This window comes from Loktanella sp. R86503 (assembly GCF_042466455.1).
Classification (GTDB): domain Bacteria; phylum Pseudomonadota; class Alphaproteobacteria; order Rhodobacterales; family Rhodobacteraceae; genus Loktanella.
Map to the genome: position 1 here is coordinate 122,844 of NZ_JAXHCI010000001.1, position 57,671 is coordinate 180,514.

The 57,671-nt window shown below is 56.6% G+C and carries 47 protein-coding genes and 2 pseudogenes (2 of these 49 cut by a window edge); 27 read left to right on the plus strand and 22 right to left on the minus strand.

The genetic code is table 11. The features are described from left to right. Positions 1-870: the 5' portion of a glutathionylspermidine synthase family protein gene (locus SJY10_RS00420; protein WP_386679058.1), read on the minus strand. 324 nt of this gene lie to the left of the window's left edge; 870 of the gene's 1,194 nt are visible here — the first part of the coding sequence; it begins with the start codon at positions 868-870; its stop codon lies off the left edge, out of view. Between the two features lie 132 nt (positions 871-1,002). Here SJY10_RS00420 and SJY10_RS00425 point away from each other — a divergent pair, with 132 nt between their 5' ends. The 14 genes from SJY10_RS00425 to SJY10_RS00490 all read left to right on the plus strand — a co-directional run bounded on the left by SJY10_RS00425 (position 1,003) and on the right by SJY10_RS00490 (position 15,472). Beyond that, the gene (locus SJY10_RS00425; protein WP_386679059.1) at positions 1,003-1,941 is read left to right on the plus strand and encodes a 2-hydroxyacid dehydrogenase; all 939 of its coding nucleotides are present in this window, start codon (positions 1,003-1,005) and stop codon (positions 1,939-1,941) included. 187 nt (positions 1,942-2,128) lie between these two features. Beyond that, the gene (locus SJY10_RS00430; protein ID WP_386679060.1) at positions 2,129-3,097 is read left to right on the plus strand and encodes a BadF/BadG/BcrA/BcrD ATPase family protein; all 969 of its coding nucleotides are present in this window, start codon (positions 2,129-2,131) and stop codon (positions 3,095-3,097) included. Next, positions 3,088-4,206: an N-acetylglucosamine-6-phosphate deacetylase gene (nagA, locus tag SJY10_RS00435; protein WP_386679061.1), complete on the plus strand. Its 1,119-nt coding sequence runs from the start codon at positions 3,088-3,090 to the stop codon at positions 4,204-4,206. Before SJY10_RS00430 ends, nagA begins: the two co-directional genes overlap by 10 nt. A gap of 126 nt (positions 4,207-4,332) precedes the next feature. Beyond that, a complete protein-coding gene (locus SJY10_RS00440) occupies positions 4,333-4,518 on the plus strand; it encodes a hypothetical protein (RefSeq protein WP_386679062.1) in 186 nt (61 codons plus the stop codon). 19 nt (positions 4,519-4,537) lie between these two features. Beyond that, positions 4,538-7,654, plus strand: a complete 3,117-nt coding sequence (locus SJY10_RS00445) for a molybdopterin-dependent oxidoreductase (RefSeq protein ID WP_386679063.1) — start codon at positions 4,538-4,540, stop codon at positions 7,652-7,654. Beyond that, positions 7,654-8,250 carry a formate dehydrogenase FDH3 subunit beta gene (gene fdh3B, locus SJY10_RS00450; RefSeq protein ID WP_386679064.1) on the plus strand — a complete coding sequence of 199 codons (597 nt, stop codon included), beginning with the start codon at positions 7,654-7,656 and terminating at the stop codon, positions 8,248-8,250. Before SJY10_RS00445 ends, fdh3B begins: the two co-directional genes overlap by 1 nt. Beyond that, a complete protein-coding gene (locus tag SJY10_RS00455) occupies positions 8,247-9,488 on the plus strand; it encodes a formate dehydrogenase subunit gamma (RefSeq protein ID WP_386679065.1) in 1,242 nt (413 codons plus the stop codon). Before fdh3B ends, SJY10_RS00455 begins: the two co-directional genes overlap by 4 nt. Then, positions 9,485-9,628 carry a hypothetical protein gene (locus SJY10_RS00460; RefSeq protein ID WP_386679066.1) on the plus strand — a complete coding sequence of 48 codons (144 nt, stop codon included), beginning with the start codon at positions 9,485-9,487 and terminating at the stop codon, positions 9,626-9,628. The genes SJY10_RS00455 and SJY10_RS00460 overlap by 4 nt, the downstream gene beginning before the upstream one ends. Before the next feature lie 100 nt (positions 9,629-9,728). Beyond that, entirely contained in the window at positions 9,729-10,235 is a 507-nt protein-coding gene (locus SJY10_RS00465) for a 2Fe-2S iron-sulfur cluster-binding protein (RefSeq protein WP_386679067.1), read from the plus strand. Further along, positions 10,232-11,215 (plus strand): FAD binding domain-containing protein, encoded by a 984-nt coding sequence (locus SJY10_RS00470; protein ID WP_386679068.1) that lies wholly within the window; start codon positions 10,232-10,234, stop codon positions 11,213-11,215. Before SJY10_RS00465 ends, SJY10_RS00470 begins: the two co-directional genes overlap by 4 nt. After that, positions 11,212-13,407, plus strand: coding sequence for a molybdopterin cofactor-binding domain-containing protein (locus SJY10_RS00475; RefSeq protein ID WP_386679069.1), 2,196 nt, complete (start codon positions 11,212-11,214; stop codon positions 13,405-13,407). The genes SJY10_RS00470 and SJY10_RS00475 overlap by 4 nt, the downstream gene beginning before the upstream one ends. Before the next feature lie 107 nt (positions 13,408-13,514). After that, a complete protein-coding gene (locus SJY10_RS00480) occupies positions 13,515-13,757 on the plus strand; it encodes an AbrB/MazE/SpoVT family DNA-binding domain-containing protein (RefSeq protein ID WP_386679070.1) in 243 nt (80 codons plus the stop codon). Continuing rightward, a complete protein-coding gene (locus SJY10_RS00485) occupies positions 13,754-14,149 on the plus strand; it encodes a PIN domain-containing protein (protein ID WP_386679071.1) in 396 nt (131 codons plus the stop codon). Before SJY10_RS00480 ends, SJY10_RS00485 begins: the two co-directional genes overlap by 4 nt. A gap of 90 nt (positions 14,150-14,239) precedes the next feature. Beyond that, a complete protein-coding gene (locus SJY10_RS00490; RefSeq protein WP_386679072.1) occupies positions 14,240-15,472 on the plus strand; it encodes an MFS transporter in 1,233 nt (410 codons plus the stop codon). Positions 15,473-15,573: 101 nt separating this feature from the next. On the opposite strand, the gene SJY10_RS00495 is transcribed toward SJY10_RS00490, so the two are convergent. The 8 genes from SJY10_RS00495 to SJY10_RS00530 all read right to left on the minus strand — a co-directional run bounded on the left by SJY10_RS00495 (position 15,574) and on the right by SJY10_RS00530 (position 25,415). Continuing rightward, positions 15,574-16,785 carry an AGE family epimerase/isomerase gene (locus SJY10_RS00495; protein WP_386679073.1) on the minus strand — a complete coding sequence of 404 codons (1,212 nt, stop codon included), beginning with the start codon at positions 16,783-16,785 and terminating at the stop codon, positions 15,574-15,576. A gap of 377 nt (positions 16,786-17,162) precedes the next feature. Next, positions 17,163-17,819, minus strand: coding sequence for a FadR/GntR family transcriptional regulator (locus SJY10_RS00500; RefSeq protein WP_386679074.1), 657 nt, complete (start codon positions 17,817-17,819; stop codon positions 17,163-17,165). Between the two features lie 248 nt (positions 17,820-18,067). Then, entirely contained in the window at positions 18,068-19,855 is a 1,788-nt protein-coding gene (locus tag SJY10_RS00505) for a gamma-glutamyltransferase family protein (RefSeq protein ID WP_386679075.1), read from the minus strand. Positions 19,856-19,867: 12 nt separating this feature from the next. Then, complete coding sequence (locus SJY10_RS00510; RefSeq protein WP_386679076.1) at positions 19,868-20,755, minus strand: ABC transporter permease; 888 nt, start codon at positions 20,753-20,755, stop codon at positions 19,868-19,870. Continuing rightward, positions 20,755-21,699 carry an ABC transporter permease gene (locus SJY10_RS00515; protein ID WP_090188899.1) on the minus strand — a complete coding sequence of 315 codons (945 nt, stop codon included), beginning with the start codon at positions 21,697-21,699 and terminating at the stop codon, positions 20,755-20,757. The genes SJY10_RS00510 and SJY10_RS00515 overlap by 1 nt, the downstream gene beginning before the upstream one ends. A 76-nt stretch (positions 21,700-21,775) precedes the next feature. Further along, positions 21,776-23,281 (minus strand): ABC transporter substrate-binding protein, encoded by a 1,506-nt coding sequence (locus SJY10_RS00520; RefSeq protein WP_386679077.1) that lies wholly within the window; start codon positions 23,279-23,281, stop codon positions 21,776-21,778. After that, complete coding sequence (locus SJY10_RS00525; RefSeq protein ID WP_386679078.1) at positions 23,278-24,387, minus strand: ABC transporter ATP-binding protein; 1,110 nt, start codon at positions 24,385-24,387, stop codon at positions 23,278-23,280. Before SJY10_RS00525 ends, SJY10_RS00520 begins: the two co-directional genes overlap by 4 nt. Further along, positions 24,384-25,415, minus strand: coding sequence for an ABC transporter ATP-binding protein (locus tag SJY10_RS00530; RefSeq protein WP_386679160.1), 1,032 nt, complete (start codon positions 25,413-25,415; stop codon positions 24,384-24,386). Before SJY10_RS00530 ends, SJY10_RS00525 begins: the two co-directional genes overlap by 4 nt. 304 nt (positions 25,416-25,719) lie before the next feature. Between SJY10_RS00530 and SJY10_RS00535 the strand changes: the two genes are divergently transcribed. The 3 genes from SJY10_RS00535 to SJY10_RS00545 all read left to right on the plus strand — a co-directional run bounded on the left by SJY10_RS00535 (position 25,720) and on the right by SJY10_RS00545 (position 29,705). Next, positions 25,720-25,944 carry a hypothetical protein gene (locus SJY10_RS00535; RefSeq protein WP_386679079.1) on the plus strand — a complete coding sequence of 75 codons (225 nt, stop codon included), beginning with the start codon at positions 25,720-25,722 and terminating at the stop codon, positions 25,942-25,944. A gap of 129 nt (positions 25,945-26,073) precedes the next feature. Next, positions 26,074-27,969, plus strand: coding sequence for a PhoX family protein (locus tag SJY10_RS00540; protein WP_386679080.1), 1,896 nt, complete (start codon positions 26,074-26,076; stop codon positions 27,967-27,969). 269 nt (positions 27,970-28,238) lie between these two features. After that, positions 28,239-29,705 carry a polysaccharide lyase family 7 protein gene (locus SJY10_RS00545; protein WP_386679081.1) on the plus strand — a complete coding sequence of 489 codons (1,467 nt, stop codon included), beginning with the start codon at positions 28,239-28,241 and terminating at the stop codon, positions 29,703-29,705. 88 nt (positions 29,706-29,793) lie between these two features. On the opposite strand, the gene SJY10_RS00550 is transcribed toward SJY10_RS00545, so the two are convergent. From SJY10_RS00550 to SJY10_RS00570, 5 genes are all read right to left on the minus strand, one after another. Next, positions 29,794-30,843 (minus strand): Gfo/Idh/MocA family protein, encoded by a 1,050-nt coding sequence (locus SJY10_RS00550; RefSeq protein ID WP_386679082.1) that lies wholly within the window; start codon positions 30,841-30,843, stop codon positions 29,794-29,796. Between the two features lie 333 nt (positions 30,844-31,176). Next, positions 31,177-32,403, minus strand: a complete 1,227-nt coding sequence (gene manD / locus SJY10_RS00555; protein WP_386679083.1) for a D-mannonate dehydratase ManD — start codon at positions 32,401-32,403, stop codon at positions 31,177-31,179. 24 nt (positions 32,404-32,427) lie between these two features. Then, positions 32,428-33,555, minus strand: coding sequence for a Gfo/Idh/MocA family protein (locus SJY10_RS00560; RefSeq protein WP_386679084.1), 1,128 nt, complete (start codon positions 33,553-33,555; stop codon positions 32,428-32,430). Positions 33,556-33,619: 64 nt separating this feature from the next. Then, entirely contained in the window at positions 33,620-35,173 is a 1,554-nt protein-coding gene (locus tag SJY10_RS00565) for a sugar ABC transporter permease (RefSeq protein ID WP_386679085.1), read from the minus strand. Positions 35,174-35,243: 70 nt separating this feature from the next. Beyond that, positions 35,244-36,011, minus strand: coding sequence for a GntR family transcriptional regulator (locus tag SJY10_RS00570; protein WP_386679086.1), 768 nt, complete (start codon positions 36,009-36,011; stop codon positions 35,244-35,246). A gap of 1,447 nt (positions 36,012-37,458) precedes the next feature. On the opposite strand from SJY10_RS00570, the gene SJY10_RS00575 reads away from it, so the two are divergent. Continuing rightward, positions 37,459-38,124, plus strand: a complete 666-nt coding sequence (locus tag SJY10_RS00575) for a potassium channel family protein (RefSeq protein ID WP_386679087.1) — start codon at positions 37,459-37,461, stop codon at positions 38,122-38,124. 17 nt (positions 38,125-38,141) lie between these two features. After that, positions 38,142-39,470 (plus strand): TrkH family potassium uptake protein, encoded by a 1,329-nt coding sequence (locus SJY10_RS00580; RefSeq protein ID WP_386679088.1) that lies wholly within the window; start codon positions 38,142-38,144, stop codon positions 39,468-39,470. 185 nt (positions 39,471-39,655) lie between these two features. On the opposite strand, the gene SJY10_RS00585 is transcribed toward SJY10_RS00580, so the two are convergent. Next, the gene (locus SJY10_RS00585; RefSeq protein WP_386679161.1) at positions 39,656-40,543 is read right to left on the minus strand and encodes a LysR family transcriptional regulator; all 888 of its coding nucleotides are present in this window, start codon (positions 40,541-40,543) and stop codon (positions 39,656-39,658) included. Between SJY10_RS00585 and SJY10_RS00590 the strand changes: the two genes are divergently transcribed. Next, on the plus strand, positions 40,538-41,818 hold the full coding sequence (locus SJY10_RS00590; RefSeq protein WP_386679089.1) for an MFS transporter: 1,281 nt from the start codon (positions 40,538-40,540) through the stop codon (positions 41,816-41,818). The genes SJY10_RS00585 and SJY10_RS00590 overlap by 6 nt on opposite strands. Positions 41,819-42,135: 317 nt before the next feature. Next, on the plus strand, positions 42,136-42,360 hold the full coding sequence (locus SJY10_RS00595) for an aldo/keto reductase (protein ID WP_386679162.1): 225 nt from the start codon (positions 42,136-42,138) through the stop codon (positions 42,358-42,360). A gap of 925 nt (positions 42,361-43,285) precedes the next feature. On the opposite strand, the gene SJY10_RS00600 is transcribed toward SJY10_RS00595, so the two are convergent. From SJY10_RS00600 to SJY10_RS00625, 6 genes are read right to left on the minus strand one after another with little or no spacing between them, the layout of a single operon-like run. Further along, positions 43,286-44,353, minus strand: coding sequence for an ABC transporter ATP-binding protein (locus SJY10_RS00600; protein WP_386679090.1), 1,068 nt, complete (start codon positions 44,351-44,353; stop codon positions 43,286-43,288). Positions 44,354-44,357: 4 nt separating this feature from the next. Further along, the gene (locus SJY10_RS00605) at positions 44,358-45,350 is read right to left on the minus strand and encodes a levansucrase (RefSeq protein WP_386679091.1); all 993 of its coding nucleotides are present in this window, start codon (positions 45,348-45,350) and stop codon (positions 44,358-44,360) included. A 6-nt stretch (positions 45,351-45,356) separates the two neighbouring features. After that, positions 45,357-46,235, minus strand: a complete 879-nt coding sequence (locus tag SJY10_RS00610) for a carbohydrate ABC transporter permease (protein ID WP_386679092.1) — start codon at positions 46,233-46,235, stop codon at positions 45,357-45,359. Between the two features lie 3 nt (positions 46,236-46,238). Continuing rightward, entirely contained in the window at positions 46,239-47,309 is a 1,071-nt protein-coding gene (locus SJY10_RS00615) for a carbohydrate ABC transporter permease (protein ID WP_386679093.1), read from the minus strand. 53 nt (positions 47,310-47,362) lie between these two features. After that, on the minus strand, positions 47,363-48,628 hold the full coding sequence (locus SJY10_RS00620; protein WP_386679094.1) for an extracellular solute-binding protein: 1,266 nt from the start codon (positions 48,626-48,628) through the stop codon (positions 47,363-47,365). Next, positions 48,625-49,716, minus strand: coding sequence for a LacI family DNA-binding transcriptional regulator (locus SJY10_RS00625; protein ID WP_386679095.1), 1,092 nt, complete (start codon positions 49,714-49,716; stop codon positions 48,625-48,627). The genes SJY10_RS00620 and SJY10_RS00625 overlap by 4 nt, the downstream gene beginning before the upstream one ends. 322 nt (positions 49,717-50,038) lie before the next feature. Between SJY10_RS00625 and SJY10_RS00630 the strand changes: the two are divergent. Then, positions 50,039-50,915 (plus strand): annotated as a pseudogene (locus SJY10_RS00630) (transposase). A 411-nt stretch (positions 50,916-51,326) separates the two neighbouring features. On the opposite strand, the gene SJY10_RS00635 reads toward SJY10_RS00630, so the two are convergent. Continuing rightward, entirely contained in the window at positions 51,327-52,373 is a 1,047-nt protein-coding gene (locus tag SJY10_RS00635; RefSeq protein WP_386679096.1) for a LacI family DNA-binding transcriptional regulator, read from the minus strand. A 247-nt stretch (positions 52,374-52,620) separates the two neighbouring features. On the opposite strand from SJY10_RS00635, the gene SJY10_RS00640 reads away from it, so the two are divergent. From SJY10_RS00640 to otnK, 5 genes and pseudogenes are all read left to right on the plus strand, one after another. Then, positions 52,621-53,655, plus strand: coding sequence for a TRAP transporter substrate-binding protein (locus SJY10_RS00640; protein WP_386679097.1), 1,035 nt, complete (start codon positions 52,621-52,623; stop codon positions 53,653-53,655). Positions 53,656-53,757: 102 nt separating this feature from the next. Then, positions 53,758-54,300 (plus strand): annotated as a pseudogene (locus SJY10_RS00645) (TRAP transporter small permease subunit); the annotation flags it as partial. A gap of 174 nt (positions 54,301-54,474) precedes the next feature. Beyond that, the gene (locus tag SJY10_RS00650; protein ID WP_386679163.1) at positions 54,475-55,752 is read left to right on the plus strand and encodes a TRAP transporter large permease subunit; all 1,278 of its coding nucleotides are present in this window, start codon (positions 54,475-54,477) and stop codon (positions 55,750-55,752) included. 1 nt (position 55,753) lies between these two features. Continuing rightward, the gene (gene ltnD, locus SJY10_RS00655; protein ID WP_386679098.1) at positions 55,754-56,671 is read left to right on the plus strand and encodes an L-threonate dehydrogenase; all 918 of its coding nucleotides are present in this window, start codon (positions 55,754-55,756) and stop codon (positions 56,669-56,671) included. Further along, positions 56,668-57,671: the 5' portion of a 3-oxo-tetronate kinase gene (gene otnK, locus SJY10_RS00660; RefSeq protein ID WP_386679099.1), read on the plus strand. Its footprint extends 268 nt past the window's final position; the window shows 1,004 of its 1,272 coding nt (coding positions 1-1,004); it begins with the start codon at positions 56,668-56,670; its stop codon lies beyond the right edge, outside the window. The genes ltnD and otnK overlap by 4 nt, the downstream gene beginning before the upstream one ends.

Sequence of the window (57,671 nt, forward strand, 5' to 3'; positions counted from 1 at the left end):
GTCGTCTGCGAAAAAGCTGGGTAGAAGGTTGGGGTGCCCTTCGAAAAGCCGCCACAAGACAGGCAGCATCCCCTTGTTGGACACGACCGCCTTCCAGGCGGGTTCGATGAACTGGCAGCCCGAAGTTGCGATATGACTTGCGAAATCATCGCGCAAAAGGTCTTCCCAAGGGTAGAGTTTGAAAAGTTTGCCAATGACACGGGATTCAGCGTCGGCAAACTGGCCTGCGTCGGTCAGACCGATTTGCGCCAGATCGACGAAATGCGCACCCATATCAGCGGCACGCGCGGCATAGGCTAGTGTTTCGACGGTCGCGTAATCTTCGATCAGTTCTTGCACGGCTGTGAAGTGGATGTCGGTGTCCTTGGGGTAAAGATGCGCAAAGCGTGCGGTCAACGCTTCGAAAATACCATTGAACTGATCGCTCCCCTCCGGAAGGCCACCGCTGGCGACCATGTCCTCAAGCCAGTCCCATTGGAACGACGCACTTTCAAACAGCGCGGTGGGGGTGTCGGCGTTGTATTCGATCATCTTGGCCGGGCCGGTGCCGTCGTAGATCAGATCAAAGCGGCCATATAGCTCTGACTGGCCTGTGTGCCAGCTGTCGGCCACCAAATCCCAATGATCGCGCGGGATGGCAAGGCGTTCCATCAGATCTTCTGACTTGACGATATGTTCGGCCGCCTCGCGGCACATCGCGTGCAGTTCGCTGGTAGGGTCTTCGATATCATTTTCGACTTGGGCGAGCGTAAAAGAATATGCCGTATCTTCGTCCCAGTAAGGTTCCCCATACATGGTATGAAACGTAAAGCCTGCATCGTCGGCCTTTTGCGCAAGATCGGGGCGTGCGCCAAGCGCGATGCGTTTCATGATCTGACTTTCCATCTGGTCGGTATTGCGACACCATCTAGGTGTTATGGCAGGCGAACCCAAGGGGCGGCTGTGATTGACGGCGCTGACCTGTCCTGCCACCGATGATACACTAATGATGTAAGGTTTTCTATGACACAGACGCTGGCCATTGGCCGCTATAACCCAGCCGACCGTGCCGCGCTGGTCGATACATTCGGGACGACAGTTGTCTGTAAGCCATCGGCGCTGGCGGAGCTGGGATCGGACCTGCGCGCCGGAATCCTAGCAGTTGCCTACATGGGGCATCACGCCTTTGGCGGGGCACAAATGGATTTGCTGCCGAACCTGCAGGTCATTGCAAATTACGGCGTTGGCTTTGATGCGATTGACGTTGCCGCAGCAAGCGCACGCGGAATCAAGGTCACGAATACTCCCGATGTGCTGAACGATGATGTTGCCGACCTGGCAATTGCGATGTGGCTTATGCAAGGCCGCCAGATGCGGGCCGCAGAGGCACATGTGCGTAGCGGTGACTGGGCGAAAAACGGCCCCGTGCCACTGAATCGGAAACTGTCGGGTGGTGCCGCCGGTATCATGGGGATGGGCCGGATCGGCCGAGACATCGCGGACCGGTTGGCGGCGTTCAAGATGGATATACACTATCACGCCCGCAGCAAGAAAGCCACGCCGGGCTGGACCTATCACGCGGATCCGGCAGAACTGGCCAAGGCGGTAGATTTTATGTTTGTCGCTTTGGTGGGCGGGCCCGAGACTGAAAAATATGTATCTGCCGAAGTTATCAAGGCACTTGGGCCACAGGGCGTGATTATTAATATCTCTCGGGGGTCGGTGATTGACGAGGAGGCGCTGCTGAACGCCCTGGAAAGCGGCGAGATTGCGGGTGCCGGGCTTGATGTCTTTGTTGGCGAACCGCAGGTCAATCCGCGTTTTTTAGGTTTGGATAATGTCGTCCTGCAACCACATCAGGGGTCCGCTACAGTCCAGACCCGCGCGGCCATGGCGCAATTGCAGCGCGATAACATTGCAGCGCATTTGAGGGGAGCTGACCTGCTGACGCCGGTCAATTAAGCGGGGCTTCTGGTTTTTGATTAAGATAAGAAAGAGGGGGGCGCTGCCCCCCGGCTTTGCCTCCCCCCGGGATATTTTTGACCAGAAGAAGTCGGCTTGAACGCTGGCCTGCGGGGCTGTGGCGCTTGGGGTTGTTCAGGAGGTCTGACCGACGAAGCTGGGTGCCGGGGTAGGGCTGGCACCTGATTTGCATAAGCAAGCAGGTGAATTGCAGGCTATCGCTGACATGGTCGCTGCCCTTGTACGTCCGGCCCTGCTGGCGCAAACTGCACGGCAAAGCTGGAGCGAGGCGGCAGGCGTGAAACAGAATCTCTGCCTTGGGGTGGATGGTGGCGGCAGTGGCTGCCGCGCCGCTTTGTGTGATGCACAGGGGCAAATTGTCGGTGTCGGCTTCGGCGGGCCCGCCAATGCGACCAGCGATTTCGACGGCGCCTGCGGTAGTGTTGCAGATGCGATTGCACAGGCGATGGACGCTGCTGGCACCGATATGGAACATGTCGCAGCGGGATTCCTGGGCCTTGCCGGAATGCGAAAGCCCGGCCAGGCGCAGGATATGATTGCAACGCTTAATTTGTTGCGCTGCACCGTGACCGAGGATCGCCCCACCATGATTGCGGGTGCTTTAGGGGATAGTGACGGGGCGGTGGTTGCTTTGGGCACGGGAAGCTTTGTCGGCGTTGCGTCAGGTGGCATCGTGCGGGCTGTCGGCGGTTGGGGCTTGCAATTGTCCGACCAGGCCAGCGCGGCGTGGATCGGGCGCGCAGGACTGAGTGCGACACTGGAAGCCGTGGACAACATGCTGCCGATGGGACCAATGGCGCATGCGCTGCTAGCGCGGTGGCAGGGCGACACGGACGCCATCGTCGATTTCGCTGCAAAGGCGCGTCCTGCGGATTACGGCAGTATTGCGCCTTTGGTGACGCGGACCGCTAAAAACGATCCGGCGGCTGCCGACATTTTGCGTCAGGCCATCTTATGGATTGAACGTGCGCTTGCTGCCTTGGCCTATGATAGCCAGCTGCCGCTTGTTTTGACGGGTGGGCTGGGCGCGGCCCTGGAGCCTTGGATGGCCCGGGACGGGCGGCAGTTTGCTAAGCCGGCGGGCAGTGCATTGGATGGGGCGCTGTTGCTGGCGCGGCGTGCCGCATGGGGTTGATCGCGCTGACAGGTTGCGATGTGCATGATGGCACACAGATGCATGCCGCTGCGGTCCTGCTGATTGAAGGCGGAGTTTGTGCGGGCATTGTTACTCAGGCACCGGAGGGTGCCGAGGTGCGCAGAATGCCGGCGGGCATCCTTGCGCCGGGCTTGGTGGATTTACAGGTCAATGGCGGCGGCGGCGTCATGTTTAACGATGCGCCAACGGCCCAGACCCTGCGCCACATGATAGCTGCACACCGCGGTCTGGGCACCACCGCAATGCTGCCAACGCTGATTACCGACACGGCGGCAGTGACACGTGCCGCGATCGCGGCCGGAGTTGCGCTGCCGGATCTACTTGGTTTGCACCTTGAAGGGCCGCACCTAAGTGTCGCGCGAAAGGGTGCGCATAGTGCCGGCCTGATCCGGCCTATGACAGAGGACGACTTAAACCACCTGTGCGATGCGGCGCAAAAGCTGCGAAACCTGATGGTGACTGTTGCCGCCGAAACCGTATCCGCCGATCAGATTGCGCGTCTGACCGCAGCGGGGGTGGTCGTGTCGCTGGGGCATTCGAATGCGGACTTCGATACATGCGCTGCGGCCTTTGCGGCCGGTGCAGATTGCACAACGCATCTGTTCAACGCCATGAGCGGATTTGGCCACCGCACGCCGGGTCTTGTGGGTGCAACACTGGACGGGGCTGGGGCGGCCGGGCTTATTGCGGACGGTATCCATGTGCATCCGGCGGCCCTGCGCATGGCTGTGCGTTCAAAAGTGCGCGGGGCGCTATTTCTGGTGTCCGATGCGATGGCCGTGGCGGGGACGGATCTGGCGGATTTCATGCTGAATGGCCGACAGATCACGCGGGCCGGGGGGCAATTGACGCTGGCTGACGGCACCTTGGCCGGCGCTGATTTAAGCTTGCCGCAAGCGATCGCCTTTATGACTGAACATGGCGGTGTGACACGCGAACGCGCTATTGCCATGGCGACCTCTGCTCCTGCCGGTGTGTTGCGAAGCCCCGGCACGGCGGGGCACCTTTGCCCGGGGCAGGCGTGCGAAGTGGTTCACTTGAGCCCCGACCTTTTGCAAGCGCGGCTGCTGGATCCTTTTGCACTTTAGGCCCATGCCTAAAAAGCGGGCACAACCTGCGGCAGATCAGGGTCAGGGAAAATTGTGATCGCGGCAAGGGTTGCTGCGTTGCAAGTGCGGTCTAGAACCAAGCCTAGTCCTGACAAGGTTAATACCATGACTGATAATCCCAATCCCCTGCGCCGGCGCTTGCTGGCTGGTGTCCCACTTGCCTCTGCCAGCCTCGCGCTTGGTGGGACGGCCCAAGCCTCCGCTGCCGAACCTGTGCCGGTGGACCCCAAGCAGCCGCTGTTCAATACGACAGATCACGTCGCCACGTATTACAAGCTGGCCCGCAGCTGACCTAAGAAGGAAGATTGCGATGCTACGCCGCCGCACAAGTTCGATTACAACCGCCGCGCCGCGCGTTGGCACAACGCGCCGCGATTTTTTACGCAATTCCGGGCTGGCGGGCCTAGCGCTCGGTTCTATCGGTGCTGCCACGGCCGGGCGTGTTGCCCAGGCACAGGACGCAGTACCGCCGAAGCTGGGCACGACCTATCACAAAACGATCTGTCAGTTTTGTTCTGTTGGCTGCTCGCTTTGGGCAGAGGTTGAAAACGGTGTCTGGACCGGACAGGAACCCGCGTTTGAAAGCCCGATCAATCAAGGCACCCACTGCGCCAAAGGTGCCGCCATGCGAGAGATCGCAATCGGTGATCGACGGCTTAAGTATCCAATGAAAAAGGTCGCTGGTAAATGGACCCGGATTAGCTGGGATCAGGCAATTTCCGAGTTGGGCGAAAAGCTGTTGAACATTCGCGACCAGTACGGACCTGACAGTGTCTATTGGCTGGGGTCGGCCAAGTATTCCAATGAACAAAGCTATATTTTTCGAAAACTCGCGGCTTTTTGGGGAACGAACAACGTCGACCATCAGGCGCGCATTTGCCATTCCACGACTGTGGCCGGGGTGGCAAACACCTATGGCTACGGTGCGATGACGAATACCTTTAACGACATCCGCAATGCCAAATCGATCCTGATTATCGGCGGCAACCCCGCAGAGGCGCATCCCGTGTCCATGTTGCATGTGCTGGCGGGCCGGGAAAACGGCGGCAAGATGATTGTTGTTGACCCCCGTTTTACCCGCACTGCCGCCCACGCAGACGAATATGTGCGTATCCGCCCCGGTGCCGATATCGGCTTTATGTTGGGGCTTGTCCGCGAAATCTTTGCCCAAGGGTGGGAGGATAAGGACTATATCAATGCCCGCGTCTGGGGCATGGACCAGATCCGCGAAGAGGTCCAAAAATGGACGCTGGAAGAAGTCGAGCGTGTCAGCGGCATTCCCGCCGAACAAACGGCGCGCGTGGCGCGTATGCTGGCTGAAAACCGTCCAGGAACGCTGATCTGGTGTATGGGGCTGACGCAATCCACGGTCGGATCGTCCAAGACCCGAGCTGCGTCTATCTTGCAGCTGGTTCTTGGCAATATTGGCAAATCGGGCGGCGGTGCAAATATTTTCCGCGGACATGACAATGTGCAGGGCGCGACTGACCTTGGCGTGTCTTGTGACAGCTTGCCAGCCTATTACGGACTGGACGAAGGTGCGTGGAAGCATTGGTGCCGCGTCTGGGACGTCAATTACGACTGGATGCTAAGCCGGTTTGGTTCGAAAAGCCTGATGGAATCCGAAGGCATGCCGCTATCGCGCTACATGGACGCGATTTTGGAATCAAAAGATAATCTGGACCAGCCCAATCCGGTCAAGGCGATGATGTTCTGGGGCCATGCGGCAAATTCCATCACGCGCGGACCGGAACAACGCGAAGCTCTTGATAAGGTTGATGTGCTTTGCGTGATCGACCCCCATCCAACGCAGGTTGCGATCATGTCCGAAAAGCAGGACGACGTTTACTTGCTGCCGGCATCGTCGACCGCGGAAATTGACGGATCAGTCACGAATTCCAGCCGGTCGCTGCAGTGGCGCGACAAGGTATTCGACCCGCTGTTCGAAGCGAAATCGGACTATGAGATTACCTATCTTTTGGCAGAGGCTTTCGGTTTCGCTGACGAGATGTTCAAGCACATTGCCGTGCAGAACAAGGAACCCGTCGCTGACGATATGCTGCGCGAAATTAACAAAGGCACTTGGTCCATCGGGTATACCGGGCAAAGCCCGGAACGGCTTAAGCTGCACATGAAGCATCAGGACAAGTTCGATTCCATCACGCTGAAAGGCATGGCAGAGCCTGTACTGGGTGACTATTACTGCCTGCCTTGGCCAGCCTGGGGCAATGCGGTGGACAAACATCCCGGCACGCCGATCCTTTATGATACAACGATGCCCGTCGCCGAAGGCGGGCTGCCGTTTCGTGCGCGTTGGGGCGTTGAATACGAAGGTGAGAACCTGCTTGCAGAAGGCAGTTTTCCCGTAGGCTCGGAAATCAAAGACGGCTATCCGGAAGGCACGCTTGGCATGCTGGATGCTTTGGGGTGGTCGAACGAGCTGACGGCGAAAGAGCGTTTGATCATCATCAGCATCGGCGCTGACCGCTTTCGCCACGACATGTTTGACATGACAGAACAAGAGGCGCAGGCGGCGATGGACCAGTTGACGCTGGCAGCGTTGCAGCAACAATCAGGCGGATCGGACAATATCAACGAAAGCTGGGGTGGCGCCGAAGGCGATACGCTGAATAGCGACCAAGAGGCGATTGCAGAGCACTTTAGCAGTTATCCCGCGAATGCCCTGACTGCGATCAAAGGCTATCTGGCCGACAATCCACAAGAAGATGCGCCTGACGATGCAACGCTGCGCGACAAGATTCAGCGCGTCAACTGGAAGACCGACCTGTCGGGCGGCATCCAGCGCGTCATGATCGCCCACGGCCTTGCACCCTATGGCAATGGCAAGGCGCGTTGTGTGGTCTGGACCTTCCCCGACCCGATCCCCAAACACCGCGAACCGCTGCTGACCAACCGCCGCGATTTGTTGCCGGAATACGCAACTTACGAAGACCAGCGCAAATGGCGTGTGCCGGTGCTTTATGAAAGCATTCAAAAAATCGACTATGCCAAGGACTATCCGATCCAGCTGACGTCCGGCCGGCTTGTCGAATACGAAGGCGGCGGTGACGAGACGCGATCGAACAAATGGCTGGCCGAATTCCAGCAACATATGTTTGTCGAAATCAACCCGGCCGATGCGGATCGCGCTGGCGTGACCGACGGCAATGACTGCTGGATTGCGTCACCCAACGGGCGGATCAAGGTCAAGGCGCTTGTGACCAAACGGGTCGGCGAGGGGACTGTGTTCCTGCCGTTCCATTTTGCCGGATTCTGGATGGGCGAAGACCTGACGCCCAAATATCCCGTCGGCACCGAGCCCTATGTCTTTGGCGAGGCGACGAATACGATTCAGACTTATGGCTATGATATCGTGACACAAATGCAAGAAACCAAGGCAACACTTTGCCGGATCGAGGCTGTCTGATGGCACGTTTGAAATTCTTGTGCGACACGGATCGCTGCATTGAATGCAACGCCTGCGCTACATCATGCAAAAATGAACACGAGGTGCCCTGGGGCATGGTGCGGCGGCGCGTCGTCACCATCGACGATGGCCAACCTGGCGAGAAATCCGTAGCGATTTCCTGCATGCATTGCACGGATGCGCCCTGCGTTGCGGTCTGCCCGGTCAGTACGCTTTACCAGACCGATATCGGCGTTGTGTTACACAATAAGGATACCTGCATCGGCTGCGGCTATTGCTTTTATGCCTGCCCCTTTGGCGCGCCGCAGTTTCCCCGCGCAACCCTGTTCGGCACACGTGGCACGATGGACAAATGCACCTATTGCGCAGGCGGACCAGAGGAAAACGGCTCTGAAGCAGAGTTTGCCAAATATGGCCGCAACCGCATCGCAGAAGGCAAATTGCCAATCTGCGCCGAGGTCTGTTCGACCCGCGCTCTGTTGGCGGGCGACGGAGAAGAGATCGCAGACATTTACCGCGAAAGAGTTGTGGCACGTGGCTTTGGCTCTGGTGCCTGGGGCTGGAAAACGGCCTATTACCCGGAGGATGGCGCATGAGCGACGACGTTTTGGTCCGTGGGCGCGACTTTGTCCGCTATCGCATTGGCGGCGCAATAGTTGCGGTCTTGCTGGCGATTGCGCTGGTTTGGCAGGTTTATGAAATCTTTGACGGTGATGCTCGTACGATTCCCGAGGTGCGCTGGGGTGTGACCGAATACAACGGAACGCAAATGGGCGCGCAGGACGCGCCAAGCGCGCTGCTGGCAGGGCAGGCTTTGGCCGATCGCACGACGCTGCAGGATGAACGCTTTGCCACGGGTCCGTCGCCGGATCAGCAAAGGCCCGATTATAACGTTGTACCCGATACGATGATGACGACAGAGCCAATGGTGGACGGCGAAAAGCTAACGGAAAGCTGGTCGATCTATGGCGACGACACTGGCGCATTGTTGCGTCCTGCGCAGCGCACCGAAGGGATATCATCGTTGCCCTACGCCAATGCTGCCTTGTTCGAACGGCCCTTTGCCCGTGACTGGCGCCTTGGCGTGGCCGATCTGGCGGTGCATCTGGGAGCGATGGCAATCCTTGGCATGGGGTTTTTGCTAGCGTTGATCCTGGCGGTTCGGGGCCGAGTGCCAATTGCCCATGGGCGCAGCACCCGCACTGTGAAACGGTTCAATCTGTTTGAACGCGCAACCCATTGGATGACCTCGATCAGTTTTATCGGTCTTGCCGTGACTGGATTAACAATTGCTTACGGCAAAACACTTTTGATGCCATTCGGAGAGACAGTTTTGGGCTGGGCCGGATGGATTTCGACATGGGGTCACATGATGTTCTTTCCGTCCTTTGCTGTCGGCATCTTGCTGATGGCCGTGATGTGGATGGGGCGGAATATCCCTGAATGGCGCGACCTGAAGTGGCTAAGCGTCATGGGCGGCATGGCCTCCGACGGCGGCCCGAACCCGCCCGCCAAGAAATTCAATGCCGGACAAAAGCTGATCTTCTGGTCAGCCGTTTTGGGCGGCGCCTTGATGGTGGTGTCCGGTGTGACACTGATGTTCCCTTACTACTGGGCCACGCTGGGCACGATGTCCTGGGCCATGCTGGTTCATGCGATCATCGGCCTTTTGCTGATCGCGATTTTTATCGGTCACATCTATATCGGCACCGTTGGTATGCAGGGTGCATTCTGGGCGATGTGGGGCGGCCGGGTGGATCGAAACTGGGCCAAGGAGCATCATGAAATCTGGTTGAACGAGCTAGAAGGTGGCAAGGGAGGGCCGGCAGAATGACCGCATTCACCACAGGCGCATTCGCAGCCATTGCCATGGCAACACTGACATATTTCGCCATGCAGGCTGGTACTGTGACAATGGTTGAACGCTTTGCGGGACCCAATGTCCACCTGCAGGATTATCAGGCGACCAACTAGCCGGTTTTACACTTTTCACGGAACCAGACGGCCAGACCAAGGGTTCGTCCGGCATAGCAAAACATTGCAATGCCAGACATTCCCAACAAAGGACGGCCCGATGAAAACGAGCCTTGTGATCAATGGCAAAGAGCATCAGCTTGATGCCGATAGCCGCACCACATTGCTGGATGCCTTGCGCAACCACCTTGATCTGACTGGAACCAAAAAAGGCTGCGACCATGGCCAGTGCGGTGCCTGCACGGTGATCGTCAACGGGCGGCGCATCAATTCCTGCCTGACCTTAGCCTGTATGCATGACGGGGACGAGATCACGACGATCGAAGGCCTTGGTCAGCCCGGTAATCTGTCCGACCTGCAGAACGCTTTTGTCAAACACGACGGTTTCCAGTGCGGCTATTGCACCCCCGGCCAGATTTGTTCAGCAACGGCCATGCTGCAAGAGGTGAAGGATGGCTGGCCCAGCCATGTCAGTGATGATTTGACCGGCACGGTTGATCTGACCAATGCCGAGATTTCAGAGCGGATGTCTGGCAACCTGTGCCGCTGTGCTGCCTATCCCAATATCGTCGACGCGATCCGTGAAACCGCGGAGGGCCGCAAATGAGACCCTTTGACTATATCCGTGCCGACAGCACATCCCATGCCACCCGCGCGGCGGGGCAGGGGGCCAATTTCATTGCAGGCGGGACTAATCTGCTAGATCTGATGAAGCTGGAAGTGATGGCCCCCCACAAGCTGGTCGATATCAACCGGCTTGATATGCACCAGATTACCGAAGTCGATGGTGGGCTGCGCATTGGTGCGCTTGTCAGCAATTCCGATCTGGCCGCCGATATGACCGTGCGCAAACATTATCCTGTCTTAAGTGAGGCATTGCTTGCTGGCGCGTCTGGCCAGCTGCGCAATAAGGCGACGACGGGCGGCAATCTGCTGCAGCGCACACGATGCTACTACTTTTACGACACCGCCATGCCTTGCAACAAACGCGAGCCGGGCAGTGGATGTCAGGCGATGGAAGGTGCAGCACGGCTGCACGCCATTCTGGGCGCCTCTGACGCCTGTATTGCCAGCCATCCCAGCGACATGGCCGTGGCGATGCGCCTGCTGGATGCTGTTGTCGAAATCGAAGGTGCGGACGGCGCGGTTCGGTCTGTGCCTTTGGCTGAATTTTATCGCTTGCCCGGTCAGACACCGCATATCGAAACCGTGCTGGAACCATCCGACCTGATTGTAGCTGTAACTTTGCCCGCGCCGGCCAAGGGTGCGCAGACCTATCGCAAAGTGCGTGACCGGGCGTCATATGCCTTTGCCATGGTGTCGGTTGCAGCGCGTGTGCAGATGGATGGCGGCAAGATTACGGATGCCGCACTTGCGTTTGGTGGCATCGGATCGCAGCCTTGGCGCGATCCGGCGGTTGAAAAAGCACTGATCGGGCAAGAGCCTGGTCCTGCTTTGTTTGCCAAAGTGGCGGATATCCTGCTGGCGGATGCAAAACCGCAAAAGGACAACGCCTTCAAGGTGCCGCTGACGCGTCGCACACTGATCGCGACCTTGAAAGAACTTTGCGGAAAGGACGCGGCATGAACGCTCATTTGAAAATGGACAAGCCGGACACGCGCAACCGGTTGGATGATATGGCGCAGGGTATTCTGGGCACGACCATGGACCGGCCGGAAGGCCCGTTGAAGGTAACGGGCACCGCGACCTATGCCCATGAAGCCCATCAGCCTGGTATGCTACATGGCGTGCTGGTGCGGGCAACCATTGCACGCGGCACCCTTGACGGTGTCGAGGCTGCGGCGGTTGAAAAGATGCCGGGCGTGAGCAAGGTGATGTGGGGCGACAAATTTCTGCGCAATCCAGCGCAGGGCACTGCCAACAAGGCCCCCGTGCAAGGCAGCGCCGAGATTTACTATATCGGCCAGCCTGTTGCCTTGGTTGTCGCCGAAACCTTTGAAGCCGCCCGTCATGGTGCGCAGGCGCTGGAACTGCGCATGACGCCTGCCGCTGCTGTCCCTGACGCAAAGGCGGACGGGGTGAAGGTCGAGCGGCCTGACGACAAGCAATCAAGCATGGGCGATTTAAAGGCAGCTATGAAGGACGCCGCCTTTACCGTGGATCAGCGCTACACCACGCCGGGCCACAACTCTGCTGCGATGGAGCCGCATAGCGCGATTGCATGGTGGGACGGCGATCAGCTGACACTTCGCGCATCGAACCAAATGCTGAAATACAACGTGAACGAGGTGGCGGACTCGCTTGAGATTGATCCTGAAAACGTTCACCTGTTGGCGCCCTATGTCGGCGGTGGGTTCGGGTCGAAACTGGGCATTTCCCCCGATGCCGTCGCTGCGGCGCTGGCCGCCAAAGAACTGGGTGCTCCGGTGTCTGTAATGCTGACACGTCAGCAGGTTTTTGAAAACGTCATGCGCCGGTCCGAAACGGTGCAGCACTTTCAGCTGGCAGCCGACAAGGATGGCGTTCTGACCGGGATCGGCCATACCGCCCGCGTGTCGCAACTGCCGGACGAGGTGTTCGCCGAACCTGTCACGCAGGCTACGCCGTTCCTGTACAAAGGTGAAAACCGCGAAACGCATATGGAAATTGTGCGCGTGAACCAGACCTGCGCCGGTTCAGTCCGCGCACCAGGAGAGGCCGTCGGCCTGACCGCGCTGGAAATCGCAATGGATGAACTTGCCATTACAACCGGGCTCGATCCCGTAGAGCTGCGCAAGCGCAACATCCCTGAACGCTCGCCCGGCGAGGACAAGCCGTTTTCGTCCCACAAGCTGGCAGAGGCGCTGGACGACGGCGCTGCGGCTTTCGGCTGGGCAGACCGCGAAAGGGGTGCAACTGACGGCGAGTGGCTGATCGGATACGGCATGTCTTCAGCCGCGCGGGTCAATATGATTGGCGAAAGCCATGCGCGCGTGACGCTGAAACCCGATGGTTCGGTCCTGATCGAAACGGACATGACAGATATCGGAACCGGAACCTATGCCATTCTGGCGCAGATCGCCGGCGAAATGCTTGGCGTGTCGCAGGACCGGCTCGAAACGCGGCTTGGCGATAGCAACTTGCCAAAATCAGCCGGATCCGGCGGCTCTTGGGGGGCGTCCTCTGCTGGATCGTCTGTTTATCTTGCCTGCGAAAAGTTGCGCCAGACCGTTGCGAGCAAATTGGGTTGCGAAGAAGGCGATCTGACGCTGAAGGATGGCACGGCAACCTTTGCGAACAAACAGACACCGCTAACCGATCTGATCGGCGATGCTCCGTTAGTGGTCGAAGGCGCGATCGAGCCTGGAAAGACGCAAAAGGAGTTTCGTCAGGCGACGTTCGGCGCGTTCTTTTGTGAGGTTGGCGTGAATAGCGTGACAGGCGAAGTGCGCCTGCGCCGAATGCACGGCAGCTTTGCTGCCGGACGGATCCTCAATGCTAAAACCGCGCGTTCGCAGTGTTTGGGCGGCATGACATTCGGCATCGGCATGGCGCTGACAGAAGAGCTGATTCAGGATACCCGCGATGGTCACCTGGTGAATCACGATCTGGCGGAGTACCACATCCCGGTTAACGCCGACGTGCCGCAGCTAAGCGTAAACTTCATCGAAGAACGCGATCCATATGCCAACCCGATGCAGGCAAAAGGCATCGGAGAGTTGGGAATTTGCGGGGCAGGTGCGGCGATTATTAACGCCATCTATGATGCAATAGGTGTACGCGTGCGCGATTTGCCTGCAACGATGGACAAGATCCTGCCTGGCTTGCCCGACGTATAATCCACTTATTGCCGCCCGGAACGCCTGAGCGGCAATTTTATCCAAAGTAATGCGATTGTTGATTTTGTAAGGGCATGCGCTTATATTCATGGCGCAGGAGGACCGCAATGCAAGAGTCGACATTGACCACCAAAGGCCAGACAACCTTGCCGCGCGATGTGCGGCAGGCTTTATCGTTGCAGGCAGGTGACCGCGTGCGCTATTTGATCCTCGACGGCGGAGAGGTGCGCATCATGCGCAGCCGGCCTGCGGCATCGCTGGCTGGCATATTGCGGCGTGATGCTGCGGAACCCGTTACTCTGCAAGCGATGGACGATGCAATTGGTGCAGGAGCCTGTGACAAGGCGTGATTGCGATTGATACAAATGTCCTGGTGCGGTTTCTGACATCTGATGATGCCACACAAGCTGCGCTTGTTACGGCGCTGATTGATACGCTGACGCCGCAGTCCCCTGCTTTTATCGCCCGCGAGGTCATAATCGAAACCGTCTGGGTGCTGGAACGCGCCTATGGTTTTGACCGTATGACCATTGCGCAGGCCCTTAATGCGGTACTGGAGGCCGAGGAGCTTGCAGTTGAAAACCCTGACCGCGTTGGACTTGCGCTGTCGCGGTATCGCCATGGCGGGCCGGGATTTGCGGATCAGATGATTGCCTTGGCCGGACGTGATGCAGGGGCAACAACCTGCTATACCTTTGATCGCAAGGCCGCAGCACTGCCGGAATCGACCCTGCTCAGCTGATCATCGCTGCGTGACCCGGCTGCAACGCGGTTGCTGACAAGGATGAAACCCGCATAAGTCTGGCTTTGATAAAGCGCACAGGAATTCACGATGACAACTTTGATTGATGGCCCTGCACCGGGCCGCTGGCCTGCGCTTGCATTGATCTGCCTTGGCGTCGTAGGCGTCATGACGACGTGGTTTTCTGCCACAGCGATCATTCCGGAACTTTTGCTGGATTGGGACCTGAGCCTGTCGCAAGCAGCGTGGCTGACAAACGCGGTGCAGTTGGGCTTTGTCGCAGGGGCGATGGCGTCGAGCATTGTGAACTTGCCCGACATGGTGCGCATGCAAAAACTGATGGCTATCAGCGCACTGATCGCATCCGCTGCAAATGCCGCATTGTTACTGGAGCCATCGCCGGGCGGCGCGATTGCAGCGCGGTTTGTCACCGGCGTTGCCTTGGCTGGGGTTTACCCGCCGGCGTTGAAGCTGATGGCAACATGGTTCTTGCGCGGGCGCGGGCTTGCTCTTGGGTTCTTGATCGGGGCGTTAACGCTTGGATCGTCCATGCCGCATTTGTTCCGGGCCTTGACCGCTGGCATTGCGTGGCAGGCCGTCGTTATCGCCACATCGCTGGCAACGCTGGCGGCTGCAATTTTGTTCGCGGCGGCTCTGCGCGAGGGGCCGCATAGTTTCGGCCGCGCAACCTTTGATCCGCGACAATGCCTGCGCGTCTTTACCCAAAAACCGTTGATGTTGGTAAATCTTGGTTACTTTGGCCATATGTGGGAACTTTATGCCATGTGGGCCTGGTTTCTGGCCTTTGGAACGGCTGCGGCCCAGGGCGGTTTAACACCGTTTCCGTTGGGATCTGCATCGATGCTAAGCTTTGTCGTTGTCGGATCAGGCGTATTCGGCTGCATTCTGGGGGGCGTTCTGTCCGACAGGATTGGTCGATGCCTGACGACAGCAGGTATGATGGCCGTGTCTGCAACTTGCGCGCTGCTGATTGGTTTTACCTTCGATGGTCCGGGCTGGCTGTTGGCGTGCGTCGCGATCATCTGGGGTATTTCAGTTATTGGTGATAGTGCGCAGTTTTCAGCGGCCGTGACCGAATTGGCGGACCAACGGTTTGTCGGAACTGCGGTGACATTGCAACTTGGCTTTGGGTTCGCGCTGACAGTTGTTGCCATTTCTATCATGCCGATGGTGGCAGAGTGGCTGCGCGGTTGGCAATGGGCCTTTGCCGTTTTGGTGCCGGGGCCGGCAATCGGGGCAATTGCGATGATGTGGCTGCGGCGTCTGCCGGAAGCTGCAGCCTTGGCGGGCGGGCGGCGTTAAGGCGAGCGGCATGGGGGATCGACGCGGCATGGCCGCGCCGATCCGCGGGGGGGCTTGCCCCCCGTACCCCCCAGGATATTTTTAACCAGAAGAAGGAAGAATCAAGACGTCGTCGCCCGCGACAGATGCGGTGTGAGGGGCAGCAAATCGGCCTGAAGGGCGTGATAAATATCAGGTTTTCCGACAAACTGATGCTGGGCTGGATGACCGGCGTCATCAAGTTCGGGAAACCAGCCGCCATGGTCCGGATCAATCAAATGGGATTTGGCAAATTGCCAGAATGAGCGGTACAAAGCTTCATCGCTCGGGCGCCGATCTAGTTTGATGAGTGCGGCGAGGGCGCCGATCGCCTCTGCTACGGGCCACCAGTACCGCACGGTTCGGTCCGGTTTTCCGTCTTTCATGGTGTAGATGAACCCGCCGTCAGGGCGCCAAGCATCGGTGATGGCTTGGCTGATCAGTCGGCGGGCGGCCATTGGGGCCGCGTTGTCCGGACGCCCAGCCAAATCCCAATGTTGCAGCGTCAGGCGGCCCAGTTCGAGACTGTGACCGGGAGTCGTCCCTGCCGGGCGAAACATCGGATTTCCCGCATAGTCGCGATCAACGGTCCAATCATAGGTATAGTGTTCCGGCAACCGCCAGTCATTGTCAGGCGCCATGCGGTGGACAAAAAAGTCAATGATCCGGCCCGCGCGGTCAAGATAGCGCGTCTGTCCTGTCGCCTCGAACGCTGCGAGATGCGCTTCGACGCCATGCATGTTCGCATTCATGCCGCGATAGGTGGAAAACGGGGTCCAGTCGCGGTTAAATTCGTCGGCATAAAGCCCGTGAGACTCTTCCCAGTAATGGGTGTCCAGAATTTCGGTGACATCCATCAGCAATCGGTCCGCGTCCGGGTGGCCTGCCTGCTTGGCTGTCGCGGCCGCCAGAAGCACAAACATGTGACCATAGGCAAGTTTGCTGTCATCCGCCGCGCTTTTGTTTCGGGCGACAGACCAAAAATATCCGCCGTGCGACGCGTCGCGATGCATTTTCCAGATATAGTCCATTCCCGCGTCAATGACTGCATCGCAATCGTCGAAGCCAAAACATTTCGCCAGCGCAAAGGAATGGACCATACGCGTCGTCGTATGCAATTCTTGCGGGGCATCCGGCAAAGGGGAGCCGTCCCATCCTGGCAGATCAAAGCCGCCATCAGGGCGGATCATTTGGCGAAAGACGTCAATCTGGCGCTGTGCATCCTGGCGTAGAAATGCGTGATGCTCGCGGTCATCTATCCAGAATCCGGTATCGCCATCTTGGTCGAATTGCATGGTATCCCCCCCTGCGAATTGCAATTATTGCGACACTAGAATGCAGTGCGATTTTTCGAAAGGGGCACCTGTGCCGATTTGGCTGGCCATATCAGACCGTTTCCCAGCAGGCATCTATTTGATGCGAGGCAGTCATGCGCAAAAGGTTTATTGGCCTGGCCGTCATGCTAGGCATATTAGTACATGAAACGAGATTTGTTTTTTAGTTTAATCAATAAAGCATAGCACCAGAGCGAACTTTGTGCATTTTGATAACTTGGTTTAAGTGCTTTTCATCCGACATTTCATCGACCTTTGAAAATTGGAACACGGTGCCCCACACGGTCCCACACTCAGTAAAATGAGTGAAACAAAACTGGGGTCATTGCCGAACCAGTTTATTCAGCAAGGTCGGCGACGCCTGTATTAAATTCAATCTTCAGTGCGTCAAAACGCGCGCTAAGGTGATCGTGCATCGCTTGGCGTGCCGCGGCGGGGTTGCGCGCGGTGATGGCTGCAATCAGCACTTCGTGTTCGCTTTGCGGGACGGCCATCGATGTCCGGCTGCGCGCCTTTGCGCGCACATGGACCCAGTCCGGATTTGACCGGATACGGTCCAGCAGGGAAAAGGCCGTCAACAGCGGGCGATTGCGGGCACATTGCGCGATCAGGCGGTGCAACGCACCGTCCCACAACTCGATGGTTTGCGCATCTGCCGCAATTTGGCGCGTGGCCAGCGTACGCAATCGCAGAATTTCCGCATCCGTCATGCGCACCGCACAGAGCGCGGCCAGTTCCGGTTCGATGCACAGTCTGGCTTCCATGACCTGAATAGGATCGGTTTCGCCCGCGATACGGGCGGCCAGATCGCCGGTCGGATCCTGGGGATGTCCGGCGAAGGTACCCGAACCTTGCTTGCGCCAGACCAACCCTTCGATTTCCAGATCGTCCAGTACCTGTCTGATCAATCGCCGCGACGTGCCAAAGCGTTCTGCCAGCGCGCGTTCCGTCGGCAGGCGGCCATCCGCAGGTAACTCGCTTTCGATCAGGGTCATAAGGCGATGTTTAAGGGGTTGGTTCATGTATTCACAGCGCAAGGTGCATTCGACTGCACGGATGCTACGCTTTGCGCATTGGTCTGCGCAATGGCCGCGTTTGTCAGCAATTCCTGCACAATGGGTTGCTTTGACGCGGCCGTGCGCCTTGTGTCGCCAGTCATGGCCGCACCGCTACAACCGTGCTTTGGGCATAAAAACCGGTCGCTATCATTGTTGTCCTGCGGGAATAGCCATGGGGCCATGGTTTAGCGTCCCACGGCATAGGCCTGCATCAGGCGCGGCGTGGCGGCGGCGCGCATGATACCATCCGGATCACGTAAAGCCGCTGTCAGGCGGCCGACAGACCAGGGTTCGGCGACATGCACGATATGGCCGCGTGCGCGCAGGTCTGCGATGACATCCTTGCCGAAGGCGGGCTCTAGCATCATCTCTGCGGGTTTGGCTTCGCGGGGGTAAAAGCTGCCTTGGAAGTGCATGGAATGAAACAACGGGGCATCCATGCAGGCCTGCAGTTCCATGTTCCAGTGTACAAAGCGCAAGAACCACACCAACTGCCATTGGTCCTGCTGGTCACCGCCCGGCGTGCCAAAGACTAAGCGGCGCCCATCCTCGTGTGTTGCAAGTGACGGCGTCAGCGTTGTGCGCGGGCGGCGGCCGGGGGCCAGCGTTGTCGGCAGACCTTCCTCGAGCCAGAACATTTGCGCGCGCGAATTTAATGGAAAGCCAAGGCCGGGCACGACGGGGTTTGATTGCAGCCATCCACCCGAGGGCGTTGCCGCGACCATATTGCCCCAGCGGTCGATGATATCCAGATGCACCGTGTCGCCACGCTTTTCGGTCAGGTGCGCCATTGTCGGTTCTTGGGGGGCGGCGTCGGCGGCCCCAAAATCATGCGCGGCACGCGCGATATAGGCGTCGGCCAGATGTTCGAGCCCCGGCAGGCGGCCTGGACGCTGGTCAAAGCTGGCCTGTGCGCTGATCATCTTTGCGCGATCCGCATTGTAAGCATCCGACAGCAAGTATTCCATCGGGATATCGCTGTGCAAAGGGTCACCGTAGTAGGCTTCGCGGTCGGCATAGGCGAGCTTCATCGCCTCGATCACCGTATGGGTGAATTCGGCGCCCATCGGGTCCATTGCGGCAAGGTCGAAATGCTTAAGGACCGCAAGGGTCTGAAGCAGCACCGGCCCCTGCGACCACGGGCCAGTTTTATGCACGGTCCAGCCGTGATAGTCATACGACAGCGACGGCTCGTAGGTGGCAGACCAGCCGGCCATGTCAGCTTTGGTCAGCACGCCCATATGCTTTTCGTTGGACACGTCCATGACATTGGCGGTTTGGACATAGGCGTCGATCGCATCGGCGACAAACCCTTGCGACCACGCGCGGCGGGCGGCATCGATCTGGGCGATACGGTCATCGCCTGCGGTTTCACCTTCGGTCACGAGGCGGTCGTAGGTGTTCGCAAGGTCGGGATTTTTGAACAAGGCATTAGCCGCGGGGGTCTTGCCGTTCGGCGTCCAAACCGCGGCGCTGGTGGGCCAATGCTGCGCAAAATAGTCTGCCAATCCAGCGATGGTATTGGCAACGCGGGGCAACATGGGATGGCCGTCGCGGGCATATTCGATCGCAGGTGTCAGCACGTCGCGCAGGCTCATGGTGCCGTGATCGCGCAGCATCAGCATCCAGCCGTCAAAGGCACCGGGGATCACGGTTGCCAGTAAGCCAGAGCCGGGGATCAGGGTCAGGTTCTGGGCCTTGTAATGTTCCAAGGTCGCACCTGCTGGTGCAGGGGCTTGCGCGCAGACCACCTGCACATCCTCGCCTGCTTTTTGAAATATCGCAGGCATATCGCCAGCGGGGCCATTCAGATGCGGCTCTACCACTTGCAGCGTGATTGCGGTGGCGACAGCAGCGTCAAAGGCATTGCCGCCGCGTTCCAAGATCGACATGCCAACGGCAGAAGCAATCCAATGGGTCGAGGTTGCAACGCCGAAGGTGCCACGGATTTCGGGGCGGGTGGTAAAAGTCATGGGGTGGTCCCTTTAGTGTTCGCGAGGATCAAGGGCGTCGCGCAGACCGTCGCCCAAAAGGTTGAAGCCAAGCACCACCAGAAAGATCGAAATGCCGGGCCAAAGCGCCATCCAGGGCGCCTGGGTCAAAAAGTTTTTGGCTGTATTCAGCATCGAGCCCCAGGAGGGCGCGGGCGGTTGCTGGCCAAGGCCGAGAAAGGACAGGGATGCTTCGGCGATGATTGCTGTGGCAATGGTCAAAGTGGCTTGCACAAGGATCGGTGGCAGCACGTTGGGCAGAATGTAACGCGACAGGATCAGACGCGTTGGCAGGCCAATGGCGCGGGCTGAATCAACGTAATCCTCGACCTTGACGTTCAGCACTTGGCCGCGCGTCAGCCGGATGAAAAGCGGCGTGGCCGAAATGCCGATCGCGATCATCGCATTGCTAAGTGACGGCCCAAGAAAGGCGGCCAGCGCGATGGCAAGGATCAGGAAAGGCGCGGCAAGCAGCGCTTCGGTACAGCGGGAAATGATGGCGTCAGGCCAGCCGCCGAAATAGCCAGCGATGATCCCCAAAGGCACGCCAATCGCCATTGCGATCGCAACGGAAATGACACCGGCCAGCAAGGACGCCTGCGCGCCCCAGATCATACGCGACAGCACGTCCCGGCCCAGATCGTCCGTGCCCATCCAATGCGCAGCGGATGGCGCTTTGCGGATCGCGCCCCAGTCCGTCGCCGCCGGATCGGGGATCGGCAGGACGGGGGCCAGCAGCGCAAGCGTGATGAAGAACAGCACAAGGAAACCGCCCAGCATCGCTGATTTATGGCTGCGGAATTTCTTCCAGACGCGGTTTTCAGACGGGGCAAGGTCCATTGCAGGCGCCGTCTTGGCAACGTTTGTATCAGCGGCAGCCATCAGTTGCTCCTTAGCCGGGGGTTAAGAAGGAAATAGGCCATATCGGCGAGCAGGTTCATGACGATGAACCCGACGGCAGTGACCAGAACGATGCCCTGCACCACAGCGTAATCGCGGTTAAAGACGGCATCGACGACCAACTTGCCAAAGCCGGGGATAGTAAAGATCTGCTCTGTCAGGACAGCACCTGCGATCAATTCACCGAACAGCAGCGCGGTTAGGGTGACGATCGGTGTCAGGGCATTGCGAAAGGCATGCTTTAGCACGACCTTGCGTTCGGACAGCCCCTTGGCGCGGGCGGTACGCACATAGTCAGAGGTTAACACGCCTAGCATTGCCGACCGCGTATGCCGCATCAAGGTTGCAGCCAATGCCGTGCCCAGCACAAAGGCAGGCATAAGCATGGTCTTGATCGACAGCCAGAAATCCTCGCTCGGCGGTACATACCCGGACGCGGGCAGCAGTTGCCATTTCACGGACACCAGAAGGATTAGCATGATCCCCAGCCAGAAATTCGGGATCGACAGACCGGACAGGGCGACGATGTTGGCGATATAATCGGTGACCGTTCCCTTACGATAGGCGGACATGATGCCTGCGGGAATGCCAATGAAGACGGCAAAGATCAGTGACATCAATGCCAGCTGGATCGTGACGGGCAGCTTTTGCCCGATCAGTTCCGTCACTGGCTGATTGGTGCGGAACGATGTGCCCAGATCGCCGCCAAGTGCATTGCCCGCCCAAGTCATATACTGCACCGGAATAGGATCATTCAGGCGATATTTCTCGCGCAGGAATTCCAGCACAGCAGGATCGCGTTCCTCGCCCGCAAGGACAAGCAGCGGATCGCCGGGTAGGATTTTCTGTAAGCCAAAGACGAAGACCGAGATCAGAATGATCGTCGGGATCGCGATGACAAGTCGGCGCAAAAAGAACGAGAGCATGGGCTGCCCCTTGCATGGGTAAAATGCGGTTAAGGGTGTCCGCCCCCGGCCCGGTTGGGCTGGGGGCGGACGGGTATCATTCGGACAGGGTCACACCTTCTAGGCGGATCATGCCGTCGGGATAGGCGGTGTAGCCTTCGATATTGGCGTCAAGCGCTGTGATCCAGCTTTCGTGGTAAAGGTATACTAGCGGTGCATCATTGATCAGCACGTCGCGCGCGGCGTCATACTGCGCCTTGCGTGATACAACATCGGCCTGCGTGCGCGCCGTATTCAGCGCATCGTCGACGGCGGCGTTGGAATAGCCCGCGTCATTGATGCCGCCATCTGTGGTGACGAATTGGTGGATATTGCCATCCGGATCGACGCGGCCGGACCAACCGATCTGGCTTGCCTGATAATCGCCCGCTGTCTGGTCAGACAGCATCGTGGCGAACTCTTTTGACACGATTTCGATATTAATGCCTGCTTCGGCGGTCATGGATTGAATGACCTGCATCAGTTGCAGCGGGATGGTCGTATTGGGCACTTGCACGACAAGGTCGATACCGTCGGGATAGCCTGCCTCTGCCAGCAGAGCTTTGGCCTTATCGACATCGCGGGCTTCGACCGGATAATCGGCGTCATACCAAGGCGATGTTGGCGGGAACGGCTGATTGCCAGCGGCAAATGCGCCTTCGAATACAACCTGATTGATGGCTTCGCGGTCAATGGCGTAGCTGAAAGCCTGGCGCAGGCGCGGATCAGTGCCGAAAGGGTTATCTGCCCGATCGCCATTGCCCACGTTAAATGTAATGCCCTGATACCCCATAGATACGGCCGACTGGACGTTGATGCTGTCATCCGCATTGACCTGCGCAAGGTCGGTGGGGGCCAAGCGTTCCAAGATATGAATATCGCCTGATTGCAGGTTGGCCAGTCGCACGGTTGTGTCGGGGATTGGCAGATAGGTGACGGTATCAAAGTTGATTTGATCCGCATTCCAATAGTCTGCGAACTTTTTCAGGACGATCTTGTCCTGCGCAACCCGTTCCTGAAAGGCAAAGGGGCCAGAACAGACCGGCGCTAGACCGAAATCAGCGCCCATTTCAGCGGCCGCTGTCGGGGATACCATCATACCGGCCCGGTCAGCCAACTGAGCAATCACAGTGGCGTCCGGCCCGGTCAGGTTCAGCGTCAACGTGTAATCGCCCGTCACATCGACGGATGCGATTGAGGCAAGCTCTGATTTTCGCATGCTCCCTTCAAGGGTTTGCGACCGGGTGATGTTGTCAGCGACAGCCTGCGCGTTGAACGCTGTGCCGTCGTGGAACACGACATCGTCGCGCACGGTCATGGCGATGGACATGCCGTCCTCTGCCACGGTCCATTCCGTCGCAAGCTGGGGGATGATTTCCAGATCCGGCGTGATGTCGACTAGCTTGTCACAAAGCGCGGTATAGATGATGCGACCGACAAAGGTCCGCGACTGGTCCGGGTCAAGAATGTCAGCGTCGGATTGCAACGCGATGCGCAAATCCTGTGCCATTGCGCCGCTTGCCATCAGGGCAAGGGCCGCTGTCGTCAGCGTCAAATATTTCATGGTGTGACCTCTCTGTCAGGGGGTTGTGGTGCGACGGGGATGATCTGCGCCCCCCGCGTCGCCTGGCGGTAAAGCGAGAGCCGGGCCAGGGTGGCTGGGCTTTTGCTACGGGGGGTCGTTTGCCGTGGTGCGGCGGGAATGTCCTGCCAATGGTGGCAGGCGGTCATATGCCCGTCCGGCGTTTCAACTGGTTGCGGGACCGCTTCTTGGCACAGCGCTGTCGCATGGGGGCACCGTGTATGGAATGCGCAACCCGGCGGCGGGGCAGAGGGAGAGGGCATCTCGCCTTCGATCCGGGCGCGCGACGCACCGGATTGATCGTCAAGATCCGGGATCGCATCCAGCAAGGCGCGGGTGTAGGGATGACGCGGGCTTTCAAATACATCGTCCGTTGTGCCCTGTTCAACGATTTTGCCCAGATACATCACGGCGACGCGGTCCGACATGTGCCGGATGACGGCCAAATCATGGGCGATCAACACCAGCGTCAGCCCCAAATCCCGGCTGAGATCGCCCAGCAGGTTTACCACCTGCGCCTGCACCGACACATCCAGCGCGCTGACGGGTTCGTCACCGATGATCAGCCGCGGACCAGAGGCAAGCGCCCGCGCGATACCGATGCGCTGCCGCTGTCCGCCAGAAAATTCATGAGCATAGCGATCAGCGTGTTCCGGCCGCAATCCGACCTTAGCCAACAGCTCTGCAACCTTTGCGCGGCGTTCAGTTTTGGATAGGTCCGGTGCGTGCACTTCTAGCGGCTCGCCCACCAGTTTACCGACTGTCATGCGGGGGTTCAGGGATGAAAACGGGTCTTGGAAAATGAACTGCATGTCACGGCGCAGGGCGGATAGCGCAACGCCCTTTGCCTCTGTGACCTGCTTACCATCGAATACGACGTCGCCGCTTGTCGGGTTCAGCAGGCGCATCAGCAGGCGGGCAAGCGTTGATTTTCCGCAGCCGGATTCACCGACAATGGCAAAGGTTTCACCCGGGGCGATTGACAGTGATACGCCATCGACAGCCTTCACGAGGCCCTTTTTCTGAAAAAGGCCGCCACCGGTCGCAAAGTGTTTTTTGACGTTATGTGCGACGAGGATCGGTGTCATTGCGCCACCTTCAAGTTTTGTTCCAGCGGGGCAAAATGGCAGGCGACCGCGTGGTTTGCAGTGATGGGTGAAAGCGCAGGCCGCGTGCTACATTCGGGTGCCGCGAAAGGGCAGCGTGTCCGAAATCTGCACCCTTGCGGCATCGTTTCGATCGATGGCACTGCACCCTCGATCGTGGTCAGCCGTGCGCGGGGGCCGGACAGGCGCGGGACCGAGTCCATAAGTCCAATTGTGTAAGGGTGTTGCGGGTCATCGAACACATCACCCATCGGGCCACGTTCCACCACCTGACCACCGTACATCACCGCAACGGTGTCGGCGACTTCGGCAACGACCCCAAGGTCGTGGGTGATCATGATCGTACCCATCCCCGTGTCGCGTTGCAGATCGCGGATCAGTTCAAGGATCTGCGCCTGAATCGTGACATCCAGCGCGGTTGTCGGCTCATCCGCGATCAGAAGCTTGGGGTCATTCGCCAAGGCCATCGCGATCATGACCCTTTGTCGCTGACCACCTGACAATTGGTGCGGATACTGGTCCAGCCGCTGTTCAGGAGAGGGAAGGCCGACCCGGCGCAGCATATCCAGCGCCCGTTCGCGGCCTTGGGCGCGGGTGCAGCCGCTGTGCTGCTGCACGGCTTCGGCAATCTGGTCGCCAATCCGGAAAGCCGGATTAAGAGAGGTCATTGGCTCTTGAAAGATCATCGCGACATCGCCGCCGCGCATGCTGGCGGGAATACGCTCGCGCGTCATATCCAGTGATTTGCCGTCAAAAACCATTGTACCGCTGGGAATGATCGCGGCATCCTGCGGAAGCAGTCCCATCAGCGCCATCGCGGTCACACTCTTGCCGCAACCCGACTCTCCGACGATGCAAAGGATCTCTCCTGCTGCGACGGTCAGGTCGATGTTTTCGACAACGCAAGCGGTCTGCCCTTTGAACTTCAGGCTGAAATCGCTAAGCGATAAGAGAGGAGGATGCTGTGGCAGGGGGTGCTTCCTTGCGGCTTTAGTGAACCAATATGCAATTGGTTCATCATTGCCGGGTGGTGAGTCAAACCTTTTCGGCCCTCATTGCCTCAATAAACGAAGCAGCAGCTTGCCATCGGCAATAAAGCCTAAATCTTAGGCATCTACCTTCGCGGTGCATCAGGTCGGGGCAGTTTTTGCGCCTTGGCGACTGCAGTATCGCGAAGCAAGCTCACACAATGTTTGCCGGTTCGTCTGGAAACGGTCTGCACAGCTATATTCCGCTATTTATTGCACTGGATCTTTTGCAGGCATACGATCACGCAACCCTGCCAATCGGGCTGCCAGGATTTAAAGGCAATTAATGAATTCCATCTTGCATCATTTCGGTCAGGTTCTGATCTGGTTCGGGATTATCACCGTCATCATGGCGATGTACGCCGACGAAATATCTCCCTTTCCGGTCAGTATCTGGCATAGGTTCCTTATCGCAGCCGGCATTGTTGCTTTCATCAACCTGTCATGGGTCAAGGCGATTGGCCGCATTTATCTGCGCACGTCGCCTGAAGACGGCGATTTGGATGATTGACGCGGTATTGGGTCGGAACGGCACCGAACGTTGCTGCCTGTGTCACAAAACTTTCAAGCGAGTGTTACCGAGAATTTAACCTTCGGTCCTATTAAGCGTGCAACAGCAACATGTCCTGGGATGACAGTCATGAAAGATATCGATACGCGCCACCTAAGCTGGGATGACTGGGACGAGCTGCGCCGCCCTGCGCCCGAAACCACCGATTTCGACAAAGTGGTTGCGGCCGCCATGTCGCGCCGTGGCTTCATGACCGGCGTGCTGGCCTTTGGCTCTGCGGCGACCGCGCTGAACCTGATGGGTTCGACTTCGGCGCAGGCACAAAGCGCGTCGCGCTTTGCATTCCAGCCCATCGACATCCAGACCGATTTCACGATCCACGTGCCAGAAGGTTACGACTGGGGCGTGCTGGTCAGCTGGGGTGATCCGCTGTTTTCCGATGCGGCCCCCTGGGACCCGACAAACGGCGGCGACGCAGCGACGGCTGACCGCGTCTTTGGCGAAAATACCGACGGCATGGAGCTGTTCGAAGTTGACGGCAAGCAGGTCATTGCTGTGAACCATGAATATGTGAATGAAGATATCAACCTTCCCGCCGCCGCCGGTGAATCCACCAGCATCGTGGACAGCGCCGAAGACGCGATGAAGCTGATGAATCTTCAGGGCGTGACTGTCATGGAAGTGGCCGAAACCGACACCGGTTGGGGCGTTGTCGTCGACAGCCCTTTCAACCGCCGTATCACGAACAATACGCCGATGACGCTGACCGGCCCTGCTGCGGGGCACGCGCTTCTGCAAACCACCGCCGATCCTGCGGGCACGACCGTTCTGGGCACGCTGAACAACTGCGGCGCCGGCAAGACGCTTTGGGGTACCTATCTGACCTGCGAAGAAAACTTTAACGGCTACTTCGGCGCGACGGATGCCGCGACAACGATGCCCGATGGTTTTGATCGCTATGGGATCGGCGCTGAAAGCCGCTATGCCTATGAACAATTCAATCCACGCTTTGACATTACCAAAGAGCCGAACGAGGCAAACCGCTTCGGCTATATCGTTGAGATTGATCCCGCCGATCCTGATAGCACCCCGATAAAGCGTACGGCGCTGGGGCGGTTCAAACACGAAAACGCCGCCATGACCCTGACCACCGACAACCGGGTTGTTGTCTATCTTGGCGACGACGAGCGCGGTGAATTCCTGTATCGCTACGTCTCGAACGGAACCTACACCGAGGGCGGCGACACCTCGGCGCTGCTGGATGACGGCACACTGTACGTCGCAAAGTTTGAAGCCGACGGTAGCGGTCAATGGCTGGCCCTGACGCCGGAAACGACCGGCATGGACGATTTGGCGATGGTTTGTATCCACACCCGCCAGGCTGCCTCTGCCGTTGGGGCGACGACGATGGACCGGCCTGAATGGGTTGCTGTTTCGACGACATTGCCCGAAGCCTATTGCTGCCTGACAAACAATTCCAAACGGGCAGAGGATGCGGTGAACGCAGGCGGCGATGCCATGCTGGCCGAGGACGGCACACCGAACCCACGTGCAGGTAACGAATACGGCCAGATTGTACGTTGGCGGCCGACTAATACTGACCATGGTGCCGATACCTTTGCCTGGGATCTTTACGTCATGGCAGGCAATCCGGATGTGCATGATGACGCTTATGCCGGCTCGGCCAACGTGACCTCCGGCAATATGTTCAACTCGCCCGACGGGATGGTAGTCGACTCTAATGGGATGATCTGGATCCAGACTGACGGCGACGACAGCAACGAAGGTGAATTTGCCGGCATGGGCAACAACCAGATGTTGGTTGGCGACCCGGAAACTGGAGAGATCGCGCGGTTCTTGACAGGCCCGAACGGCTCCGAAGTCACCGGTCTGACATGGTCGACTGACAAAAAGACCGCGTTTGTCGGTATTCAGCATCCCGGCGGGGATTTCCCGAACGCAAGCCCGGTACCGCGCTCCAGCGTTGTCTGGGTGCGCCGTCAGGACGGGGCTGTAATCGGCTAATCGGTTTGGGTGATCTGTTCAAAATGCAACGCGGCGCTGCTGAAAAGCAGCGCCGCTTCATTTATAAATCAGCCTTGCCGCGCTACCTATTGTCTAACGGCACGCATCCCGTGATTTCCTGCACCAAAGTCACTTAGCGCCATCGCGCCGATCCGGTGAAGCGGTCAGATACAACTTTGAAGTGCGCAATAGTCTGGTATACTAGAATACAGAATTGGGAGGAGAGACCAATTCAGTGTTTAAGTGCTTAAAAAGCTGGGAGGCCAATCGTGAACCTTAACCTTATAAAATACATAGGCGTAATAACCGCCAGCGGTGTTGCTTTGCCCGCTTATGCTCAGGACGCGTGCGATTCGCTGCGGCAACTCACCATCGTATCCGCAACCGATGAAGGCCTTTACGAGGAAACGCACGGCCCGGAAAACACCATCGATGGTGATATGGACGCCGACTCACGTTGGTCCAGCGAGTCGCAAGGAGGGCCGCGGACGTTACTATTGGACCTAGGGGCAGAACAAAATTTGACCTCTGTTCAAATTGCCTTTTTCAAAGGCGACGAACGGAAAACAAAGTTTGCGATCGAAACCTCGCTTGATGGCGAAGCCTTTCAAACAGTAATACCAGAGCAACAATCCGGCGGCACCACCGGGGATTTCGAAACCTTTGAACTCGATAGTATCCCGGCCCAATTCATGCGCCTTACCGGCTTTGGGAACGAAAGCAACAACTGGAACTCTATTGTTGAAATCGCGGCTTTTGGTTGCGGTGAACAGGTGGAGGTGCCCGAGCAGGCCGTTCTTACTGAACGTCGCGGGCGCGGTATGTTCGGTCTGGATCCTGATGCCACGCCAGGCGAAAATTTCGACCTTTCCGGATGGTATATGACGACGCCCGCGGACGATGATGGCGATGGAATTTCAGACAGCGTTTACGAAAACGAATTGGCGGCTGGCTGGACCGATCCGCGATATTTTTTCACCGACGCCGCAACCGGCGGCATGGTATTTCGCACGACGCCTTCAGGGGCAAAAACCTCGGCCAACACGAACTATACCCGATCAGAACTACGTGGTATGATCCGGCGCGGGGACGAATCCATTTCCGTACGCCGCGACGACGGTTTTCCAAATGCCAACAATTGGGTTTTTTCGTCCGCGCCTAAAGCTACACAAGAAGCGGCAGGCGGTGTTGACGGTATTATGCGCGCAACGTTGGCAGTCAATCAAGTCACGCGCTTAGGCAAGGATTATCAAATTGGCCGTGTCATTATCGGCCAAATTCATGCGAAGGATGACGAGCCGATCCGGCTTTACTATCGCAAACTTCCGCAAAATAAATACGGCTCTATCTATTACGCGCACGAACCCGCAACGGGCAAAGAAGAATGGATCGAGCTTATCGGTAGCCGGGCCGATGTTGCGCCCAATCCGGATGACGGTATCGCCTTGGATGAAGTCTTTAGCTATGAGATCGAAGTTAAAGGCAAGCAGGAAGGAGACGCCATCATTCCCATGCTACATGTAAAAATCATTCGCGACGACGGATCAGAGGTTATTGCCGAACCATTTGATATGCGTGACAGCGGTTTTAGCATCGAAGACGAGTTTATGTACTTTAAGGCCGGGGCCTATACACAAAACAATTCTAGCCCTGATCCAGAAATGGATTTTGATCGGGTAACATTCTACTCGTTAGACTATGAACACGGCGCACCGCCTGTCGCGGGGGGCAATTGAAACGAGTGGTAATTTTGCAAAACGATAAGTGAACATGCAAAAATTCCGGTCGCGGCAACGTTAAACTGCTGCGACCGGGACCATGTCATTACGCTAGATCAACGGGATGTCCGGTACGCGACGACAACTCTATCGCTGCAATAAAATCATGAGAAGCAAGCGCTTCACGTCCTGTAACAATGGGTTTGTGCCCATGACGAACCGCATCAACGAAATCTTCGATCATGGCTTGATGCCATTCATGTTTGCCGCCAAGTAGCGGATTTGTCTTATCCGCACCCTTTTCTTTTGCTTCAACATCGGTGCTTCCATCGCGCCAATTAATCTTAAGTGCATTTTTGTCTATCTTCAGGCTTGCGCGCTCGAAATGTAGGCGGATAACCTCTGTGCGGTGCGGGAACATTGCGGTGCTTGCCACAAAGGATCCAGGGGCACCGCATTCAAACTCTAACCCAGCAACAGCAAAGTCTTCTGCCTCCATATTGTGAAGCGGCGTCGTTGCCGTCATGGCTTGTACGCGTTTCACCGGACCAGTTAGACTAAGCGCAAGATTTATTGAATGAATGGCATTTGTAATCATGACACCGCCACCGTCGCGCGCATATGTCCCACGACCAAGCTCGTCGTAATAGGACTGATCACGCCAAAGCGGTACCGAAATTTCCACAAGTCCCAGGTGCCCTAAATTCCCGCTTGCAACATGGCGTGCAGCTGCGATTGCTGGCGGCCGAACACGGTGCTGAAAAAGAATTCCCAGTTTTACGCCTGCTTGTTCACATATGTCGACGACATCTCTTGCCTCTTGCGGATCGCGCCCCAACGGTTTTTCGAGCAAGATATGGGTGCCCGCCTGTGCCAGTTTGGCAATGACATCTTTGCGAACACTAGGCGGCGTTGCTACAATCGCAATTGGGATATCAGGGTTATCGGCAATAGCGTCCAGAACGGACGAAAAGTCTGGAATGGGGCCGTGATAATAGTCTGCAAGATATCGCGCCTTTTCGGGGTTGCGGGATATGATCGAGCAGAGTTCGACAACATCTTGCGCATCTGACAAGGCTGCTACATGCGTTTTAGCGATCATGCCTGCCCCGATCAGAGCAACGCCCGCCCGAACCTGCTGAATTTTTTTTACCAAAACAACCTCCTTAACGATACAGAAGAAATTTGCTAGATTATCTCTGGATTTGGACCTCGGTTGGCCCAATCGCAACATAGGACTTGATTGATATTAAGCCAATATAATCTGTTATATTGTAGCGTTATTTTAACCGATCACCGTAGCAAAGCAACATTTACTGCATGGATGCTAGATAACTCTTATATATTATACTTAGGTTCTATTTCGCGCACGTAGGTGCCGTTAGGGAAATGCTACGGCGATGTAGCATTCAGTTAAAGGCTAAGGCCAGGCTCTATCCGAGCGTGCCAGCCTTTAGTTTTAGCTACGAATTCTGTGCGACTTTCTATGTTAGTAATTCCACATCGTCCCATCTTCTAGCCGCACGATGGGATGGCTGCCGGGGGTGTAGCTGTATTGCGCAGCCTCGCTTTCGTCAAAATCTACACCGAGTCCGGGGGCATCACTCACGTAGACCATTCCGTTTTCCATTCGGTGCCTCGATGGAAACAACGCATCACAGGCTGGTGTGCCAAGGACAAGGTATTCCTGAATACCAAAGTTTGGTGCCCATGCATTTAAATGGGCCTGTGCAGCCATGCACAGTGGCGAATGACTTGGCGCGCCGTGAAATCCGGTACGTATGTTATGAAGTCCGGCCAAATCGACGATACGTTTAACCGGCGTGATGCCGCCCGCATAGGTTACAGCGACGCGAATATAGTCGATCAGTTCTTTTTCAATTAGCCGGTTGCAATCATAGATAGAGTTAAACACCTCTCCGATAGCAATGGGCACGGTTGAATGTTGGCGTAACAGTTCCAACGCACTTTGATCTTCCGCAGGGGTGGGGTCTTCGAGCCAGAATAGATTTGCCGGCTCTACTGCTTTGGCAAATTGGGCCGCCTCTCTTGGAGTTAGGCGGTGGTGGACATCGTGCAATATATGCAGGTCGGGGCCGAACTTTTCGCGAATATTCATTAGCGCATCTGGCATATAGCGCATGTAACGGGCACTATCCCACACTTCAACTTTGGGGCGTATGCCTGCGAAATCGCTTATATAATGCTTTCCTTCTCCTCTTGTTTCAGGGACTGCATAGCTGGCAGTTGGCATGCCGGGGATGCCGCATTGCACCCGCACGGCCTTGTATCCAAGGGCGACATAATGGGCGATCGAGTCCATCAGATCTCCTAGGTCGGCCCCCGTCGCATGGGCATAAACCATCGCGCCGTCGCGGCTTTTGCCGCCAAAAAGTTGGTAAAGCGGCATATTGGCAAGCTTGCCCTTGATGTCCCAAAGCGCCATATCGATCGCCCCAAAGGCTGCCATTGCAATGGGGCCGCGGCGGAAATAAGCCCCGCGATATAAGAACTGCCAGATATCCTCACTATTGCAGGGGTCCATGCCAATAAGGTTCGGAATAAGATAGTCTTGCAAATAAGCCGCGGGCAGGGTTTCGCGGTTGTTCAAAGTCGCGTCGCCAAGCCCATAGACCCCCTGATCAGTCATGATCTTCAGGGTGACATAGTTTTTGCCCGGTCCGCCGACAAAGACTTTTGCATCAGTAATTTTCATGGCCTACACCCTTTCTACGGTGCCTCAGGACAGACCCGATACATCGGTCCAATTGTCATTCTTGCGGATAATACCAATAATTTGCTGATATAGGCTGCCCTGTTCAAAAGTGGGGTAGGGCGGTGTTACCTCGCCTCGAATATCGCTAACGAAAAGGCGTGCCAGTGTGTGCCAGCACTGCTCTGTCTCTCCTGCGACGTCGGGAATTGCGGCAGCAATATCAGCGGGCAGGGGTAGGTCGCGCCAAGTTTGATCGTCGCCGTAATGGGACAACTGGCCACTGCCGTAGTGGCCCTTGATATAGATCGCGCCTTTAGTGCCATAAAATACGATATGGTCATCATGAAAGCGCGGCACCAAACCGCCGTGTTTGAACAGGACCGACACGGGCTTTTCTGCCAACGGGCTTTCGAATTGCGCCATCACGGTATAGGACCATTCCACATCGCTGATACCCCATTTCAGCGCCGGATCGTTCAGGTCTTTTGGAATGAAATCGCGCCGGGTGGCGAAATTATGCACGCCATCGACGATGGGTGCGCGGCCCAGATCATCGCGCACTTCGCCAGCGATATTAAGGATTTTTTCGCCAACGACAGAGGCCACAATCGACAGTGTATGGGTAAAATTGTTGTTCAACCGCCCGCCGCCGTCCTTTTTACGATGTGACCAGCCAAAGGGAATGTCGCGTTCCAGATTGAAGTGAGAGATGCATTCAACCTCTGTCGGGTCACCAATGGCACCGGCGGTGACAAGCCGTTTGGCGTGCAGCACACTGGGCGCATAGCGAAAACTGGCCGCATAGGCCGTTTTAATACCTTTAGCCTGCGCCAACGTATTCAACTCGATGGCTGTGTCGCTATCATCGGTCATTGGTTTGTCGCAAAATACATGACAGCCAAAAGCAATGGCTTGTTTGATCGGCTCGTAATGCGCGCCGCCTGGGGTTGCGATGGATACGATGTCAGGCTGGCAGGCATCCAGCGCCTCTTGCCAGTCACACCCTGCATAGGGGATGCCCATTTGATCCGCGACATCTTGCACGACATGCGCTGTGCGTCCGACGATACCAACAACATCCGCGCCAGCAGCCCGAAAGGCATCGGCATGACCTTGGCCGGCAAAGCCGGTCCCTGCAATAAGAACCTTCAACTGTCTTCCCTTTCTGGCGAAACGTAAAAGGGGCGCAGCCAAGGTGGCCGCGCCGCTTTTGCAACTAGTTGTATTGTCTGCTGTAAGCGGCGTTCATCACGCTGATCACGTCATCATAACCCATCTTGCTCAGGGTGCTGATGTAGCCGTCCCAGTCATCATTGATGTCGCCTGATCCAAGCACCCAGGCCTGTTGGCGTTCAAGCATGTAGGTCTGAATGGACGGCCAATAGCGATCGTAGACTTCCTGCTCTTGCTTGTTGAAAGCCACGCCTAGGAAAGGCTCGACCAAAAGATCTTCGGTATCGTAAAGCTCAATTCCCTGCCGGGCAGCCTCTGCGGTCCATTGCCATTCATAGCGGTAATCTTGCCAATACCCCTTTTTGATTTGGGCACCGACGTCCCACAGCTGACTGTTGACCGCGCGGTCGCTGTTTATCACTTCTGGCTTAAAGACCGGTTCGCCGTCCACCATGTCCCAGGTTTCTCCCTCTACGCCAAAGTTTGACAGCAGGCGGCCGGTTTCGGTGAACCAGAAATCAAAGTATTTAATGGTTTCTACCGGATGCTCGTTCGTATGGCTGATGGCCCATCCGTCAGGCTTGATCGGAATACGGCTGTGCTCCTCGATCCTTTTACCGCTTACCGACTTGGGGGGCAGAAAGGGAATGAAGTCAAAGCCTTCGATCTTATCCGCCAAGGCGGCGTTATAGCCGGAGGTTGAGGCAAACCAGTCATGGGTCATCCCGCCAAGGTTTTCCGACAAAAGATAATCCCGCGCAGATACGCCGCGCGTGAAAACTTCGTTATCGATCAGCCCCTCGGCGTACCAATCAGCGACATGTGACATGCCAATGCGATAAGCATCCTGTGCATAGGGATGTGCGATTTCGCCCGCGTTCGTCACAATGAAATCATGCGGCGTATCCGATCCAGAAGAGCGCCCATCCCACAGGGTCACAAGGCGGATGACCTCTTCCCAATCGCGCACAAAGAACGGAATTTCATCTTTTCGCCCGTTGCCATTTGGGTCCTGATCCCGAAACGCGACAAGCACGTCGTGCAATGCTTCTACATCATCCGGTTGATCAAGATTCAACTGGTCCAGCCAGTCCTGCCGGACGAAATAGGCGCGGCCGTACTTACCGTCGGGCAAGTAGGGGATGTAATACATATTCCCGTCATAGGCCGAAATCGCCTGACGCAGCTCTGGCCGCGCGTCAAAGAAAGCTTTGATATTAGGCGCATGTTCGTCAATCAGTTCATTGAGCGGTAGAAAAGCCCCTTGCGGGCCAAATTCATTCACGGGCTGTTTGATCAATTCGCTGCCGACAATATCGGGCATATCACCCTCGGCCAGCAACAAGTTCATCGCCTCCGCCGTATCCGTCGTATTCTTGCCAGAGGTGGCGTCGATCAGATGGATTCCTGTCAAGGCGCGCGCTTTCAGCTCGACCGGATAATCCTCTTGATAGCCTTGAGCGCGGTCCCAATGCATGTGAATTGACAAGTTAAGCGGTTCTTCAACAATTCTATAGCTGTCCTGCGCCCAGGCTGGGCCCATTGCTGTCAGCGCCGACGTGGCCAGCACAGCGGTTGCCATTGTCCTAAATCGCATTGTTTCTCCTCCCAAAGAATGATTGCAAATGTTGTGGTGCGGGCCTGCAAAACGATTCGCATCGCGGCGTTTAAATTGCGTCCTCCAACGCAATAAAACCGCGCATCTTATCGTCCCTGACTAGGTCGCTGATTTGCCGGTCCAAGTCACCAATATGGGCCCGCAGGGCATTTTCGGCACTAAGGCCATCTTTTGCGCGAATGGCTTCGATAATTGCCTGATGCTCTGCCAGCTGCGCGGGACCCGAAACGATATGCTGCATACGGCGGATATGGCGGACCCGGTTCACATCGAATTGCGTGCGCCGCGCTGTCATCCACGCATCGTCAAAGCCAGCCATGACAAAAAGCTGCCTGTGGAACGCGTCGTCACAAGCGTAAAACGTAGTAGGGTCTTCTTCTGTAATCGCCTTGGCAGTCTGGGACAGGATATCGTCCAGAATAGCAATAGATTGATGCGGATCAGGTGCCAAAGCCGCGCTGCGCACAGCACCAAGTTCAAGCTGCAACCGAATAAAACATGCAGTTCTATAGCGCCTGACCGAAATTTTGGTCACATAGGTGCCACTTTGCGGAACAATACGCACCAAGTTAACTTCATCGAGCCGGATCATCGCCTCGCGTACCGGCGTTTTGCTCGCGCAAAGCGCGGCTGCAATTTCCTTTTCTGACAATCGTTGTCCCGGACGCAACCTGGCCGAGACAATCAAATTACGCAAAATATCAAAGACCTGAAACGTGATGTTTTGGTGTGGGTCCAAGACAGCATCAGCCAGCAACTGATCAATTGTCAGCTCTGCCGATAGCGCATGGTGTGAGTAGGTCAGATCTATCGACAAGACGGCACCTTCATAAGACAGGGTGGGCTAGGTACAGTTTCTATCTTAGATACTGGTATGCTAGATCTGATATGTCAATTCCTGTTTAAAACGTATCAGACCGATAGATTAGCCTTCAAGTTCGCTTCATCGTTTGATGATTGCTGCTCTAAAACAATCGAACGTATTTTACATAATTCATGTTATGCGTATCACGCCATGTAGCCGGAGCACATTCTAAACTGATTTGCGACAAATCCCCTATTTTGCTGGAAAGCAAGCAGAACGGATGATGGCCCACACATAGTTAGGTTTGCGTGAGAGACGTACATTTGAAGATATGTTGTTCCGAAACAACGACCGCAGCACATCGCACCTGATGAACAAGCTGATGAGCGTGATCGCCCCCCTGCCCCCAATTGGCGCGCAAATCGATCACGTTTGACCGTGGGATCAAGTTTGGGAACTGGCGTAAACTCAAGCGAGGGATCGGAACGGAGGCATGGTTCTGTGATTCGCAGGTGCCGTGGCAGAAGGGATCTGTCGAGAACCTGAACAAGCGCGCACGGCGATATCGCCAAGGGACGCGCCCGTGGCCACACTCTTAAATCGAGATATGAAGTCGATTTGCGGCCGCTTGAACGGCACGCCCAGAAAGTGCCTTGGATGGAGAACGCCAACTGAAGCATTCAGGGAAGAACTGATGAAACTGAGATAGCGGGACCTGTCGCAACGTACCTTGAGATTCCACCGCAAAGGTAAAGTGTCACCCATGTGCAGCTCAGGACGGTCGCTCCCCCTGCTGGGGGGCAGCAATCGGACGAAGAAGTCGTTGAATGGGTAATGATGAGCGCGCAATTTCCACCAAACACAGGTCTTTGCGTGGGTCGATGAGGGGCCAGTGTGCGTCCCAAGTGGAACAAGCCTGTTTGGCGTGATCAGGCACATATGTCTACGAACCGACCTACGGTCCCAATCGGGTCCGCGCCAAAGGTGTTGCCCTGCCCTACGCAACCATAAACTCCGAATGCCGGAACACCCATACGGCCATCACCGAAGCCAGGCGCCATAGCGCCGTACTGGCCCATATCAAGGAAGAGCAAGAAAGTTCGAAAAAAGCGCGATCGGTCAGACCGGTGCGTGGCAAGAACGGCTACGTCAAGAACGATCGGTCATCCGGACGACCGCCCAATCTAGAGCTGTATTGCGCGGAGAAACGGGTAGCGGCGGTACAGACCGAGTCCAAAAGCTGAAATTGAACAGTTTGGCCAGAAGTCGGCTAAGGGGACCTCTTGGGCCTTCGCCGCACGTCCATCAATGGCCATATGGGAAATCATTTAAGTAACGGTGGTTTGTAGAAGCGCCAGAATTACAAGACAAAATCTGTTCACTCACGCTTTCAAATGATGCAGAATGAGCAGGGTCACTACCCACATGACGACACTACGTAGGGATCTCGTTTAACATTATGGCAAAGCAAAGCAATCGCACATTCGGTGTCATCGGCCTTGGAAATTTTGGCAGCACCGTGGCAACCGAATTACAGCGTTTCGGCAATCATGTGATTGGTATCGACATCGACGAGGCGAGAGTGACGCGGCATGCAGAGGGCCTTTCGCAGGCCATGATCGTTGATGCCCGCGATGATATTGCGTTGCGTGAAGCCGGTCTGGCCGATTGTGCCATAGGCATAGTCGCGATGGGTTCTGACCTCGAAGCGAGCATTCTTGCCGCAATGAACCTCAAGCTGATCGGAGTGCGAGTGGTCTGGGCGAAAGCGACAACCAAAACGCACCACCGTATCCTCAGCAAGCTGGGCGTAGACCGGATTGTTCATCCCGAAGTTGAGGTCGGGCAACATATCGCACAGGTTTTGCATAATCCACTCGTGCGAGATTATGTCAGTCTGGGTAATGGCTACCATGTTGTGAATTTCCGAATTCCCGAAAGCCTCGAAGGCAGATATTTGTCAGACTTGAATCACATATCCGGCTTTGATTTGCGCTGCATCGGCTTGATGCGGGGAACCGAATTCCTGGGTCAGGACGGCAGTGATTGTACACTCGAGCGTGATGATCTTCTGTTACTTTTGGGCCAACGCAAAAAACTGCGCGATTTTGCTGGCAGCCTTTGACCATGTGGCAGCACGTCATGAGCAAGTTCCGCTCGGGTAAGTCAATAAACCTGTCACCGCCAGCAACTTTGGTTTTGGTTTACACTGTCTTTATCGTCATTGGTGGGCTTGTTTTGTGGCTGCCCGCTTCGCACGTGGGCGGCATCGGGTTCAGCGAAGCGATTTTCACCTCTACCTCTGCCGTGACGGTGACTGGGCTGGTGCTTGCCGATACGGGCTCTGCCTTTACCGGTTTCGGCCAAGCGGTCATCGCTATCCTTATCCAACTTGGCGGGCTTGGTTTGATGACGACTGCTGTTTTGGTGCTGGGTGCGCTTGGTATTCAGGTCGGTATGCCGCAACGCATGATTTTACGCGAGGAAGTGAACCAGACCTCTTTGTCCAACCTTACAGTTCTAGTGCGAATTATTCTTATCATCGCGATGGTGTGCCAGACCATAGGTGCCGTTTTCCTTGCGTTCGTATTTGTCCCGCAATTCGGCTGGAACGGTCTATGGCAGGCAGTATTTCACTCAATCTCAGCTTTTAATAATGCAGGTTTTGCACTGCACCCTGACAGCCTCTCGCAATGGGTTGGCAATCCCGTCATCAATATTGTGATTCCACTGCTGTTCATTTTCGGTGGTATTGGATTTATCGTACTGGGGGATATCCACCAGAAACGAAACTGGACGCGGCTTACCTTGCACTCAAAGCTGATGCTAATTGGGACGCTTGTCTTGATCCTATGGGGCAGTATCGCGTTCGCTCTGTTGGAATGGTCCAATCCCAACACGCTCGGCAGCCTCACGACTGGCGAAAAGTTATGGGCTAGCTGGTTTCAGGGCGTGACACCCCGCACTGCTGGTTTCAACACCATCAACACGGGCGGCATGCATGATAGCTCGACCCTGCTGACGATGACGCTGATGGTGGTGGGTGGTGGAAGCACGTCCACTGCGGGTGGCATTAAAGTGACCACATTGGCAGTTCTCCTGCTGGCAACAGTGGCCTTCTTCCGCAGGCGGACAGTTCTTCATGCATTCGGCCGCTCTATAGGTCTGGACGAAGTCATGAAAGTCATGGCTCTGACCACAATCTCCATGTTGCTTGTGCTTACAGGTATTTTCATTGTCTCCATCAGCCACGACGGTGATTTCATGGATTTGGCTTTTGAGGTGACATCTGCTTTTGGCACTGTCGGACTGTCGCGTGGTACAACTGGCGAGCTGGACGGGTTCGGTCGCGCAGTCATTATTTTTGTAATGTTCCTTGGACGAGTAGGTCCGCTCGCCATCGGCTTTTTTCTCGCAACCCGTAGTGTCCCACGTGTGAAGTATCCATCCGGCCAGATCTTTCTGGGATAAGGACCGACATCACTATGGCAACCTGTGCTTTGCCAAGGGTGCTTACATCCAACAAGCGTTCCACCTCTAGAAATCAAAGAACGTGCGCGATCGCCGCCATAGAAACCGTCGAAAACCCATGAAAACATTCAAGATGTCTGCTTTGTTCGTAACCGTTCAGTATGCAGAAACGGCGCTCGCGTAACTTAGCCTTCACTAATGCTGCCCACCCAGTCAAGAAACACCCCCAGTCGCCGAAGGCCCGAGGCGCGGGTCAGGTAGAGCGCTGTGATATTCAAAGGGGCGGCGTCAAGTCGGCCGGGAAACAGTTCAACCAGACGCCCGGCTTTGATGTCGTCTGCGATCATGAAATCGGAAAAACGCGCTATTCCCAGACCGCCCAGCACCATCTGGCGCACGGCTTCTCCATTGCCCGCGGTTAAGGCGGGCGGCACTACAACGGGGGCCGCCAGACCGGTAAATCGCAGCGTGTTGATGTGATCAGGCGCAGCGAAACGCACTTGCTCCAGTTGCGCGAGGTTAAGGGGCGTCTCAGGCCATCCCTCACGATCCAGATATTCCGGTGTAGCCACCAACTTCCATGACGTGCGCCCCAGCGGGCGGTGCAGCATTTCGCTATCTGGTAGCTGGCCCAACCGGATGGCCACATCGGCGTGGCTGCCAATCAGGTCCACCAACGTATCCGTCATATCGATAGACAATTGAATGTTGGGGTATTGCGCGTGAAACGCGGCTAGGTGCGGGGCAAGAACATGCAGGACGTACGGAACCGGCGCGTTAACACGCAGTGGCCCGGCCGGGGCCTGTCCGCTGTTTGCGATCTCTTGCAGGGCTTCGCTGCGGTCCAAAATCTCGCGTGCTTCAGAAAGAACTGCGGCACCTTCAGGCGTGATCTCAATCGATCGCGTCGTGCGACGAAGCAACGTGACCTTCAACTGCTCTTCCAATCGCGTGACTGACCGACTGAGCTTAGAGGCAGAGACCCCCCTGCGCCGCGCGGATTCAGCAAAGCCCCCATCATCGACGATTCCGACAAAGGCAGCCAAGTCCCCCATGCGCAGCAATTCATGCATTTTCTGCAACGATCCATTCCAGACTTGTCTGTTCTCGCAACAGATAGCGACTGGCATATACGGCGTCGACATCAAATTAGTTGGAGAAATCCGATGCCACTGGCCCTTTGGGCGTTGACCATCAGCGCTTTCGCCGTCGGAACGACCGAGTTCGTTATCGTCGGCTTGCTTCCCACTATCGCCGCCGATCTTGGCGTATCAATTCCTTCCGCTGGCCTTTTGGTAAGCCTTTACGCCCTTGGCGTTACCATCGGTGCGCCAGTGCTAACCGCCATGGCCGACCGAGTGCCTCGTAAGACGCTGCTGCTGCTCTTGCTGGCCCTGTTCACGCTCGGCAATGCCTATGCCGCCTTTGCGCCGGATTATAATAGTCTGGTCGCTGCGCGCTTTATCACCGGTCTCGCTCACGGGGTGTTCTTTGCAATCGCCTCGACTATTGCGACCGATCTTGTTGAGCCTGAAAAAGAAAGCTCAGCCATTGCGCTGGTGTTCCTGGGCTTAACTGTCGCGCTTGTAACGGGTGTTCCCTTGGGGACGTTCATCGGCCAAAACTTCAGCTGGCAGTCTACTTTCCTTGGCGTTGTCGCGTTTGGCGTGATCGGTTTCATCGCGTCTGCCATCTTGTTGCCCGCCAATTTGACTATGACCGCATCAGCGGGGATCAAAGCCCAGCTACAGGTGCTGACTTCACCGCGCCTTCTGCTGATCTATCTCATCACGGCTGTCGGCTATGGCGGCAACTTCATCGCCTTTACCTTCCTTACGCCGATGCTGAACGAAGTCACGGGTCTGTCTGCAGGCGCAGTTAGCCTGGTGCTATTAATCTATGGTGCCTCAGTCGCCGTGGGTAACATCGTCGGAGGCAAATTGGCTGACCGTATCGGTGCGGTAGCGTCCCTCACGGTGATCTTCTCTGGCCTTGCGGTATCACTGGTCGCACTTGGTGCGTTTCTTACAAACCCGATTGCAGCCATCGCGGTTGCGGCCTTCTGGGGCGGCTTTGCCTTCGCAAACGTGCCGCCGCTACAGTCCTACGTCGTGCAAATCGCACGCGAAGTCTCACCGGGTGCGGTCGATGTGGCGTCCGGCCTGAACATCGGTGCGTTCAACCTTGGAATTGCTGGGGGTGCATGGGCCGGGGGGCTCGTGGTGGAAAGCATAGGCCTCGTCGCTGCGCCTTACATCGCAGCAGGTGTAGTCGTCGTCGGGATTGTTCTGGTGCGTCTGTCTGGTCGCCTGAACGCAGCAGCACCGCAAGCTGTTGCTGCTGAATAACCTCGCTTGCCCCGCCGCATCTTTGGTCTGGCGGGGCATATTGTTGAATTATAGGTTCGTTCCAAGCTCGTTGCAGGGGTCGCTCACGTCGCCTTTAACCTGCGCCAGTCACAACGCGAAATCGAAGACGTTCTCGCTGAATTGGCTAAGCACGTCATTCGTAAAAATACCCAATAATATAAAATTGCGACAGCATAATGAGAATCACCCCCTTCGGCCATGTCCACATTCCATCCGTTGGTTTCGGCATAGTATAACTTGAGCTTGATAGGGTAGCAGGCATAATTGCCGCAGCGCTTTCCGAAGGGTTCCACCATATTAATACGGCGCAGGCCTATGAAAACGAAGAGCAAGTCGACGAAGGTCCACGCCGTAATGAGGTGTTCCTTACCTCAAAAATTTTGCCCGAGCACTTTACTCCAGAGGCCTTCACCGCAGCTGCCGATGCGTCTTTGAAACGATTAGAGATAAACTACTTAGAGCTGCTTTTGCTGCACTGGCCCGCAATAGATGTGCCGATTAAGTATCCATTGGCGCGCTAAATAATCTGACTACTGCTATCGAAGTCAGCGAAGCGGTGAGCCGAATTTTTATTAAAGATACGATCGATTTATTACAGGCTGCGTTGGACATGCCATTGGCAGCCAACCAGATCGCATTTCATCCACCAATCGCCCAACACGGATGATTGCCTACCTCAACTTAAAGGGCAATTTTGTTGGACCTTTCTAATCGCTGGCGCAAGGCAAAACATTAAAGAGCACTAGGCTGCGCAATATTACTTGCGAACATGATATGGGCCTCCCCCAGATTGTTTTGCCCTTGGTTTTTCATCCGCTCAACGAGCATAGTGCTGCCCAGATCCGGCGATGCAGATCCGATTGTCAACAAATGTACTGCGACAAAAATCATATCGTGCGCAGAGGGGATCGCCCTATTTTATAATCTTGTTAGAGCCGAGGAGCGGTTGGTCAGCCCTAAAACGCCTGCGTCAAATTGGAATTAATCTTTCATAACCCTGCGTATCGAATGTAGGAACCTGAACTCCAATGTCTACTTTCCTTCCCAAGGTCTAAACGGCTTGTACTTGCTGCGAAGGTTGGGTTGCAACCCTTGGGTCGGCAGCAGCGAACGGCCTAAGCCTACCATTTAGCGATTAACTAGAATCTTGCGCCGCGGCCCGTCATGGCGATAATTCAGGTATGGATCAGCATTTTCGATGATGAAAACTCTAGTAGCGAACAAATTTTTCTCACTTCAAACCTAAGGATAATGACCGCTGTCGCTATGGCGTATCAAAACCGAGGCGAGAACTAAATTGAAACAATCATCCGACGCAACGTTATCTGGTGCGGGCAAAAAGTGGCATCATCGCAAATTTATACCAGCAATCTCATAGGTTACTTGAAATCGTCACGACACAAAGAAAACGCGCAGAAACACCTTAACCTCTATTATTGTACCCCGTCATTCATCAGGAAAGGCGTGCACCTGATCCACCGCGAAATCAAACGATACATTCCGGCCCGGTTCCAGCATCATATCTTGCGGCAAAGCAGCAATGATCTTGCTGCCGTCGGCCAATCTTACGTCCACCACCGTTTCCGAGCCGAGCCTTTCGGTAAGTTGCACTGTGCCATGCAACATTCCCGCATCTGCCGCGACGGGCCGCAAGTATTGCGGCCGCACACCAAGTGTGGCGGATTGACCAACAGCAAAGCTGCGACCCTTGCGCGGCACGGCGATGGGGTCCAGCGACGAGCTGCTGATGGTGATCGTATCATCCGTCACGACAGATACTGTCACGGGAATGAAATTCATCGAGGGTGCCCCCAAAAAACCAGCGACGAATAGGTTGGCGGGATTGTGGTAAAGGTCCATCGGCGCGCCAGCCTGCATGACCTTTCCGTCCTTCAGCACGACGATCTTGTCAGCCAGCGTCATAGCCTCGACCTGATCGTGGGTGACGTAGATCATCGATGCGCCAAGGTCCTGATGCAGCTTGCCGATCTCCATCCGCATGTCCATGCGAAGGGCGGCGTCCAAGTTCGACAGTGGTTCATCGAACAAAAACACCTTGGGATCACGCACGATGGCGCGGCCGATAGCGACGCGCTGGCGCTGACCACCGGAGAGCTCCGATGGACGGCGATCCAGCAAGTGTTCCATCTGAAGGATACGCGCAGCGTTGGCGACGGCGGCTTCCTTTTCGGCCTTCGGTGCCTTGTTTATGGTCAGGCCAAAGGCCACGTTTTCGCGCACGGTCATATGGGGAAAAATGGCGTAGCTTTGGAAAACCATGGCGATGCCGCGCTTGGAGGGTTCCAGATCATTGACGCGCACCCCGTCGATCTCCAGAGTTCCCGAAGTGATATCCTCCAGCCCCGCGATCATACGCAGCAGGGTGGACTTGCCGCAGCCAGAGGGGCCGACGAAGACCACGAATTCCCCGTCGGCGATATCAATGTCGACGCCCTTGATGACTTCGGTCGCACCGAAACTTTTGCGGATGTCACGTAGTTTTACCGTTGCCATGCCGCTACTCCGCCGCCTTGCGCCGTGGCGCGAGTTCCAGATGGCCGTTAGTCGTCACGCGCACCGGTTCAGGGTCCATGACATGACCGACGAAGTCACCGCCATCCGGCCGGTCGGCAAAGCCCAAGATCATCAGCCCGTCATCCGTATCCACAATCCGCGCCGCATAGCGGACGGGTGGCAAAGCGCCGTCAAGGAACTCCGGCGCGATCCGCCATGGCCCGCGTGGGCCGTCGCCGATCAGATAGTGGTTGCCGGTCACGGGGCCGGTCTTGGTGTTCTCGGCGCGGTCCTTGCTGAAGTGCTCGGCCGCCGTGCAAAATAGGCAGAACCAGTGGCCGTCTTTGCAGAACACCTGCGGCACCTCAAGCTGGCCGTAGCCACCGACAAAGACTGGCGGTTGCAGCGTCCATTCGTAGCCGTCGGGCGAAGTGGCAAAGCCGATGCAACCGCCCGCGTTGGGCTCGGCCACACCTGATTTGCGGGCGGTGAAATACATCAGCCAGCCGAAGCCTTCGGGGTCCTTCATCACCCAAGGGTCGCGCATGGCGCGGTCGTGCCAGAAGCCGACCACGTGATCTGCTTCGTAATGGTGTGCGTTCGGGCCGATCAGGTCCAGCGCAAGCCCAGTGCCGACCCGTGTCCAGTTGTGCAGGTCAGTTGATGTCGCATGGCCGACGCGCTGATACAGCGCATCCTCGGCATGGCTGGTGCCGGTGTAATAGAGGTGCCAAAGATCATCGTCACCGCGCACGACGGACCCGGTCCAAGTGGTGTAGTCATCCCAGGCAGGCGATGGGGCAGGTCCGAAGGTGTGCCCCTGCTGATCCCAATTCATGAGGTCTTTGCTGGTCGCATGTCCCACCGTGGCGTTCAGGTGCCGCTTTTCCGGATCGCCCAACGACCGCGGTGCCTTCAAATAGTAGCCATGCCATGTGTCACCGTCGCGGACATACCAGCTGTCCCAGACGAAGTGATCTTTGAGTGCGAGAACCATGAGCGTTCAACCTTTCACGCCGGTAGAGGCAATGGACGAAATGAACGCCCGTTGCATGACAAGATAGAAGGCCAGCACTGGGACCGTGATGATCGTCAGATAGGCCATGATTTCACCCCAGGCGGTGTCGAGCTGGAAAAAGTATTGCAGCCCGACCATGACGGGGCGGTAGCTTTCCTGCTGCACCACGATGAGTGGCCAGAGGTATTGGTTATACATCACAAGAAACTTTAAGATTGCCGCTGTTGCCAACACGGGGCCAGCCAGCGGCATCACGATCCGGCGATAAATCTGCCACCATGACGCACCTTCGACGCGGGCGGCCTCGATCAACTCTCGCGGAAGATCCTTGAAGTATTGCACGAACAAGAACACCGTCAGCCCGTCCGCGATCCAAGGAATTATTTGCACGCGGTAGGTATTCAGCCAGCCGAATTGCAGCCCGTCCAACCCAATCCAAGGCAGCTTGCTGACCAGCATCAGAAGTGGGATGGCGATCGTCTCGAACGGGACGATCAGGGTAGCAATGACGATGCCCAATGCCAGATCGCGCCCCTTCCAGTTCAGGAAGGCAAAGCTGAACGCGGCGAGCGAGCACAGGAACAGCGACAGCAACACCGTGACGCCCGTCACGAGGACGGAGTTGAAGACGAAAAGCGCCACAGGCGCGCGGGCAAAGGCGTCGCCATAGTTGGCGAAGCTGATGTCGCCCACTGGCAGGAATGCCCGCACACTTGCAGTGTCGCGAAGCAACTGGTCGCTGGGCTTCAGGCTGGACATCACCATGAACAGTAGCGGAAAGATAAAGATTACCGCGATCAGCGTCAGGACGACATAGCGGACCGCAAGGCGTAGGCCGTGGTTGTCGGCGGATATGGTAGCCATCGCTCAGCGCTCCCGCGTTAAAAATCGTTGGATCAGGGAAATCGACAGAACCAGTAGGAAAAGGATCACACTGATCGTGGCGCCGCCGGAAATATCCTGCTTGCCATAGCCGCGTTCGACCGTCTGAAATACCAGTGTCGTGGTGCTGTCCAAAGGTCCGCCGTTAGTCATCACGTCGATCTGCGCGAACAGGGCAAAGGCCTGCATTGTGATAACAATCAGCACCAGAACGGCAGTATTGCGTAGCCCCGGCCATGTCACATAGCGAAAGGTCTGCCACTTGCTGGCCCCTTCGATACTGGAAGCTTCATAAAGGCTCGGGCTGATGGTTTGCAGGCCTGCCAGCCAGATCACCATGTGAAAGCCAACCGCCTGCCAGATCGACATGGCCATGATCGAACCCAGCGCCGTATCAGGGTTGCCCAGCCAGTCACGTGGCTCGAACAGGCCGAAACTCAGCCCTTGCAACATATTATTCAGCAGACCGTTATCGGGGGAATACAAGAACCGCCACAGCAGCGACACGACCACGATCGAAACCACGACTGGCATAAAATAGATCGCGCGGTAGACGTTTATGCCGCGCAGGCGCTGGTTAATCAGCAGCGCAAGGCCCAAGGCCAGACCGGCTTGCACCGGGGCCACGACGATCACGAATTTCACCGTGTTCCAAAGGCTTTTCCAGAACACCACATCAGAGGCCACAACTACCTTGGCCGTGTCACCAGACTGCCAGCGAAACCATTCTTGCATCCCGTCGAATTGCGGGTAGTCGGGATTACCCCGGGTATAGCTGCGCACACGGGGATATTCCGGCGCACCGTCTGCACCGCGCACGATAGCACCGGCATCGTCGCGTTCCGGTTCTATCGTCAGCACGCCAATGGACAGCAGGCTGTCATAGTTTTTCAGCCCGACGAACTCAGTTGGATTGGGGGAAATTAGCCGCTGGTTGGTCAACGACAGATAGAATGCAAAAAAGAAAGGGATCACGATGAAAAGCGCGATCAGTCCGAACCCCGGCAGGGCAAAGGCCCAGCCCGCGCGGTTTGATGTGGTCAGCTTCGATGCCATGGTGATCCCCCCTAAGTCAGTCCGAGAGCCGGCGTGCGGCCCCCGTATTACGCTTACTCGCTGTGGCCGTAGCCACTGTTACGCTCGATATCCGCGTTGATCTCGTCCGTGGCGGCGTCCAGCGTGTCGGCTACATCGGCACCGTTGGCGATGTCGGCCAGGGCTTTTTCGAAAACCTTCGCCTCGACCACGTAACCGGGGGTAACAGGACGGACCATCGCCTGCACTTCGGTCAGGTCATAGAAGACAGCCATCGGCCCGCCATCGGCATAGTTCTGCGTCAACTGTGCGGATGATGCTGTGGGAGGGATCAAGCCAATCGCGTCCGAGAAGGCTGCCAGATACTTGTCCTGCAAGGCGAACTCAATGAAGGCCGAGGCACCGTCAGGATGCTCGGACGCTGATGAGACACCGAACTGCCAGCTTGCAGCGCCGATCTTTGGACCGGCCCCGAAATCGGGCGCGGGCAGAAAGACGGTGTCGTCGAACGTTTCCATGATGTTTTTGGCCGCCCAGTTCCCGTTCCAGCTGAAGGCATACTTACCATCCTGAAAGCCGGTTTCGCGGGCCGCCGGATCTTGACTGGTTCCGGGAACCAATTCATTGGCAAACAGACCTTGCCACCACTCACCAAAAGCCATGGCCGCGTCGCCGTTCAAGACGCCTTCGGCTGTTTGATAGGTGGACCGGTCCACAAGATCGCCCCCGAAGGATTGCAGGAATGGGCTGAAGGCATAGGGATACCACTCACCGGTCCAGGCCATGCCAAGGTCGAGAGCATATTCGTATTTCCCCGATGCCTTTGCAGCCTCAAGTGCTGCATTGAACTCCTCAATGGTCCAAGGCTTTTCCAGCGTGGGGGTGCGCAGGCCAAGATCATCCAGAATGGATTGGCGCGTCACCAACGCGACAGCCGCGTCCCATAGCCCGATGGAATACAGCTGATCGTCCCAGTATCCCTTAGGGCCAGACAGGAAACTCTCGATCTTGCTCTCATCAATCTGCAACGGTTGCAGGTAGCCGGACCAAGCCCAGTTCGGCATCACTGGGCCGTCGACGTCGATAATGTCGGGCAAGTTGCCGGCTAATGCGGCAGCCACGACAGAGTCGTTGTAGCTTTCCTGCGGAAAGCTTTCGACGGCGACGCGCCAGTCTGACTGGCTGGCGTTGAACTCGTCGATGATCTGGTTCAGGACGGCGGCCTCCTCAGGGTTGCCGGCACCGTGATACCACATCGACAGGTCGGTCTGTGCCGCCGCCATCGTGGACCATCCTGCCGTTGCCAGCAGGGCTGCGGTCAAAGTTGCTTTGGTCTTCATTGTGTCATCCTCCCGATTGACGTTAGTTTAGTAATGGGTGTTGGCAGCGTCATGACGGACTGGCCGACATGCACGGGGCCGCTGACCAGAACCGGAGCTTCTGGCACGTCCGCGGCATCATCGATCATGCGCAGCAGCAGCTCCGTCGCCCGCACGCCCATGGCATGATAAGGAAGCTCTGCCGACGTTAACGTCGGATAAAGCGTCTGCGTAATCATCCGGTGGTTGTCATAGCCCGCGACGCTGATGTCCTGCGGCAGGCTGACCCCACGCGACCGCAGAATTCCGTATGCGCGCATTGCCATCTGGTCGTTGCCAAAGCAGATCACGGTGGGGGGCTCTTCCAGTGACAGAACGCGGTCAATGGCGTCCCACAGCACTTGCACCTCTGCATCATGATCTGCTGTGCCGATCCCGCCGACGATCACCAGCGCAGGGTCATAAGTTATGTCAGCAGCGGCCAGCGCGTCGCGGTAGCCTTGGGTGCGTAATCGGGTTGCGTCCATTTCGGCATTCAGGGTCAGGTAGGCAATGCGCCGATGACCGCGGGCTATCAAATCTGCGACCAGCATCTGCTGGCCTTTGCGGTCGTGGGGCAGCACGCATGGTGTCCCAATTTCGTCATAGCAATTCGCCAGCACCAACCGGGTCTGTGTTGAAACAGCAGGCAATGCTACGCGGCGGTGGTGGTCAGCGACATAAATAATGCCTTCAACACGATGTTGTTCAAACGTCTGCATCAGTGCGGCGACCCGATCCTGGCGTCCCCCGCTGTCGGCAATCAGCACCGTCTTGCCGGTGGGTTCCATTGCCTTTTGAACGCCCTGCACGATGAACAGGTCCGGCAGGCCCGAATTGTCGGGCATCGATGTGTCGAGCGAAATCGCGCCAGTGATTAATCCAATCAGTCCTGATTTGTTCGACCGCATCGCGCGTGCCGCAGAGGAAGGGGCATAGCTAAGTTCTTTGATAACCTGGCGCACAATCTTGGCGGTCTCCGCTTTCACGGGTGCGTCGCCATTCAACACGCGGCTGACCGTTTTAGGCGAAACGCCTGCCGCCTTTGCGACATCGTAAATTGTGCTCATGCTTTCCCTCCCCGCCCGACAAATGGAGCGCAGGCCGCGAGGCTGACACCGATGTCATGACATCGGTGTCATACATTGCCGTTATTTCTGCAGTCAAGCAAATTTATGGAAGCGTATCTCTTTCTTAAAATTCGCAGGTGAATTGGAATAACCGGATATACTGCGCGGCGCAGAAGCTTTCGTTTTCATGCTCACCGGCACAAGCGATACCCGGCAAGAGTACCCAAGCTCACCGTTTTGATACTGCCGCCGCCAAAGCTCTCTGAGGTGCCCCTAGATTTGTAGACGCATTGCCCCCTAACTTTGAAGCAAGGAGGGCGACATGGGGACGAACAATTACAGTGACGAGTTCAGGCGCGATGCGGTGCACCAGATCACGGTGCGGGGGTATCCGGTGCGGGACGTTTCCTAGCGATTGGGCTCAGCACGCATTCGCTCTACAAATGGATGAAGCTGTTCGGTCATCCAGCCCCAAAGGAGCGCGCTATTTTAAATAAGGCGGCCGCGCACATCGCAACCAGTTCCACGTGAGGGCCATGTGCCGGGTGCTGCGGGTTCATTTCGATGGCCTCTATGCATGGCTTAAGGAACCCTGCGCAAGAAGATGTGCGTCAGACCGAGCTGATCCGGCAGGCCTGGGCGGACAGCGGCAGGGTTTATGGCGATCGCAAGCTCACTGGCGATCTGCGCGACCAGAAAGAACGCATCTCGCAGACCCGGGTGGCGCGGCTGGCATCCTTGGCCGGAATCGCCGCACAGGTCGGCGACGGGCACCGTCCGGGCCGATACGGTGGTCAGCCTGCGGTGGTGACTGAGAACAGGCTGGAGCAGCAGTTTCAGACGTTTGCACCAGATCAAGTCTGAGTGACGGACATCAAAATCAAAACCCATGAGGGCTGGCTGTCCCTGTGGGTCGTCATTGACCTGTTCTCACCCCGTGTCGTTGGATGGCAGCCAAATCCCGCATGAGCCGCCGCGGCGGCTGCCACGACAATGCCGTGGCCGAAAGCTTCTTCCAGCTCTTGAAACGCGAGAGGATCAGGCGCCGCACCTATCCGACCAGGGATGACGCCAAGCGGGACGTGTTCGATTGCATCGAAATGTTCTACAACCTAAAACGCAAGCACACGAACAACGGCATACTGCCGCCCGTTGACTTCGAAATCAGACAGCAGAAATTAACCAAGGCAGGTGTCTAGGAAGCTAGTTGCACCTCAGACATTAAAACGGTTGCACAGCATTTTCCCCGTTCTATGCCAGCTGTGCGGACTTAGCCGACCTTGGATACCAAGCCTTCGCTGACGCAGTATCCCTTTGCGCGTGCGGCTTACTTGTTGCTGCGGTGCCGTGCATTTCACTCGACCAATTTTTCACAGATATCGGATTTTCCCGTTCCAATACCGTGCTTTCGCGGCTGCTCATTCCGATCAGCCAGATGCGGACTTTGCGCCTCAGTTCTGCCGCGGAGATATACCCTAACCGATCGTATGAGACAGCTCAGATCTGTCGAAACAATTTCGAACTTTCGCAACGGGTCACATCGGCCTCCAAGAAGAGAGGTATCTTTGACAGCTTGCAATCAGAGCTATCAAGGTCGTAGCCGGTCAAGGTCAGTCGGACTTATCATTGGCCCCAGCCAGTTCGCCAAGCGATATTTCTGGCTTCAGGATGTGCAGTTTTTCCATTTCGGCAACAGCGTGTTCCAAAGTCTCTAGAATCGTCCGTGCGGCTTGCTCGCCAATCTTTTTGCGCGCTGTCCGTGAAGTTGCGATCTTGCCGGGAAACCCTTCGATGATGCCCAAACCGTTGAAACCTGCCAGCGCGACATCACCGGGAACATCGATGCCTTGGGCGATGCAGTGACAGAGGCCACCAAAGGCAAGGTCATCGTTCGAGAAATAAATGCAATCAAGATCGGGTTTGCGCTTCAGCAGGTCGGCAGTCAAACGGCGGCCGCAATCAACAGCCGAAAGCGCCGTCACATCGACGGGCAAATCCGATCCATCGGTTATGTTAACAAAAGCGAGCCCTTGGTCGCGCAATGCGCTTTGGAAACCTTGTTTGCGTTTCGCGGCTCTAAGATCTTTGTCGAGGTTGCGCCCCACATACCCAAAGCGCCGCAATCCTGTTTTATATAGCGCGGTTGCAATGTCATGGCCCGCCTCACTATGCGAAAACCCGACACAGGCGTCGACAGGATGGCCGTCGATATCCATAATTTGAACAACCGGAACGCCGGCATCTTTTAGCAGCTGGCGGGTTTCGGGCGGTTGGTCGAGCCCGGTCACGATCAAGCCGGCAGGGCGCCATGACAACATGTTTCGCAAGGTTTCGTATTCTATTTCTGGGTCATAGTCGGTGACCCCGAAAACCGGCTGCAACAAGGTGCCCTTTAGCGCGTCGGTCACCCCGGACATGACTTGCGGGAAAACGATGTTTGACAGGCTGGGCACCACGACGCCGATCAGGTCGGTGTGCTTGCTCGAGAGGGAGGAGGCGAACTGATTCCCGTAGTAGCCGATCTCGCGTGCGGCCTGTTTGACCCGCTTAATGTTCGCCTGCGAAACGTCCTTGTCGCCACGAAGCGCGCGCGACGCTGTCATTTTGCTGACACCGGCGGCGGCGGCGACATCGGCTAAGGTTTTCCTGCTTTTCATAGACTTGCCTTCAATTTGCCTGTCGCTAGGTGGCCCATCGCCAGCAAGAACCAAGCCTTTGTTCACGCATCTGTATCGCAAAGTCGACGTCGAAGTATTGACAGCTTAGGGCGAATTAGGCACTGGTATCAATACCGGTATCGATACCGGTTGCGATGCCGGTGAATTAGCTCGGGCATAGCCGTGGTTTCGGAGGAGGCCACAAACAACAGAAAAACAGCGCTATTGCGGCGCTGTGGGAGGAACCATGACACACTACACTTTCACATCGCTTGTCCTGAGTGGCATCGTTGCTACATCAACGCTCTCCGCGAGCACCGCGCTGGCGCAAGAGTACCAATGGACGTTCCAGACTTCGGCACAGGCTGGGGATAACTTCTTTCCTATCGAGGAGACCTGGGCTGAACGGGTTAATGAACTGTCTGACGGCCGCATCGAAATCACTGTTGTGCCAGTGGGCACCGTGGTGGCGCACAACGAAACGCTCGACGCAGCAGGTGCGGGCATTCTACAGGGCCACATCACAGACCCCTCATATTTCTCGGGTAAGGATCCGGCCTTTGCCATGTTGGGCAACCTCGTTGGTGCATGGTCCGCACCCGAGCAGATGTTCGACTACATGGAAAACGGCGGCGGCAAGGAGCTCTTTAATGAGCTGGTAAACCCCTATGGTCTGCAATTCCTCGGCGCATCTGCAACGGGCGTTGAAGCCTTCCTTTCGACAGTTCCGATCTATGGCGTTGACGATCTCGAAGGTATCAAGATGCGTGCGCCGGAAGGTATGGTGCAGGAAGTATTCGCCGCAGCTGGCGCTTCGCCGGTGAACCTGCCCGGCTCCGAGGTCTACACCTCGTTGGAAAAGGGTGTCATCGACGCTGCGGATTATACCGTGTTCTCGACCAACCATGCGCAAGGCATGCATGAGTTCGCCAAATATCCGCTTTACCCCGGCTTTCACTCGATGCCCGTGATCGAGGTGTCGATCAACAAGGAGATCTATGACGGCTTGCCTGAGGATCTCCAGACCATCCTGAACGAGTCAGTTTCCGTCTTTGCGCGAGATATGGTCAGTCAGCTGGACGAGCAGAACGAGGTCGCCGTTGCAGAAGCGATGGCCGATCCAGACATCACCGTAATCAACTGGTCCGACGAAGAGCGTGCGCGGTTCCGTGGCATAGCAAAGTCGCAGTGGGCCAATTGGGCAGAGCGTTCCGAGATGGCCGGCAAAGCCTACGAAAGTGTCACGGCCTATCTGACCGAGGCCGGTCTTCTGGTCGATTAACGCACGACTTTTATAGCGTTGCGAGGGGGCCGGTTCTGACCCCCTCGGTCCAAAATACAGCTCACGTTCCGGGAGGGGACCATGGCACAGCATGAATCGGCGATGATTGAAGCCGAAGTCGAGGCGCAGCTCCAAGCACTAAAACGGGCCCACGAAGAAGAAAGTGCCGGTCCACAGAACGCTTTGGATCGAGGCATAATTTCCGTAGGGACAGCCTTTAGTTTTCTGTTTGCCATTGCAACGGTGATTTCCCTCTACGAGATCGTCGTGCGGTATTTCTTCAATGCACCGACGATCTGGGCGCATGAGACAGTGATCGCGCTGATCGCCGCATGCTACCTATACGGCGGTATGCAGTGTCTTGCAGCAGACAGGCATATACGCATCGGGTTAATCTATTTCGGCACAAGTGGCGGCACGCGGAGACTGTTGGATGTTGTAAACGGCCTACTTGCGTTGTTCTTTGCGGTAGCGATTGCCTACGCGGCCTACACGATGGTGGAAAAGTCGTGGTGGACGCCACAGGGCGACATTCGCCTCGAACGCTCGGGCTCGGCTTGGAATCCAATTACGCCTGCCGTCATTAAGATGATGCTGCTGATTACTGCAATCGTTTTAGCAATTCAGTCGGTGGGCCATATTTGGACCGCCTGGAAGGGCACTGGATATCGCCAAAGCGCCGGCGAGACACCAAGCAAATGGGCCATCATTGGCATCGGGGCCGTTTTCGCGATCCTCGCAATTGGCGGTCACTTGTTGTTTTCCGAAGGTCGGAATCTCGGCATCCAGACGGGTTCACTATTGCTTGTCGGCTCGATCATGGTGCTCATTTTGACGGGTATCCCGTTGGCCTTTGTCACCGGCCTGATTGCGATCCTGTTCACGATTGCATGGTTCGGAACATCCGGCGTGCCTTTGGTGTCGAGCCGCATTTACTCTTTCGTCAATGAATACGTTCTTGTTGCCATCCCGATGTTCGTTTTGATGGCGTCCCTCTTGGACCGTTCAGGCATGGCGCGGGATCTGTATGATGCGATGCGTCTTGTCGCTGGTCGCATCAAGGGCGGGGTCGCGGTCCAAACATTGGTCGCAGCCGTGTTCCTCGCTTCCATTTCCGGCATCATTGGCGGCGAAATTGTTCTTCTGGGCCTGATCGCGCTACCGCAGATGCTGCGGCTTGGCTACAACCGCGCGCTGGCCATTGGCACGGTGTGTGCAGGTGGGTCGCTTGGCACGATGATCCCGCCGTCAATTGTTCTAATTGTCTACGGGCTTACCGCCAGCGTTTCCATTGGTGATCTGTTTCTTGCTACAGTGACACCGGGCCTGATGCTGGCTTCGTTCTACATCATCTACATTCTTATCCGCTGCTATGCGAACCCCGAGATGGGCCCGCCGATTTCGGACGAAGAACTTAATATCCCGATGTCCGAGAAATTGCGCAAGATGCGTGGCGTTATCTTGCCAATAGGCGTAGCGGTGACCGTCTTGGGTTCGATTTACGGTGGCATTGCATCTGTTACCGAAGCCGCCGCTATGGGTGTTTTCGGCGTCTTTCTTGCAGCGGCTATTCGGGGTGAAGTAACTTGGGTCCTTATCCGCGACAGCCTGAAACAGACGCTTGAGACTTGCGGAATGATCATCTGGATCGGCCTGGGTGCCGCAGCGTTGGTGGGTGTCTACAACCTGATGGGTGGCAACCGGTTCATCGAAAGCACCATCCTCGATAGTGGTGCCTCACCGATTGTCATTGTGCTGATCATGATGGGTATTCTCGTGATATTGGGCTTATTTATGGATTGGATCGGCATCGCGTTGCTGACCATGCCGATCTTCGTGCCGATTATCATCAAGCTTGGCATGGACCCGGTATGGTTCGGCATTCTCTTTGCTATGAATATGCAGGTCAGCTACCTCTCGCCGCCTTTTGGCCCTGCTGCCTTCTACCTGAAATCTGTCGCGCCTAAGGACATGAGCTTGTCCGAGATCTTTCGCGCGCTGATCCCATTTATCTGCATTCAAGTCGTCGCGCTTGCTATCGTGCTATTCTTCCCTGACGTCGCCCTGTGGCTGCCGAACTGGGTCAAAGGAAACTAAAATGACCATCAACTCCAAGAATTCTAAAAATGTTGCGATCATCGGCCTTGGTTCGATGGGCTATGGTATAGCCACTTCGGCACTGCGTGGCGGACACAAGGTCTGGGGCGTTGACATCAACCCGGACCAGGTCGCCAAGTTCCAGGCCAAAGGGGGGCAAGATGCTCCTCTTTCTACGGTCGCCGAAACACTGGACGCCATTGCGGTGGTGGTATTGAATGCCGCCCAAACCGAAGGCGTTCTGTTCGGAGAGGACGGCATCGTTGCGAAACTGAAACCCGGCACCGTTGTATTGGCCTGCGCGACCGTCCCTCCGGCCTTCGCAAAAGACATGGCTGCAAGGTGCGATGAATACGGCGTTCACTATCTTGATGCGCCGATTTCCGGGGGGTCGATCAAAGCCGCCAGCGGTCAACTTTCGATCATGGCGTCCGGCACCGCGCAAGCATTCTCTGCCGCGCGCCCACTGCTGGACAGTATCGCCGAAACGGTTTTCGAACTTGGTGACGAAGTCGGGGCTGGCAGCGCGATGAAGGCGGTGAACCAGCTTTTGGCTGGCGTCCATATCGCCACCATGGCCGAGGCGCTGACCTTTGGAATGACCCAAGGCGTGGCTCCTGAGAAGTTTGTTGAAGTTATCAGTAAATGCGCCGGAACCAGCTGGATGCTGGAGAACCGCGCGCCCCATATCGTAGCGGGGGACTACACGCCGCACAGTTCGATCAACATCTGGCCCAAAGACCTTGGCATCGTACTCGATATCGCAAAATCAGCACAGTTTAGCGCACCCATTACTGCGGTAGCGCTACAACAATTTATTGCAGCTGCCGGGATGGGACATGGTCAAGAAGACGACGCAGCCGTCGCCAAGGTATATGCCCGCAACGCTGGATTGACCCTGCCGGGAGAGGACGCATGACAACCGTCCTTGGCTGCATTGCTGATGACTTTACAGGCGCAACCGATCTTGCGGGTTTGCTCGCACGAAGTGGCGTACGCGTCTCCCTGCGCATCGGCGTTCCCGACACCCCGCCTTCTGAAACTGCCGCTTTCGAAGTCATCGCACTAAAGTCTCGTACCGCACCAGTTGAGGAGGCGATCACCGAGACCCGAACCGCGTTGAAGTGGTTGCAGGCAGCTGGGGCGCAAAGGTTCTTCTGGAAATACTGCTCCACTTTTGACTCGACGGCGGAAGGCAATATTGGCCCCGTCGCCGAGGCGCTGATGGCCGACCTTGGCACTGACCAGACGATCTATTGCCCGGCTTTCCCCGAAAACGGGCGCGCCATCTTTATGGGTAACCTTTTTGTCGGACAGCAGCCTTTGGCAGAAAGCCCCATGAGGGACCACCCGCTAACCCCGATGCGTGACAGCAACTTGATGCGGCTTCTGCAAACGCAGGTCAGTCGCCCGGTCGGTCTGGCCGATAGGTTGACCGTGGCGCAAGGATCCGACGCCCTTCGAAATGAACTCGCGCAGCTGAAAGCCAATGGCGTGGCGCATGTGGTCGTCGATGCCGTTGCCAATTCAGATCTGGAGATTATTGCCGAAGCCTGCCGTAATATGCCTCTCATGACGGGCGGAAGTGCCGTAGCAATGCCTCTTCCCGCCCTCTATTTGGCGGATGGCACTTTGTCGGCAGACGCCCCTAAGGCAAAAGCGCCGCAGCTTGGGGTGGCAACGATTGTGCTGTCTGGCAGCTGCTCCGCCATGACGAACAAACAGGTGGCCGACTACACAAGCCGCGGCATTCCGGCGTTCCAGTTGGATCCGCAGGCATTGGCCGAGAACGGCCCGCAAAAAGCGCTTGATTGGTTGTCCAGGCAAGATCTCGACAAAGCTCCGATCATCTATGCAACGGCCAGCCCGCAAAGCGTTCGCGCAGCGCAAGAAAAACTGGGTGTGGCCGGTGCCGGAGA

Excerpts from the sequence above, each read along its gene's own strand:
- SJY10_RS00640 (WP_386679097.1), top strand. The coding sequence starts at position 52,621 with ATGACACACTACACTTTCACATCGCTTGTCCTGAGTGGCATCGTTGCT.
- SJY10_RS00575 (WP_386679087.1), top strand. The coding sequence starts at position 37,459 with ATGGCAAAGCAAAGCAATCGCACATTCGGTGTCATCGGCCTTGGAAAT.
- SJY10_RS00525 (WP_386679078.1), bottom strand. The coding sequence starts at position 24,387 with ATGACACCGATCCTCGTCGCACATAACGTCAAAAAACACTTTGCGACC.
- SJY10_RS00495 (WP_386679073.1), bottom strand. The coding sequence starts at position 16,785 with ATGCAATTCGACCAAGATGGCGATACCGGATTCTGGATAGATGACCGC.
- SJY10_RS00445 (WP_386679063.1), top strand. The coding sequence starts at position 4,538 with ATGCTACGCCGCCGCACAAGTTCGATTACAACCGCCGCGCCGCGCGTT.
- SJY10_RS00605 (WP_386679091.1), bottom strand. The coding sequence starts at position 45,350 with ATGGTTCTCGCACTCAAAGATCACTTCGTCTGGGACAGCTGGTATGTC.
- SJY10_RS00610 (WP_386679092.1), bottom strand. The coding sequence starts at position 46,235 with ATGGCTACCATATCCGCCGACAACCACGGCCTACGCCTTGCGGTCCGC.
- SJY10_RS00590 (WP_386679089.1), top strand. The coding sequence starts at position 40,538 with ATGCATTTTCTGCAACGATCCATTCCAGACTTGTCTGTTCTCGCAACA.
- SJY10_RS00565 (WP_386679085.1), bottom strand. The coding sequence starts at position 35,173 with ATGCGATTTAGGACAATGGCAACCGCTGTGCTGGCCACGTCGGCGCTG.
- SJY10_RS00510 (WP_386679076.1), bottom strand. The coding sequence starts at position 20,755 with ATGGCTGCCGCTGATACAAACGTTGCCAAGACGGCGCCTGCAATGGAC.
- SJY10_RS00470 (WP_386679068.1), top strand. The coding sequence starts at position 10,232 with ATGAGACCCTTTGACTATATCCGTGCCGACAGCACATCCCATGCCACC.
- SJY10_RS00580 (WP_386679088.1), top strand. The coding sequence starts at position 38,142 with ATGAGCAAGTTCCGCTCGGGTAAGTCAATAAACCTGTCACCGCCAGCA.
- SJY10_RS00620 (WP_386679094.1), bottom strand. The coding sequence starts at position 48,628 with ATGAAGACCAAAGCAACTTTGACCGCAGCCCTGCTGGCAACGGCAGGA.
- manD (WP_386679083.1), bottom strand. The coding sequence starts at position 32,403 with ATGAAAATTACTGATGCAAAAGTCTTTGTCGGCGGACCGGGCAAAAAC.
- SJY10_RS00500 (WP_386679074.1), bottom strand. The coding sequence starts at position 17,819 with ATGACCCTGATCGAAAGCGAGTTACCTGCGGATGGCCGCCTGCCGACG.
- SJY10_RS00540 (WP_386679080.1), top strand. The coding sequence starts at position 26,074 with ATGAAAGATATCGATACGCGCCACCTAAGCTGGGATGACTGGGACGAG.
- SJY10_RS00520 (WP_386679077.1), bottom strand. The coding sequence starts at position 23,281 with ATGAAATATTTGACGCTGACGACAGCGGCCCTTGCCCTGATGGCAAGC.
- SJY10_RS00465 (WP_386679067.1), top strand. The coding sequence starts at position 9,729 with ATGAAAACGAGCCTTGTGATCAATGGCAAAGAGCATCAGCTTGATGCC.
- SJY10_RS00535 (WP_386679079.1), top strand. The coding sequence starts at position 25,720 with ATGAATTCCATCTTGCATCATTTCGGTCAGGTTCTGATCTGGTTCGGG.
- SJY10_RS00625 (WP_386679095.1), bottom strand. The coding sequence starts at position 49,716 with ATGAGCACAATTTACGATGTCGCAAAGGCGGCAGGCGTTTCGCCTAAA.
- SJY10_RS00440 (WP_386679062.1), top strand. The coding sequence starts at position 4,333 with ATGACTGATAATCCCAATCCCCTGCGCCGGCGCTTGCTGGCTGGTGTC.
- SJY10_RS00585 (WP_386679161.1), bottom strand. The coding sequence starts at position 40,543 with ATGCATGAATTGCTGCGCATGGGGGACTTGGCTGCCTTTGTCGGAATC.
- SJY10_RS00455 (WP_386679065.1), top strand. The coding sequence starts at position 8,247 with ATGAGCGACGACGTTTTGGTCCGTGGGCGCGACTTTGTCCGCTATCGC.
- SJY10_RS00635 (WP_386679096.1), bottom strand. The coding sequence starts at position 52,373 with ATGAAAAGCAGGAAAACCTTAGCCGATGTCGCCGCCGCCGCCGGTGTC.
- SJY10_RS00475 (WP_386679069.1), top strand. The coding sequence starts at position 11,212 with ATGAACGCTCATTTGAAAATGGACAAGCCGGACACGCGCAACCGGTTG.
- SJY10_RS00505 (WP_386679075.1), bottom strand. The coding sequence starts at position 19,855 with ATGACTTTTACCACCCGCCCCGAAATCCGTGGCACCTTCGGCGTTGCA.
- SJY10_RS00515 (WP_090188899.1), bottom strand. The coding sequence starts at position 21,699 with ATGCTCTCGTTCTTTTTGCGCCGACTTGTCATCGCGATCCCGACGATC.
- SJY10_RS00615 (WP_386679093.1), bottom strand. The coding sequence starts at position 47,309 with ATGGCATCGAAGCTGACCACATCAAACCGCGCGGGCTGGGCCTTTGCC.
- SJY10_RS00425 (WP_386679059.1), top strand. The coding sequence starts at position 1,003 with ATGACACAGACGCTGGCCATTGGCCGCTATAACCCAGCCGACCGTGCC.
- ltnD (WP_386679098.1), top strand. The coding sequence starts at position 55,754 with ATGACCATCAACTCCAAGAATTCTAAAAATGTTGCGATCATCGGCCTT.
- SJY10_RS00600 (WP_386679090.1), bottom strand. The coding sequence starts at position 44,353 with ATGGCAACGGTAAAACTACGTGACATCCGCAAAAGTTTCGGTGCGACC.
- SJY10_RS00480 (WP_386679070.1), top strand. The coding sequence starts at position 13,515 with ATGCAAGAGTCGACATTGACCACCAAAGGCCAGACAACCTTGCCGCGC.
- SJY10_RS00460 (WP_386679066.1), top strand. The coding sequence starts at position 9,485 with ATGACCGCATTCACCACAGGCGCATTCGCAGCCATTGCCATGGCAACA.
- fdh3B (WP_386679064.1), top strand. The coding sequence starts at position 7,654 with ATGGCACGTTTGAAATTCTTGTGCGACACGGATCGCTGCATTGAATGC.
- SJY10_RS00650 (WP_386679163.1), top strand. The coding sequence starts at position 54,475 with ATGGTGCTCATTTTGACGGGTATCCCGTTGGCCTTTGTCACCGGCCTG.
- SJY10_RS00490 (WP_386679072.1), top strand. The coding sequence starts at position 14,240 with ATGACAACTTTGATTGATGGCCCTGCACCGGGCCGCTGGCCTGCGCTT.
- nagA (WP_386679061.1), top strand. The coding sequence starts at position 3,088 with ATGGGGTTGATCGCGCTGACAGGTTGCGATGTGCATGATGGCACACAG.